Genomic DNA, 54,886 nt, shown 5'->3' on the forward strand with positions numbered 1-54,886 from the left:
CGCGGCGGCTGGAGATAGTAGGCAGGTGCGGATCGTGGCCAATCTGCCCTACAACATCGGCACGGAACTGCTGGTCCGATGGCTGACGGTCACGGACTGGCCGCCCTTTTACGCCTCGATGACATTGATGTTCCAGCGCGAGGTCGCCCAGCGTATCGTCGCAGCGCCCGACAGCGACGCCTATGGCAGGCTGGGTGTGCTCGCTGGCTGGCGCACGCAGGCCAGGATCGCCTTCGACGTGCCGCCTCAGGCCTTCACGCCACCGCCCAAGGTCACCTCTTCGGTGGTGCATCTCGAGCCCCGCGCGACACCCCTGCCCGCCGATGTGAAGAAACTCGCTCGGGTCACGGAAGCCGCCTTCGGCCAACGCCGAAAAATGCTACGGCAGAGCGTGAAAAGCCTCGGCGGCGAGGCCTTGCTCGAACGAGTGGGGATCGACCCGACACGACGCGCCGAAACGCTTAGCGTCGAGGAGTTCGTGCGGCTGACCAATGCGGTGTAGCTCTCTTCTCGCCGCTCACGCAGGGCTATCCGGGAGAAGGAAAAAGCGGTCAATCCGTCTTCTCGTCCAGCAAGCCCGACACGAAATCGAAAAGACCTGGCCGGCGGTCGCGGCGCAGCCGCTCTGCCACGACGATGCCGCGCACTTCGGCGAAAGCACGGTCTAGATCGTCGTTGACGATGACGAAGTCATATTCCTTCCAGTGCTCGATCTCGTTGCGGGCGTTCTTCAGCCGCGTCTCGATCACCGCTTCCTGATCCTCGGCGCGGCGCTTCAGCCGCGCCTTCAATTCCTTCATCGACGGAGGCAGGATGAAGATCGAGACGATGTCGGCGCGCATCTTCTCCTTGAGCTGCTGGGCGCCCTGCCAGTCGATGTCGAACAGCATGTCGCGTCCCTGCGCCAGCGCCAGTTCGGCAGGTTCACGCGGCGTCGCATAGCAATTGCCATGCACCTCGGCCCATTCGAGCAGCGCGTCGGAATCACGCAGCCGCTCGAATTCGCGCATCGTGCGGAAATGGTAGTGAACGCCCTCGATTTCCGAGCCGCGGCGAGGCCTTGTGGTGACCGAGACTGACAGTTCGAGGCTGGAATCGCTCTCCAGAAGGTTGCGAGCGATCGTCGACTTGCCGGCACCCGATGGTGACGACAGGACGAGCATCAACCCCCGGCGGCGGATGCGGGACCCCAAATCCCTGGCAACCATCGGTTCCTTGGCAACCATCGGCTACTCCAGATTCTGGACCTGTTCGCGAAACTGGTCGACGACCGCCTTCAGTTCCAGTCCGATCGCGGTGACGGCGGCGGCATTCGACTTCGAACACAGCGTATTCGATTCGCGGTTAAATTCCTGTGCCAGAAAATCGAGCTTGCGGCCAACGGCGCCGCCGCCCTCGAGTAAGGCCCGGCCAGACGCGACATGCGTTTTCAGCCGGTCGATCTCCTCGCGAATATCGGCCTTGGTGGCAAGAAACGCCGCCTCCATGTGCAATCGGCTTGCGTCCAGATTGGCGGATGCATCCATCAACAGCCTGACCTGCTCGGCGATGTGTTCGCGGATCGCCGCCGTATCGCGCGACGGATCCGCTTCCGCGCGCAGGGTCAGTGTCTCGATGACGTCGATATGACCGGACAAAAGCAGGGCCAATGCGGCACCTTCGCCCTGCCGGGCCTGTTCCAGGCCGTTCAGCGCCACGTCGAGCGCGGCCATGATGGCGGTGTCGAGCGCGGCCCGCGCCTCGTCGGTTTCGATGGTTTCGGGAACGTCGAGCACACCACGCAGCGACAGCAAACCGTCAGCCGTTGCGGGCGCGACGCCGAACTGTTCCTGCAATCGCTTGGCCAGGCCGGCGAGATCTTTCAAAAACACCTCGTTGACGACTGGTTGCGCCTGCGCGCCGGCGGCACGGCCGATGGTCAACGTCGCCTGGAAGTTGCCGCGCGCGAAACGCTTCTGCAGCGTTTGCCGAAGCACAGGCTCCAACCGCTCGAACCCCTGAGGCAGCCGCAATCGCACCTCGACGCTCTTGCCGTTGACGGATTTGACTTCCCAGGCAATGGAGGTGCCGTCATGCTCGGCGACGGCGCGCGCAAAACCGGTCATGCTCTGCAAATTCATGTCGCCTGCACATCCCTGGCGCCTCACCCCGAAACCGGTTTTCCGGAGGGACGAGTGCGGCTTAACTTAAAATGACCATTCCGCGAATACGTCGAAATTAGACGCCTGGCGTTCCTTCAAATGTCAGGCCGCCGCCTTCCAGGCAACGCTTTTCTTCGCCTTACTGGGCCGCGCCCGCATCACCGCCAGCATCGCCATTGTCGCCATCGATGCCGCTGTCAATGGCAGGCTTCTCGTCAGCTGGCTTCTCGTCAGCTGGCTTGTCGTCAGCAGGCTTGTCGGCACTGCCGCTGGCACCGGCGGCAGCAGCGGCCTTGGCTGCCTCATCGGCCTGCTTCTTCTGCAGCGCGCGATAGCGGGCGACGTTTTCATTATGCTCGTTCAGCGTCGAGGCAAAGACGTGACCGCCCGTGCCGTCGGCGACGAAATAGAGATCGTCGGTCTTCGACGGGTTGGCCACGGCCTCGAGGGCCGCGCGGCCTGGATTGGCGATGGGCGTCGGCGGCAAGCCGCTGATCACATAGGTGTTGTAAGGCGTCTGCTTCTGGATGTCGGACTGATAGATCGGGCGATCCGCCGGCTTGCCCTTGCCGCCAAACAGACCGTAGATGATGGTCGGATCGGACTGCAGGCGCATGCCCTTGGCCAACCGGTTCAGGAAGACGGCGGCCACGCGCGAGCGTTCGTCGCCCTTGCCGGTTTCCTTCTCGACGATCGAGGCCAGGGTGACAAAGTCCTCGACGCTGGCCAGGGGCAGATCCGGCGCGCGCCGCTGCCACACCTCATCGACCAGTTTCTTCTGATCGGCGAGCAGCTTGTCGACCATCTGCTGACGCGTTGCGCCACGCGTGAAGCGCAGCGTGTCGGTGGCAAGGCTGCCTTCAGGGGGTGTCTTCGCCGGCATATCGCCGCTCAAAGCCGGTTCGTCGGCGATGCGCTGCAAGGCCTGCTCGACCGTCAGCCCCTCGGGAATAGTCAGCGAATACATCACCGACTTGCCGCTCTTCAGCAGTTCCATGATGTCGCGCATGGATGCCCTGGGCTTGATCTCGTACTCACCGGCCTTGAGCGCGGAATCGTTGCCGAAGGCACGCACCCCGAGGCGGAATACGCGGGCGTCGCTGATCAATCCGCGGCGCTCGAGCTGGTCGGCAATGTCCTGGACGCCGGTGCTGGGCTTGACGAGGAAAGTGTCGCCATTGGCGGATGGGCCGGGTTCGGTAAACTCCTGCTTGCCGAAATAGAGGGCCACGCCCGCCGCCAGAACGATCAGCATCACCGCCGAGATGACGAAGTTCATGAACACGACGACCTGGCTGCGCGAAGCACGCGAGCGTTTCGGCGGCGGTGTTCCGGCTTCCGGCCGCAAGGCTTCGCTGGCCGTCTTCGGCACGATCGGCCCGGTGTTCGCCGGCCTTTGCCCGAATTCTCCGTTGCCCGACGGATTAGTGTTCATGTCGCCCTACCGTTCGATCTCTCAACGAATCCCCTGCGGCAGAGTAGGGGCGAATATGGCAAAATTGACGACACGCCAAAGCATTGCCCGGTAACCGGACCGTCAGCCATTATACCGCTGGAAGACGAGCGAGGCGTTGGTGCCACCGAAGCCGAAGGAATTGGACAGTGCCACGTCGATCTGGCGGGCGCGTGGCTTGTTCGGCACCAGGTCGATCGCCGTTTCGCGTTCTGGATTGTCGAGGTTGATGGTCGCCGGTGCGATATTGTCGCGGATGGCGAGGATCGAAAAGATCGCTTCGGCCGCGCCTGCCGCTCCCAGCAAATGGCCGATCGACGACTTGGTCGACGACATCGAAATCTTCGACGCCGCATCGCCGACCAGCCGCTCGACGGCGCCGAGTTCGATCGTATCGGCCATGGTCGAGGTGCCGTGCGCATTGATGTAGTCGACATCGGCCGGCGTAAGCTTTGCCCGGTTCAACGCCGCCGTCATGCAACGGAAAGCGCCATCGCCATCTTCAGCCGGTGCGGTGATGTGATAGGCGTCGCCGGTCAGGCCGTAGCCGGTCACCTCGGCATAGATCTTGGCGCCGCGGGCCTTGGCATGCTCGAGCTCCTCCAGCACGAGGACGCCGGCGCCCTCGCCCATGACGAAGCCGTCACGGTCGCGGTCATAGGGCCGCGAGGCCGTTTGCGGGGTATCGTTGCGCTCGGTCGACAGCGCCCGGCATGCGGCGAAGCCGGCGAGCGACAGCCGGGTCACCGGCGATTCGGCGCCGCCAGCCAGCATGATGTCGGCATCGCCGAAGATGATCAGCCGGGCGGCGTCGCCAATGGCGTGCGCGCCGGTCGAGCAAGCGGTGACGACAGCGTGGTTGGGGCCTTTCAACCCGTGCCGGATCGAAACCTGGCCCGACACGAGATTGATGATGTTTCCGGGAATGAAGAACGGGCTGATGCGACGCGGGCCGCGTTCCTTGAGGATGATCGCGTTCTCGGCGATGCCCTCAAGACCGCCGATACCGGAGCCGATCAGCACACCGGTGGCGCAACGCTCCTCCTCGGTTGATGGCTGCCAGCCGGAATCCTTCAGCGCTTCATCGGCGGCCGCGATCCCGTACAGGATGAAGTCGCCGATCTTGCGGAGTTCCTTCGGCTCAAGAATGGCTTCGGGATTGAGCGTGCCGTTGGAGCCGTCGCCGCGCGGAATGACGTGGGCGATCTTGCAGGCAAGATCGTCCACCTCGAACTCGGTGACGCGCTTGGCAGCGCTGCGGCCGGTCAGCAGTTCCTTCCAGCCGTGCTCGAAGCCCATACCGAACGGCGAAACCAGGCCAAGGCCCGTGACGACGACACGCCTCATCGCAGGTCCTCCCCGGTGACGACTGCGAAAAGCGTCAGGCCGAAGCCTTGTCGATGTACTTCACCGCATCGCCGACCGTCAGGATGGTCTCGGCCGCGTCATCGGGGATCTCGACGCCGAATTCTTCTTCAAACGCCATGACGAGTTCAACCGTGTCGAGGCTGTCAGCGCCCAGATCATCGATGAAGCTCGCCTGCTCCGTCACTTTGTCGGCATCGACGCCAAGGTGCTCGATGACGATCTTCTTGACGCGCTCTGCGGTGTCACTCATTTGGGGCATCCTCGTCTATTGTTTGTCTGTCTTCGTTAGCGGGCGGAATGCCGCTAATCAAGCTGAAAGATGGTCCTGCCGGAAACGCAACGGCCACGGACCGGTTTTTGCCCGAACCGCCGGGTTGCGGGCCGCATTACACGAAAAATAGCCGAGGTCCAAGCCGAAATGGTGGGTTTTCACAGCCCGTCGGCGTTGCTGTCGGGCCTCGCTCAGATCATCGCCATGCCGCCATTCACATGTATGGTCTGCCCGGTTACGTAGGCGGCCTCGTTCGAAGCCAGATAAGCAACGGCGGACGCCACTTCGGCACTGGTGCCCATGCGCTTGGTGGGGATCGCCGCCATGATCGCCTCTTTCTGCTTGTCATTGAGCTTGTCGGTCATCGCCGATTCGATGAAGCCCGGCGCGACGCAGTTGACGGTGATGTTGCGGGTGGCGATCTCCTGCGCCAGCGATTTGGACAAGCCGATCATGCCGGCCTTGGAGGCGCAGTAATTCGCCTGGCCGGGATTGCCGGTCACCCCGACCACCGAAGTGATGTTGATGATGCGGCCATGGCGGCGGCGCATCATCGGGTGAGTGAGTTCACGGGTCAGCCGGAAAACGGCGGTGAGATTGACCTCCATCACCGTATCCCAGTCGGCGTCCGACATGCGCACGAACAGGCCGTCCTTGGTGATGCCGGCATTGTTGACCAGGATGTCGACGCCCTCGAGATCGGCCTCCGCCTTCTGGCCGAGTGCCTTGACCTCGTCACGGTTCGACAGGTTGGCCGGGAACAGCTTGACCCGGTCGCCCAATTCGGAGGCCAGCGTCTCCAGTTTCTCAACGCGCGTGCCGTGCAGGCCGACGGTCGCGCCTTGCGCATGCAACACCCTGGCGATCGCCTCGCCGATGCCCCCCGATGCGCCGGTGACAAGCGCCTTGCGGCCGGTCAGTTCGAACATCTCTTGTCCTCTTCTCAAATCGTACGGACGGTTATCAATAGACATCACCCCGATGGCCAATCGTTACCACCAGAATGACCAGACGCTTGTCCTTTACATCGCAGATTACGCGGTAATCCGATATCTCCAAAAACTCGTCAAAGAAGATGTCGGCGGCGAAGAATTCAAGTCACAGCGCAGCCACAGCCGCCTCGACCTCGGCTGCGGAACCCACGGAGGCGGTGGCGATGTCGCGGTTGATGCGACGAGCCAGTCCTGAAAGCACCTTGCCGGCACCGATCTCGTAAAGCGTGGTGACGCCGTTGGCGCCGAACCACTCCACCGTTTCGCGCCAGCGGACGCGACCGGTCACCTGCTCGACCAGCCGCCCGGCGATCCCGTCGGGATCGGTCGACGGCTGCACCGATACGTTGGACACCACGGGAACGATTGGCGCGGTCTTTGTCACGCCGGCAAGTGCCTCGCGCATGACATTGGCGGCCGGCGTCATCAGCGCGGAATGGAAGGGCGCCGAAACCTGCAGCATCAGCGCCCGTTTGGCGCCTTTTTCGGTGCACAGTTTCGCTGCCAGTTCAACCGCCGCCTTCGCCCCTGATATGACCAGTTGGCCGCCGCCATTGTCGTTCGCCACCTGGCAGACGGCCCCCTTGCCGGCCCCAAGGGCGGCCTCAGCACAGGCGGCTTCGACATCGGCCTGCTCCAACCCGATGATCGCCGCCATGGCGCCCTCGCCGGCCGGCACCGCTGCCTGCATGGCGTTGCCGCGGATGCGCAGCAGGCGGGCGGCATCGGCAACGGAAACGAAGCCCGCGGCGGCGAGTGCCGAATATTCGCCCAGCGAATGGCCGGCGACATAAGCGACCTTGTCCTTCAGCGAGAAGCCGCGCGATTCCAGCGCCTTGATGGCGGCAAGCGACACCGCCATCAGCGCCGGCTGCGCGTTGGCCGTCAGCGTCAGCGTCTCTTCGGGACCTTCCCAGATCAGCTTCGACAGGTTTTCGCCGAGCGCGTCATCGACTTCCTGGAAAATCCTGCGTGCCTCGGGAAAGGCATCGGCAAGATCCTTGCCCATGCCGACAGCCTGGCTACCCTGTCCCGGAAAGGTGAATGCAACGGCCATGCGAGGGCTCCCCTGACTGGTTTTGCTTGCCTGATACTACAAATTTTCCCTGCCTGTGACGCAAGGCAGGCCGCCAAGTCAAGCCACTTCAGCCCATGCCAATGGGCCCATCCCCGCGCGAGTGCCTGTTCCGAAAGGCTTTTTGGCGATCACACCTGATGAAAACCGCTCACGAATCGTTCGCTGGCTCTTCTTATTTCCGCCACAGGCGCTAGCTTTGCGTGACAATTATATGACAATCGAATGACGTGGGTTGTCTTTGGGCGGGAAGTTGAAGTGGCAAAGAGTTTCAAACGTGCCGGCAACGCGGCGCCGCAGTTCCTGGAAGACGATCCGTCCACCGGCTATCTGCCGGGCCGTAGATGGCCTGTTGTCCGCTACGGGCTGATCAGCCTGGCGATCTCGGCCGTCCTGGTGTTCGCCATCGAACTGATCGTGCGCGGTGATGTCGCCGGCACCGTTTCCTTCTTCCTGCAGCCGTTCAAGCCGGGCTGGACAACTATCGTCGTCTTCGCGCTGGTCCTGATCGGTCTCGACGCGGTGCTCGGCCGCAGCCATCAGAGCCTGATGATCGTCGCGCCGCTGACCTTGTCGCTGGCCTTTGTCGGCCACCAGAAGTCGCATTATCTCGGCGATCCGCTCTACCCGACGGATTTCCTCTACGCCCGCCAGATCTTCGCCCTGCTGCCGCTCTTGGTGCGCGAGCGGCCAATGACAGCGCTGGCCATGGTCGCGGGCATCGTCGCCGGCCTGTCCCTGCTCGTCTACGGCTGGCGACTATGGCGCCGCAAGGTTCCGGCCCTCAGCCGCAAGGGCCGCCTTGCCCGGCTGACGCTGGCGGTGCCGCTGCTCGCCTTCTTCGTCTCGATCATGGATTACGCCACCTTCTCGTGGACCAGGGACCGGCTGCAGATCATCCCGATCATGTGGGACCAGAAGGAAAACTACGCCTCCAACGGCTTCGCGCTCGCCTTCGCGCTCAACGTGCCGATGGCGCATGTCTCGGCACCGCCGGGCTATTCCGACAAGGCGATCGCGGCGATCGAGCGGCCCGAGGTGACCGCCTCGGTGCCGGCCCAGAAGCCGGACATCATCATCGTCATGAGCGAATCCTTCTGGGATCCAACCAAGCTGCCCGGAGTCACCATCACTCCCGATCCGATGCCCAATGTGCGGGCGCTCCGCTCGGGCTCGATGTTCTCGCCCGAATTCGGCGGCATGACCGCCAACATCGAATTCGAAGCGCTGACCGGCTTTTCCAATGCTTTCCTGCCGGCCGGCAGCATCCCCTACCAGCAATATGTCCGCACCCCGACGCCGTCGATGGCGACCTTCCTGAAGAGCCAAGGCTACAGGGCACGCGCCATTCATCCAGGCACGAACTGGTTCTGGAACCGCGGCGCGGTCTATGCCGATTTCGGTTTCAACGACTTCAAATCGGAAGAGACGCTGCCGCCCATGGAAAAGCGCGGACCGCTGGCATCCGACGCGGCGATGACCGACGAGATCATACGCGAAGCGGACGCCAGCGAGGACCCGGTGTTCTTCTTCGCCGTCAGTCTGCAGAACCACGGCCCCTATGAACCGAACCGTTATTCGAATCCGACCCATTCGGTGCAAGCGCCGATCAGCCAGTGGGCGCGCGACTCGCTGCTCTCCTACGCCGAAGGTTCAGCCGACGCGGACCGCGGCCTTGAACGGCTGATCGAATGGGCCAAGAGGCGCGAGCGGCCCACGATTGTCGCCTTTTTCGGTGACCACCTGCCGCCGCTCGGACCGGTCTATGTCGAGACCGGCTTCCTGAAGGACAACGTCGCGCCGCGCAAGGAACCGACGCCGGAAGCCGCCCTCGAACATCACGCGACACCGCTGATCATCTGGTCGAACCGCTCCGGCCCGGTCGAGAATCTGGGCACGGTCAGCCCCGCGTTCCTGCCCTATCATATCCTCACCGCCGCCGGCATCACCCACCCTTACTACACCGGTTTCCTGGGCGAGATGCGGGAGCGCTATCGCGTCGTCGACCGCAACCTGCTGCTCACGCCGGCCGGGGCGGCCACGCCAGACTGGTCGCGTCAGAAAGAGATTGACCCGGCGATCCGCGACTTCCGGCTGATCCAGTACGACATGATGTTCGGCAAGCGCCATGCCGCGCCCGACTTCTTCCCCGAAACGGTCGACAAGATCGTCGCCCATACGAGTTGAGCCGATCGGCGGGCGCTTAATTTCCCCTGCCGCCCGCCTTCGGAGCAGCCGCTCAGTTCGTCAATTGCAGCTTCGAAAATTTGTTGGCGATCTGCAGAAACACGTTCGGCAGCTTGGCCGGATCATTGATGGCATAATAGTCGCTGGGATTCGAGGCGGAGGCGCTGTAATGGGTGCGGTTGGCGACCGTTGACGGCATGGCTCAACCCTGTGCGACCTGACATTGCGGTTAAGGGCCGGTTGCCGGGAAAATCGCCGGCCTTGCCGGGCGCTGCCACGTGGGTTCCTGCGGCCTGCGACATCAGGGATGCCGCTTGGCCTTGCTTTATCAGCGGATTGCTTTATAGACGCCGCCAATCTGCCGGTCCCAGCTGGGGGCTGAACGGAGGGCCGGAGGTTTTTTCGAGAACCTTCGTGTGAAGCCAGAAGCGTTTCCGCCTCCCGTGTCTCCGCTCTCGACCGTCTCGTCATGCTCCTTTCTTCCCCGCGCCTTTCGAGGCACATGCGGGTCAGAGAAGTTGCAGAGGCTTTTGCCGCCGGGAACCGGGAGAGAAACGAAGAAAGGCACCAAGACATAATGGCTCTTTACGAACATGTGTTTCTTGCCCGGCAGGACCTCTCGCAGCAGCAGGTCGATGCGCTTGTCGAACAGTACAAGGGCGTCATCTCAGCAAATGGCGGGTCCGTCGGCCGGGTCGAGAACTGGGGACTGAAGTCCCTCACCTACCGGGTCAACAAGAACCGGAAGGCATACTACACGCTGATGGACCTCACCTGCCCGCCGGCAGCGCTCAACGAGATGGAGCGCCAGATGGGTCTGTCCGAGGACGTGCTGCGCTTCCTGACCATCAAGGTCGAGGCGCATGAGGAAGGCCCTTCGGCCATGATGCAGAAGCGCGAAGAGCGCTCCGAGCGCGGTGGCTTTGGCGATCGCGACCGTGGCGATCGGCCGGCCCGCAGCTTCGGCGACCGCGGCGATCGTGGCCCGCGTTCGTTCGGCGATCGCGAAGGCGGCGACCGTGGTCCGCGCCGTCCGCGCGAAGGTTTTGAAGGGGGTGCAGAATAATGGTCGACATCAACCAGATCCCGACCCGGCGCCCTTTCCATCGCCGCCGCAAGACCTGCCCGTTCTCCGGCGCCAACGCCCCGAAGATCGACTACAAGGACGTGCGTCTCTTGCAGCGCTACATTTCCGAGCGCGGCAAGATCGTGCCGTCGCGCATCACCGCCGTCAGCCAGAAGAAGCAGCGCGAGCTCGCCAAGGCGATCAAGCGCGCCCGTTTCCTCGGCCTGCTGCCCTACGTGGTTCGCTAATTCTTCCGAACGGGCGGTTCGCCGCCCGTTCCTTTCACCGGCCATGACGGGCATGACCGGTTAGCGTCAAATCCCGAGTTGAGGTCAAACCTCTAACTGCCGCGACAGGCAGGACAGCGACACCGGCGGCAACGCCCTTTTGCTTCCTGACCTGTTCCAGAGAATTCGGCGTCGGCCTTGTGGACGGACGCCCAACCAAAAGGAACATAATCATGGACGTCATCCTTCTCGAACGCGTCTCCCGCCTCGGCCAGATGGGCGATACCGTCAAGGTCAAGGACGGTTTTGCCCGCAACTTCCTGCTGCCGCAGGGCAAGGCGTTGCGCGCCAACGAAGCCAACAAGAAGAAGTTCGAAGGCCAGCGCGCCCAGCTCGAAGCCCGCAACCTCGAGCGCAAGTCGGAAGCCGCAGAGGTTGCCGAAAAGCTGGACGGCAAGAGCTTCATCGCCGTTCGCTCGGCCGGTGAGACCGGTCAGCTCTACGGTTCGGTGTCGACGCGCGATATCGCCGACCTGCTGACCGCGGAAGGCTTCACGGTCAACCGCAACCAGATCCAGCTCAACCAGCCAATCAAGACCATCGGCGTCACCAATGTGGCGATCGCGCTGCATCCGGAAGTCGAAGTCACCATCACGCTCAACATCGCCCGCACGGCTGACGAAGCCGAGCGCCAGGCCAAGGGCGAGACGCTGACCACCGCCGAAGCCATTTATGGCGACGACATCAACGACAATGCGCGGCCGGAAAACTTCTTCGATCCGAATGCCGAGTTCGAAGGCGGCGAAGAAAACGCCTGATCACATACGCTCCGAGCGCCGGACCGGCGCTCCGATCGTGCTGTCGATTTCCAGTCATTTCTGGACCAATGCCCGGGCCTCTCGCCCGGGCATTTTTGTGCCAAAAGGAACTTTTCGAAACCCTATATATTGATGCAGAGTAGGACAGCCTGTCTGACCGTGAGGGGACACCGGACCATGAATATTCTGTTGAAGCGCGTTCTCGACCGCCTGGTGCGCACGGGCAGCCTCAAGGTAACCGGGCCGAAGGGCACGACGTTCATCTTCGGCGACGGCAGCGGCGAGCCGGTGCACATGCACATCAAGACCAGGCATGCCGAGCGCGCCATCACCTTCGATCCGATGCTGGCGGTGCCTGAATCCTATATGGACGGCGAGCTGGACATTCTCGAAGGCGGCGTGCTCGGACTGATGCGCATTGCCTTCCAGAACATGGGCAGCGGCGGCATCGACGCGACATGGTCGAAAGCCATCGAGGGCCTGCGCCACGCCTTCCGCCGCCTGCAGCAGATCAACACCGCCGCGCGCTCGCGCCGCAACGTGCAGCGCCACTACGATCTGTCGGGCGAGCTTTACCGGCTCTTCCTCGATGAGGACATGCAGTATTCCTGTGCCTATTTCGAGCAGCCGGACATGACGCTCGACGAGGCGCAGGCCGCCAAGAAACGTCATATCGCCGCCAAGCTCAGGCTGAAGGCCGGCCAGACGGTGCTCGACATCGGCTCCGGCTGGGGCGGGCTCGGCCTCTATCTGGCCAAGGCCTTCGATGTCGACGTGCAGGGCGTGACGCTGTCGACGGAACAGCATGGCGTCGCCACCGACCGGGCCCATGCGCAAGGGCTGGAAAACCACGTCCATTTCGAGTTGAAGGACTATCGCGAGCTCAACGAACGCTTCGACCGCATTGTCTCGGTCGGCATGTTCGAGCATGTCGGGGTCAACCATTACCGCACTTTCTTCGACAAGGCGGCAACATTGCTGAAGCCTGATGGCGTCATGCTTTTGCACACGATCGGCCGCTCCGGCGTGCCGTGGGCGACCAGCGCCTTCATCCGCAAGTATATTTTCCCGGGCGGCTACATCCCGGCGATGTCCGAGGTGCTGCCGGCGATCGAGAAGTCCGGCCTCGTGGTCACCGACGTCGAGATCCTGCGGCTCCATTATGCCGACACGCTGAAGCATTGGGGCCAGCGCTTCGCCGCCAACCGCGACAAGGCAAAGGCGATCTATGACGAACGCTTCTGCCGCATGTGGGAGTTCTATCTGGCTGCCTCGGAAGCTGCCTTCCGTTGGCAGGACTTGGTGATTTTCCAGTTCCAGATCACCAAGAAGAACGACACGCTGCCGATGACGCGCGACTATATGGCCAAATGCGAGAAGGCGCTGGAGTTGCGCGACATGGGCCGCCGCGAGGCGGCTCCTGTCGAGAAGTCCGCCAAGCCCGCCCGCCGACGCAAGGTGGCGGAATAGGGACAGCGCTGACGGGACGCATTATTGGCGCTTGCCATTGCAGGCTCCTGCCCCGAAAAAGGCCTCGTGATCGTCGCGAGGCCTTTTTTATGACCTATCTCCTCTACACAGCCGCGGCGCTTGCCGAGATCGCCGGCTGCTTTTCGGTGTGGGCGTGGTGGCGGCTGGAGAAGTCGCCGCTCTGGCTGCTGCCTGGCTTTGCCTCTCTGATTGTGTTCGCCTGGCTTCTGGCGTTGGTCGACACCAATGCAGCCGGCCGCGCCTATGCCGCTTATGGCGGTATCTACATCGCTGCCTCGCTCGCCTGGTTGTGGCTGGCCGACGGCGTGCGGCCCGATCGCTGGGACCTTGCCGGCGCGGCGCTCTGCATGGCCGGCGCCTCGATTATCCTGCTTGCACCCAGGGGGGCATAGGCCATGGAGCTGCCGGCCGCTCTTCGACAGGGTGTCGATCGCCTTTTGGAAAAGGTGGCGCTGCCGGACCTGAAGCAAGCGGCAAAAACCCTGTCCGACCGCTACCGCGCCGAATTGCGCGACGGTCGCCTGCATATGGCGCAGGACATGGCGGTCAAGGCCTATCTGGCGACGCGCATGCCGGCGACCTACGCCGCGGTCCGCGCCAGCCTCGATGCGCTCGCCGAAGCCCGGCCGGATTTCGCACCCGCGACGTTGCTCGACGTCGGCGCCGGTCCCGGCACCGTGCTTTGGGCCACCAGTGATCTCTGGCCTGAACTGGAACTGGCCACGCTGCTTGAGGCGAGTGCCGCGGTGCGCAAGGTCGGTGAGACGCTTGCCGCCGATGCGATCACGGCCCGGACCGTCTGGCGGGCCGGTGATGTCACGACCGACATTGCCGACCTGCAGTCCGCCGACCTCGTCACATGCGCCTATGTGCTGGACGAGATCGCGCCGGCGGCCCTGCCCAAAATGGTCGACCGGCTTTGGCAACTCACCAAGGACACACTGTTGATCGTCGAGCCGGGCACGCCGGCGGGCTGGCTGCGCATTCTAGCTGTACGCGCACAATTGATCGCGGCCGGCGCGCATGTGCTGGCGCCCTGTCCGCACGACGCGCCCTGCCCGCTCAACCCGCCGGACTGGTGCCACTTTTCCCGCCGCGTAGCCCGCTCGCGCCTGCACCGCCTGGCCAAAGAGGCGGAAGTACCGTGGGAAGATGAGAAATTCATCTATGTCGCCGCTTCGCGCCAGCCGGCTGCCTTCCACGCCGCGCGGATCGTCGCGCCGCCGAAATCCGGTTCCGGCAAGGTCGTGCTCAAGCTTTGCGAGGCAAATGGCAGCGCCGGCGAAAGGCTCTTCACCAAGCGCGACGGTGACGCGTTCAAGGTGGCGCGGCGGGCGGATTGGGGCGATGCACTGGCATGAGGATGAAAGAGACACGACAGCCTCGCAATCCGGTGTCGCCAGCGCTCACTTTCCTGTTTTGTTCTCCTGCGAGAAACGCTAAGTTCCCAACTCTCGATTCGAGTCAATTGCGATTCTTTCCACGGAAAAATTTTGGCTGTGAATCGCGAGTACCAAAGCCGCTTCTTCACGGGCTGTTGCAGATAAGTCAGCACTGACTTGTCCAGTTCTGATATCGACAGACGGGGATCGAAATCGGGGACATCATGGCAGAGGCAGCACGAAAATTCGGCGTGGCGGAGCAACCGCTCTATCGCGAATCGCCCAACAACATCGAGGCCGAGCAGGCGCTGCTTGGCGCTATACTTGTCAACAACGATGCCTTCTACCGGGTGTCCGACTTCCTGAAGTCTGGCCATTTCTACGAACCCCTGCACCGCAAGATCTTCGATGTCGCGGCCGAGCTGATCCGCATGGGTAAGGCGGCGACGCCGATCACGCTGAAGACCTTCCTGCCGGCCGACGAAAAGGTCGGCGATATGACGGTGGCGCAGTATGTGGTGCGGCTGGCGGTGGAAGCCGTCACCGTCGTCAACGCCACCGACTACGGTCGCGCCATTTATGATCTGGCGACGCGCCGGGCGTTGATCACCGTCGGCGAGGACATGGTCAACATCGCTTATGACGCCCCTGTCGACATGTCGCCTTCCGAACAGATCGAGGACGCGGAGCGCCGCCTGTTCGAGCTGGCCGAGACCGGGCGCTATGACGGCGGCTTCGAGAGCTTCACCGACGCGGTCAAGACCGCGGTCGACATGGCCAACGCCGCCTATATGCGTGACGGCGGTCTGTCGGGCCTCGCCACCGGCATGCGCGATCTCGACCGCCGTATGGGCGGCCTGCAGTCGTCCGATTTGATCATCATCGCCGGCCGTCCAGGCATGGGCAAGACATCACTCGCCACCAACATCGCCTTCAACATTGCCGAGATGTATGAGCCGGCGCAGCAGGCCGATGGCTCATTCAAGGCGGCCAATGGCGGCGTGGTCGGTTTTTTCTCGCTCGAAATGTCGTCCGAACAGCTGGCAACCCGCATCATTTCCGAACAGACGGAAATTTCGTCCTCCAAGATCCGCCGTGGCGAAATCAGCGAAATGGACTTCGAAAAGCTGGTCGCCTGTTCGCAGACCATGCAGAAGATCCCGCTGTTCATCGACCAGACCGGCGGTATTTCCATTGCCCAGTTGTCTGCCCGCGCGCGTCGTCTGAAGCGCCAGCGCGGCCTGGATCTGATCGTCATCGACTATATTCAGCTGATGCAGGGCTCATCCGCCAAGTCTTCGCAGAACCGCGTGCAGGAAATCACCGAGATCACCACGGGCCTGAAGGCGCTGGCCAAGGAACTGGCCGTGCCGATCATCGCGCTGTCGCAGCTGTCGCGTCAGGTCGAAAGCCGCGACGACAAGCGTCCGCAGCTCTCCGACCTGCGCGAATCCGGTTCGATCGAGCAGGACGCCGACGTCGTCATCTTCGTCTATCGCGAGGAATATTACCTCAAGAACCGCGAGCCGAAGCTCGGCACCGAGGAATACGTCAAGTGGGAAAACGAGATGAACGAGATGCGCGGCAAGGCCGAGGTGATCGTGGCCAAGCAGCGCCATGGGCCGACGGGCTCTGTCACGCTTGCCTTCCACGGCGAATTCACCCGCTTCTCCGATCTCGCGGAAGAGCACCATATCGCGGAAAGGTTTGAGTAGCCCCTTGCCAGCGACCTCGATAGCCGTAACGGGTCTCGGCGCTCTGCGGCGCCCCCCTCTGTCATGCCGGACGTCCCGCCCGCACGGGGGGAGATTGGCTGTCGCGCGCGGCGCCCGCCAGAGGGCGGGAAGGTAAAGCGTGGTCAAATCCCGCGTCCAGTTCATCTGCCAGAATTGCGGTTCGGTGCATCAGCGCTGGGCCGGCAAATGCGATGCCTGCGGCGAGTGGAACACGCTGGTCGAGGAAGGCACATCTGGCGGCATCGGCTCGGGTCCTGCCAACACGCGCAACGCCCGCAAGGGCCGCGCGGTGGTGCTGACCACACTTTCAGGCGATATCGAGGACGCGCCGCGCATCATCTCAGGTATCGGCGAACTCGACCGCGCCACCGGTGGCGGTTTCGTTCGGGGCTCTGCACTTCTGGTCGGCGGCGATCCCGGTATCGGCAAATCGACGCTGCTCACCCAGGCCGCGGCCGCACTTGCCTCCAAGGGCCATCGCATCGTCTATGTCTCGGGCGAAGAGGCAGTTGCCCAGATAAGGCTGCGTGCGCAGAGGCTCGGCGTCGCCTCGGCGCCGGTGGAACTCGCGGCCGAAACCAATGTCGAGGATATCCTTGCCACGATCGCCGACGGCAAGCGGCCCGATCTGGTCATCCTCGATTCGATCCAGACGCTGTGGACCGACCTTGCCGATTCGGCGCCGGGCACCGTCACACAAGTGCGCGCCGCCGCGCAGGCGATGATCCGCTACGCGAAATCCACGGGTGCCGCGATCGTGCTGGTCGGCCATGTCACCAAGGAAGGCCAGATCGCGGGTCCGCGCGTGGTCGAGCACATGGTCGATGGCGTGCTCTATTTCGAGGGCGAAGGCGGCCACCACTTCCGTATCCTGCGCACGGTGAAGAACCGCTTCGGACCGACCGACGAGATCGGGGTCTTCGAAATGTCGGACAAAGGTCTGCGCGAGGTCTCCAATCCATCCGAGCTTTTCCTTGGCGAACGGCACGCGAAATCACCGGGAGCAGCGGTTTTCGCCGGCATGGAAGGCACCAGGCCGGTTCTGGTCGAAATCCAGGCGCTGGTCGCGGCCTCCTCGCTCGGCACGCCGCGCCGGGCGGTGGTCGGCTGGGACGGCGCGCGGCTGTCGATGATCCTGGCAGTGCTGGAGGCGCATTGCGGTGTGCGTTTCGGGCAGCATGACGTCTACCTCAACGTCGCCGGCGGCTACCGCATCAGCGAGCCGGCGGCCGATCTCGCGGTCGCAGCCGCACTGGTTTCCTCGCTCACTGGTCTTGCCCTCCCCGCCGATTGCGTCTATTTCGGCGAAATCAGCCTTTCGGGCGCGGTGAGGCCGGTTGCGCATGCGCAGCAGCGTCTCAAGGAAGCCGAAAAACTGGGTTTTGGTAGCGCGGTTCTGCCCTTGGGCAGCGAGGAACTTGCTGGGGGGATTGGGGCCGGCGCTTTCCAGCCCACCGAGCTTGCCGACCTCGTGGCGCGCATAGCCGGCTCACGGCGCAGCCGTGCCGACGATGAAGAATGACGCGGCTCGTCGAGTCGTGAACAAGAGATCGGAGTGGGGCCAAAGACATGCCGATTACGCTGCTTGACGGAATTCTCGTCGGCTTCACCCTGGTCTCGGCGATGCTCGCCATGGTTCGCGGCTTTTCGCGCGAGGTGCTTTCGGTCGTCTCCTGGGCGGCGGCGGCGGCGGCGGCCTTCTTCTTCTACAAACCGGTCCTGCCCTACCTGAAGCCCTATATCGACAATGAGAAGATCGCCATGGCGGCGGCCGCAGGCGTGGTCTTCATCATCGCGCTGATCGTCGTCTCGGTCATCACCATGAAGCTTGCCGACTGGATCATCGATTCGCGCATCGGCGCCCTCGACCGCACGCTCGGCTTCCTTTACGGCGCCGCGCGCGGCGTCCTGGTCGTCGCTGTCGCGCTGCTGTTCTTCAACTGGCTGGCCGGCGCCAAGGCCCCGGCCTGGGTCACGGAAGCCAAGTCGCGGCCGCTGCTGGAACAGATCGGCGCCAAGCTCGAGAGCCTGCTGCCAGAGGACCCGGAAAACGCCATCCTCAAGAAGCTCAATCCGAATCAGCCGGCCGCCGAGACCCCCGTCGCGCCCGACGCACCGGCGGCGGATGCACCAGCCGGCGGCGACGACGCCAATGCGCCGGCTCCTGACGACAACGACGCCGGTCCTGCCGACAACACCGCCAAGCCGGCGCCAGCGCCGGCGAACTGAGGTCGGAACGGGGCGTCTGACGATCGATCCATGTGAACGATCGCATGCAGTGCGTTGCTTTCGACGTGCGACCGCCTTATATGGCGATTTTAGCGGAGCTTAAGATGGCAGACGCAGACGACGTGCTTTCCGCCGAGGCTGACGATCATTTCCATGACGAGTGCGGCGTGTTCGGCATCTTTGGCCGGCAGGACGCGGCGGCCATCGTCACACTCGGTCTGCATGCGCTGCAGCATCGAGGTCAGGAAGCGGCCGGCATCGTCTCCTATGACGGCACCCAGTTCCATGTCGAACGCCATGTCGGCCTGATCGGCGACACCTTCACCAAGCAGCGCGTCATCGACAGCCTGCAAGGCAACCGCGCCATCGGCCACACGCGCTACGCGACCACCGGCGGCGCCGGCATGCGCAACATCCAACCCTTCTTCGCCGAATTGGCCGATGGCGGCTTTGCCGTCGCCCATAACGGCAACCTCACCAACGCCATGACGGTGCAGCGCGCGCTGCAGAAGCAAGGCGCGATCTTCTCCTCCACCTCCGACACCGAGACGCTTTTGCATCTGGTCGCGACCAGCAAGGAGCGCGACCTCAATTCGCGCTTCATCGACGCGGTGCGCCAGGTCGAGGGCGCCTTCTCGCTGGTGGCGATGACGGCCAAGAAGATGATCGGCTGCCGCGATCCGCTCGGCATCCGCCCGCTGGTGCTGGGCGATCTCGACGGCGCCTGGATCCTGGCCTCCGAGACCTGTGCGCTCGACATCATCGGCGCGCGTTTCGTGCGCGACCTGAAGCCCGGCGAGATGGTCGTCGTCACCTCCAAGGGCATTGAGAGCCTGTTCCCGTTCGAACCGCAGAAGACCCGCTTCTGCATCTTCGAATATGTCTATTTCGCCCGACCCGACTCCTCGGTCGAGGGCCGTAACGTCTATGAGGTACGCAAGCGCATCGGCGCGGAACTGGCGCAGGAAAATCCGGTCGACGCCGATATCGTCGTACCGGTGCCGGATTCCGGCACGCCGGCGGCAATCGGCTTCAGCCAGGCGGCGGGCATTCCCTTCGAACTCGGCATCATCCGCAACCACTATGTCGGCCGCACCTTCATCCAGCCTGGCGATTCGATCCGCCATATGGGCGTCAAGCTCAAGCACAACGCCAATCGCCGCATGATCGAGGGCAAGCGCGTGGTGCTGGTCGACGACAGCATCGTGCGCGGCACCACCAGCCAGAAGATCGTGCAGATGGTGCGCGATGCCGGCGCCAAGGAAGTGCACATGCGCATCGCCTCGCCGCCGACCAGCGCATCGTGCTTCTATGGCGTCGACACGCCGGAGAAGTCGAAGCTGCTGGCTTCGCGCATGTCGGTGGAAGAGATGGCCGAGTTCATCCGGGTCGATTCGCTCGGTTTCCTCAGTATCAACGGTCTCTACCGCGCCGTCGGCGAGGCCAGCCGCGACGACGAGCAGCCGCAGTTCTGCGATGCATGCTTCACCGGCCAGTACCCGACCCGCCTGCTCGACTTCGAAGGCCACGACAATGTGCGCACGCTGTCGCTGCTGGCGACAAGCGGGTCGTAGAATTGGCGGATCCTCATCAGCCTTAGCCAGAGTTCCGGAAGCCATCGCATGACCCTCGACCTTACCGGCCGCGTCGCGGTCGTCACCGGCGCCTCGCGCGGCATCGGCTATTTCATCGCCAGGGAATTGGCTGCGGCCGGCGCGCATGTCATCGCGGTTGCCCGCACCGTCGGCGGGCTGGAAGAACTCGACGACCAGATCAAGGCGGCCGGCGGCCAGGCGACATTGGTGCCGCTCGATCTCGCCGACATGGCCGGTATCGACCGGCTGGGCGGCGCCATCCACGAGCGCTGGGGCAAGCTCGACATCCTCGTCGCCAATGCCGGCGTGCTTGGCGTCATCTCGCCGATCGGCCATGTCGAGGCCAAGACCTTCGAAAAGGTGATGACCATCAACGTCACCTCGACCTGGCGGCTGATCCGCTCGGTCGACCCGCTGCTGCGGCTTTCGGATGCCGGCCGGGCGATTATCCTGTCGTCCAACGCGGCGCATTCGGCGCGCGCCTTCTGGGCGCCTTACGCGGCATCGAAGGCGGCGGTGGAGACCATGATGCGCTCCTGGGCGCATGAGACGCAAAATCTGCCGCTGCGCGTCAATGCAGCCGACCCCGGCGCCACCCGCACCGCGATGCGCGCACAAGCCGTGCCCGGTGAGGATCCCGAGACATTGCCGCACCCCTCCGAGATCGCCAAACGCATCGTGCCGCTGGCCAGCCCGGATCTCAAAGAGACCGGCCTGATCTTCCAGGCCAAGCACAACCGCTTCGTCGCCTACCGACAACCGGAATAAAAGCCGGTTCGAAATGGATTAAAACAGCCTTCGGCTACGTTCTTCTGACGTAGGACATTCGAAACCGGAGGACCGACATGCCAAGACTCGCCATCGTTGCCGCCACCGCCCTTGCCGCCGCTCTTGGAGCTACGGTGGGCGTGGCCGTTTCCCAAGATACCAAGATGAGTTTCTTCGTCACCAGCGTCGGCTCCGGCAAGGGGGGCGATCTCGGCGGCCTGAAGGGCGCGGATGCCCATTGCGCGTCGCTGGCGGAAGCCGCCGGCGTCACCGGCAAGACCTGGCACGCATATCTCTCGACCAGCGCGGAGGATGCGCGCGATCGCATCGGCAAGGGTCCCTGGTTCAACGCCAAGGGCGCCAAGATCGCCGATGATGTCGCCTCGCTGCACAGCGACGCCAACGGCATCACCAAGCAAACCGCGCTGAACGAGAAGGGTGAGACGGTCAACGGCCGCGGCGATACGCCCAACCGACACGACATGCTGACCGGCTCCAAGCCCGACGGCACCAGGATCGCCGACCAGACCTGCGGCGACTGGACGATGAGCGGCTCCGAAGGGGCGGCGATGATGGGCCATCACGACCGCACCGGTCTCGACGATTCGGCGGCGGCGAAGTCGTGGAATTCTTCGCATGCCTCGCGTGGCGGCTGCAGCCAGGAGGCGCTGAAAGGCACAGGCGGCGACGGCCTGTTCTATTGCTTTGCGACCGACTGAACCACGGCGGAGGGCAATACCGCAGCTAGGAACCCGACGGATCATCACGCGGCTGTGATCTGAGAGGAGAAGCCGCTGGGCGGTCATGCTTTCGTCATTTCCGAGGAGTTGTTAGGATCGAGCGAATCCCGCAACGAGAGCCCGATCTGGGCAGAACAAGGAAAACTCCATGGCTACGACCGCAGCATTGGTCTGGTATCTGGTAATCGCCGGCCCGCAGGGCGGCATGGTCGTGCTGCCCAGCACCTTCGACAAGCGCGAACAGTGCACCGCCGCCATCACCGAGTATCAGAAGCAGCCGACACCCGCCGGCTGGTCCGTGCAGTGCGTGCCGAGCGCCTCGCCCTTCACCGACGAAGGCGACGCCGAAGAGCCGGCAGCTCAGTAAGCATCAGATATCGCAAGGCCCCCGACCGCTGCCGCGGGCCTTGCGATTCATCACCGCGCGCTCACCGTCAGTTCCGGCTTTTGTTTGATGGTCTGGAACACCACGCAATAGCGCTCGGTCAGCTTCAGCAGCGAATCAATGCGCTCCGGAGGCTCCGCCGTGTCGAGATTGAAATTGAGCCGAATGGCGCGAAAGCCGACCGGCGCATCCTTGGCGACACCAAGCGTGCCGCGAAAATCAAGATCGCCTTCGGCTTCAACGGTAGCGGCGCCGAGCTTGAATTCGAGCGCCGTCGCCACCGCCTTCAGCGTCACCCCGGCGCACGCCACCAGCGCCTCGAGCAGCATGTCGCCGGAGCACAGTTCGAGCCCCGAGCCGCCTGTTGCCGGATGAAGGCCGGCGATTGCCAACGCCCTGCCCGTCTCCACCTTGCAGGCCACCGACTGTTCGTCGATCGAGCCCTTTGCCCTTAGCGTGATCAGTGCTTGCGTGGCGTCGTCGCGGTAGGCCTGCTTCAGCGGCGCCTGCATGGCCTTCAGCTCGGTTGCGTCCATTTTCGTTCCTCCGACAGGCTTTCTGCCTTGATAGCATGGTCCTGCGAGACGTGTGAGGCAATCCAAACATGACGACCCAAGCTGTCAGGAACTGGTTCGGCCGAAACAACAGCAGTGGGCGCGCCATCGTCTGATCCCTTTGACTTCATCCGCCTCGGCCATAGCTATGCGGGAGTCTTTTCCGCGGAGGTCTCATGCGTTCCAAGCTGAAACTCGTCTCCCTTGTCCTCTTCATGCTTGCCGGTTTCGCGCAGCCTCTCCTGGCCGAAACGGCGGAGCGGCCGGCACCCGCGGGCGGCGTGCTTTCACTGCTGCCGTCACCTGAGATCACCGACCATTCGATCACCATTGGCGGACGCAGCCTGCGGTATCAGGCAAAGGCCGGCACGCTTCCGCTGCTCTCCGGCAAGGGCGAGATCACGGCGGAGATCTTCTATGTTGCCTATACGCTGAAGCCGCGGGAGAGCGTGGCGACGGAAGCACCGCGGCCAATCACCTTCGTGTTCAACGGCGGCCCGGGCGCCGCTTCAGCCTATCTGCATCTCGGCGCGCTCGGACCGCGCGTCGTGGCGACCGGAGCCGGCGGGGAATTCCTCCCCTCGCCGCAAAAGCTCATCGACAATCCCGACAGTTGGCTCGACATGACCGACCTCGTCTTCGTCGACCCGGTGGGAACCGGCTACAGCCGCGAGGCGCCCGGCCACGATACGCACGACTTCTGGGGCGTCAGCCAGGACGCCAGTTCGGTCGGCGCCTTCATCAGGCTCTATCTCGCCCAAAACGGCCGCATGGGATCTCCGCTGTTCCTCGCCGGTGAGAGCTATGGCGGGTTCCGGGCGGCACTGCTTGCCAGGACGCTGCAGGAAGATATCGGCATCAGCCCGAGCGGCATCGTGCTGATCTCGCCGGCGCTGGAATTCACCCTGGTGCAGCCCGACGAATTCGAGCCGCTGCATTGGGCTCTCGAACTACCCTCCCTCGCCGCGGTTCGCCTGCGCAGTGAAGGTGTCAGCGGCGACACTTTGCGGAAAAAGCTCGCCGAGGTCGAGCATTATGCACTTGGCGAGTACCTCAGTGCGCTCACCAGTGGGCTGGAGCAAGGCGGACGGCTGGCGGGTGATCGCGTGGCCGAGATCACCGGCCTGCCTCTCGACCTCGTTCACCGCAACTTCGCCCGCGTCCCGACCTCGCTCTTCGCAAGGGAGTTTGGCCGTGCCATGCGTAAGGTGCTCAGCCCCTATGACGGCATGATCGCGACGGCGGACATCGCTCCCCAGAGCGCCCGTATCGCTGGCCCCGATCCGGTGCTGGACCGTAGTGTGCCGGCGCTGACCTCAGCCTTTGTCGCTTACGCGCGCGACGAGCTGAACTTTCGCACCGATGTCAGCTACCGCTTGCTGAACGGCGATATCAGCCACAACTGGGACTATGGGACGAGCGCCTCGCGCCAGGGCTATGCCGGCGTGATGGATGACCTGCAACGGGCGCGGTCCTTGAATCCCGCGCTGGGCGTCGTCATCGTCAATGGCTACACCGATCTCGTCACTCCCTATCTGGCGTCGCGTTATCTGGTCAGCCAGATCCCGTCGCTCGCCGGCGCCAGGCCGATCCGCCTCGACGTCGTTGAAGGTGGGCACATGATGTATCTCGAACCGGATGGACGGCGCGCGCTGAAGCAGGCCGCTTCACAGCTTTACCAGGCAACCCAGTAAACGACAGGACATCGAGTCCCCGGGCAACCAAGGCGCCGATGCAGGCCCGGTGGCGGGCGCAGTGATCAAGCTGTCCCAAATGGGACATTGACGGACAAGGCCCCAAAACCGTCTGATCGGGCAAGGTTTCGTCATTCCATTTTCCGGTGGTCCCACAATGTCACATACGCTCCCGACCACACCGAGGCAGGATGGGTTTCGCGCCCCTGGCGAATTCGAACCCAAATCGGGCTGTTGGCTGATCTGGCCAGAACGGCCGGACACCTGGCGGCTGGGCGCCAAGCCCGCGCAGAGGCTGTTCGCCAATGTCGCTGCGGCGATCGCACAAAGCGAGCCGATGACGGTGGCGGCGTCCAGCCGCCAGTGGCAGAACGCAAGAGCGCGATTGCCCAGCCATGTGCGCGTCGTGGAAATGTCGACCAATGATTCCTGGCTCCGCGACAGTGGCCCCAATTTCGTCGTCAATGATCGAGGCGAAGTGCGCGGCGTCGATTGGATCTTCAACGCTTATGGCGGTTTCGACGGCGGCCTCTACTCGCCTTGGGATCTCGACGACCTCGTGGCGCAAAAGGTCCTCGAGATCGAGAGGATGGACCGTTATCGCGCACCGCTGATCGCCGAGGGCGGCGGACTGCAATGCGACGGCCAAGGCACGCTCATCACGACCGAGCAGTGCCTGCTCAATCGCAACCGTAATGCCCATCTCGGAAAGGCGAAGGTGGAACAACAGCTTGGCGACTATCTCGGCGTCGACAAAATCATCTGGCTGCCGCGCGGTTTTGCTTTCGACGAGACGGATGGCCATGTCGACGACCTCTGCTGCTTCGTTCGTCCGGGCGTTGTGGCGCTGAGCTGGACCGACGAGCGGGACGATCCGCAATATGAGATCGTACGCGAAGCCGAAGAGGTGCTGCGCTCGGCCCGCGACGCGCGTGGCCGTCGCCTGGAGGTTCATCGGCTGCACCATCCCCTGCCGATCGAGATGACGATGGAAGAAAGCGAGAGCGTGGACCGGGTCGATTCGACCTGGGCACGGCCGACCGGCAACCGGATCGCGGCGAGTTACATCAACTATTATCCGGGCAACAGCGTCGTGGTCGTGCCGGAATTCGGCTGCAATCTCGACGGGAAGGCAAAGCAACAGCTGGCCACGCTGTTTCCCGATCACAAGCTCGTCGGCATCGAGAACTCCCGCGAAATTCTGCTCGGAGGCGGCAATGTCGCCTGTATCACGTTACCCGTTTATGCGCCCCACCGGCGTTGAGCGGCAAGCGTGCCGAAGTGAAATCAGAACGGTGCGCCGCGTCGGCCCGCCAGGCAAAAGGAGATACCCATGCGCGCTCTGCTCTTCCCAATCCTGACCGCCGCGCTTGCCTGCGGCATCAGTTTCGGCGTCGCCCGGGCGGACGATGAGAAGGTGGTCAACGTCTACAACTGGTCCGACTACATCGCCCCGGACACGGCTGAGAAATTCGAGAAGGAGACGGGCATCAAGGTCCGCTACGATGTCTATGACGGCAACGAGGTCCTTGAGACGAAACTGCTCACCGGCGGCTCGGGATATGACGTGGTCTATCCCTCGGCCTTTCCGTTCCTGAAGAACCAGGTGAAGGCAGGCGCTTTCCTGCGGCTCGACAGATCGAAGCTTTCAAACCACTCGAAAATCGATCCGCAAGCCTTGTCGCTGATCGCGGGTGCGGATCCGCAGAACCTGTACGCCGTGCCTTATATGGCCGTCACAGACGGGATCGGCTACAATGTCGCTGCCGTCAAGCAACGGATGCCGGATGCGCCGACAGGTTCCTTCGCCATGGTCTTCGACGTCGACGTCGTCAAGAAATTCTCCGATTGCGGCGTCGCCATGATCGATGCTCCGGCGGAGATCATTCCTATGGCTATGAACTATCTCCACATCGATCCCAGGTCGACCAGTCCGGACGACCTCGCCAAGGTCGAAGAGCTGATGGGCAAGGTGCGGCCCTATATCCGTTACTTCCACTCGTCGAAATACATCAACGACCTGGCGAATGGCGACATCTGTGTCGTGCTGGGCTGGTCGGGCGACATATTGCAGGCCAAGACCCGTGCGGCGGAATCCGCGAAGAAGCTGGAGATTGCATATTCCATTCCAAGGGAAGGCACGCTGATAAACTTCGATACGATGGCCGTGCCGAAGGATGCGCCGCATCCGGAGAATGCCCAGGCGTGGATCGATTTCAACTTGCGGCCCGATATCGCAGCGGCCAATTCCAGTTATGTTTCCTATGCCAATGCGATCCCGGAATCCCTGCCGCTGATGGATCAGGCCGTCGCAAAGGATCCCGGCGTTTTTCCGTCCGACGATGTAAAGGCCAAGCTGTTCGTGGTCGAGAACAACGACGCAAAGCTGCTGCGACTGCAAAACCGCATGTGGACACGCGTCGTGACGGGACAGTGAAGCTGGCGAACCGTCAGTTGGGCGAGGCCTTCCAGCCTATGGCCAACAGCTCGACCTGGGAGTGCACACCGAGCTTGCGGTAGACCTGCTTGATGTGGTTGCGCACGGTGCCGGGTGAAATCGACAGGTTTCGCGAAATCGTCTTGGCGCTGCCGCCCTCGATCAGGAGCCGCGCGATCTGCCTTTCCCGGGCGCTGAGTTGCGACCCCGCGGCTTCGATTGCGGAACCCTTGTCGCGAAGACGGCACAAATGAAGCAGCCTTTGCAGAATGAGCTTTGTCGCGCTGCTCGCCGCGCCGGCCACAGCCAGATCATGCTCGCCAAAACGCGGCGCGCCGTCGCGGCGCAGAAAGGTCACATAGCCGGCGGTCAGTCCGTCGAGGTTGAACACGCCGGTTATTTCATCGAAGCTGCCGGAGGGCCCGTAGAATTCGCGGTAATACGGCGTGCGCTGGAAATCGCCTTGGCTGAGAGCCGACAACGGCAGCAGGAAATCCTGTCTGGTGCTGGCGAACCTCTGAAAGAACGGATCCTGGCGATAGACGCGCGCATCATAGTCGCGGTTCCAGCGATCGGGTCCGGCATCGTCGATGGTCAGGGATGTTATGTCGCGACGATAGAAGCCAACATAGACACGATCCGAGCCAAGCAGCACCCTTGCCGCCGCGCTGAAGCGGGCCGACAAGTCTTCGGGCGTTGCCGCCAAGGCCGCGGCGGCCACGCCACCACTCCAGCGTTCAAGCCGGTCGAGAGAAAAATTCGACTGCATCCGCGCCCAGACTAACGCAAGCCCCGCCAACTTCAAGCTGGCGGGGAACCGCGAGGTCGCCGGTGAGATCAGTCCGGCGGCCGCTTCCGCAGCTCATCGCACCATCGACTGGTTGGACTCACGCCTTGGCCTGCGACCTCACATGGGCGATGTAGCCGCGCACGTCGCCGGCCGGACCAGCATAGGCCTTGCCGAGCTTCTTCTCCATCGCAGCCATGTATTCCTTCGCCCATTTGGGCAGGGCGTAGTCGATGACGGCGAGGAATTCGAGCGTTGCCGCAAGACGGATGTCCGCGATCGACGGGTTCTTGCCGCCGATGAACGGCTTGCCATCGCGGAAGAAGGAGTGGAAGACCTCGAGCGGCTCGGCAATGGCGGCGACCGCGGCCTTCTGCGCCTCCGATTTCCTATCCGGGTGGGCGTCGCTGTGACCGACTTCGCCGGCATATTGCGGGAAGCCGAGCGCCGGATAAGTGGCGCGCGCGACATAGGGATAAAGCGTACCGATCAGATAGAACATGGCGCTGTCTATCATCGCCCGCTTGGCTGGCGCCTTCGGGTAGAATTTCTCCAGCCCATGCTTGTTGGAAAGATATTGCATGATGGCGCAGCTCTCCCACAGCACGCCGCGCGGCAGGCCCTTGTCCTCGATCATCGGCGTCAGGTGGGCCGGATTACGCGCCATGTATTCGGGCGAGCGCGTGTGCCCCCACGCATCGGTCTCCGCATGGTCGAGCCCGGCGGCGCGGGCAAAGACGCGAACGGTCATGTTGTTGACGCTCGGCTTCAGCATGCTGATGGTCAGCGCCGATTTCCTTGCCGGTTTCGCCTTGGCCTTGGCCGCGGTCTTGCCGGCGGCCTTTGGCGCCGTCTTGGTCGCAGCTTTTTCTGCCGCTTTTGCCGCTGGTTTGGCGGCCGGTTTCCCTGCGCTTTTCGCCACTGCTTTTGCCACGTGTTCCTCCCTTGCCTGTTCAGCCTTCAGTATGGATTTTTGGGCGCCCGGTCCGCCGACAATGTCGCGCGCGCGCGTTCCACCAGCGCCTGGATCGCATCAGCCAGATGCACCTCGGCGATGTTGTAGTCGCCACGCGTGACGCGAAGCTTATGCGCCTCCATCAGCACATCGGCATGGGTGAAGCCTGCAGGCGGCTCGAAACGATAAGAGGCAAGCTCGATCAGAAGGCCGAGCGGATCCTCGAAATAGATTGAATCCATGAAGCCGCGATCCTTGACGCCACTGTGTTTGACGGCGCGCTCGTCGAGCCGGGCGACCGCCTGCAGGAAAGTGACGCGGGACACCGAAAAGGCGATGTGATGCACGCAGCCCGGGTCGGTCGGGGTGCGGCGCTGCACGACCGTGCGGGTCTCGTCGGTGAAGATGGTGATCAGCCGGCCGTCGCCCGGATCGAAATAAAGATGGCTTTCGCTCGGCTTGTCGAGATTGGGCTGCTCGAAGATGAAAGGCATGCCCAGCACCCCTTCCCAGAAATCGATCGAGGTCTGGCGACCGGCACCGACCAGCGTGATGTGATGGACGCCTTGCGACTGCAGTTTCTGCATCGGCCTTCTCCCCGCAATATCCGCTCTGGCAGAGGCGGCCCGTCACGCCGCGCCCGCACATGCTACATCTGGCATGAGCTGAGCGCCAATTCGATGTCCGTCCCCCGGCGTTCTGCGCGCCTGCCTTCGTTTCCGGCTTTATGAGATGATGCTAAACCAATCGGCCGTGCCGCGCCAGAAGCCGCAGCCGGGACAGGCTGCATTTCGCGCCACTGCCGCCTGCCCCAAAAGCAAGCGCGGTCCTGGAGCAGCGCCGTGCGGGATTTCGCCCGTATAGCTGGCTGGTGCGGAGCCGACAGGGGCTGGGGCCGCCTTCACTCAAGCAGGCGCACGCCTTATGGCCGATATCGCCATTCTCGATACACGCGAAAGGGTCTTCGCCGGAATCCTGCTGACGGGCGCCGCCTATTTGCTGTTTTCGACGCAGGACGCCTCGATCAAACTGCTGGTCACCGGCATGACCGTCTGGCAGATCATGTTCTTCCGCAGCATCACCATTCTTGGCGCCTGCGCAGTGATCGGCGGGCGGCCGCTGTTCGCCGATACGGTGCGCTCGCCGATCGTGCGGCCGATGCTGGTGCGCAGCGCCTTCACGCTCGCCGCCTGGCTCTGTTACTACAATGCCGCCCGCAGCCTGCAACTCGCCGAACTGACCACCGTCTATTACGCGGCTCCGATCATCGTCACCGTGCTATCGGTGGTCCTGCTCGGCGAAAAGGTGCCCGTTCTGCGCTGGCTGGCGGTTCTGATCGGCTTTGCCGGCGTCTTTGTCGCCTGCGATCCCGCCCATCTTGGCCTGTCCGTGCCCGTGTTGCTGGTACTGACGGCGGCCTGCCTTTGGGGCATCGCCATCGTGCTTCTGCGCAAGACGGCGCTTGCCGAGCGCTCGACGATCCAGCTCCTCCTCAACAATTTCTATTTCCTGGTTTTTTCGGCGGTGCCGGCGCTGTCGTGGTGGCATACGCCGGACCCGGCACAATTGCTGCTTCTTGCCAGCGTCGGTGCGCTCGGCGGCTTGGCGCAATATCTTCTCTTCGAGGGCATGAAGCGTACGCCGGCATCGATCCTGGCGCCGCTCGAGTACACCTCGCTGTTGTGGGCGTTCGCGCTCGGCTTCGCGATCTGGGGCGACGTGCCGCGCCGCGAAGTGTTCCTGGGTGCCGCCCTTATCGTCGCCGCCGGCCTGCTGATCGTCGGCGGCGAACATTTCCGCAAGCGGCTTTGACGTGGATGGTCACTACTCCCGACGCGACGATGTCAGGACGAGGCAAGGTAGGCTGCCGGCATGACTGAGATCACGGCCACCGCGGAAACCGCCGAACGCACGCTGGGTATCCTGCTGGTATCATCCTCGGCGGCTGTATTCGGGCTGACCGGCGTTCTGACCAAGTCGATCCATGCCGATCCGCTGACAATCACCTGCTGGCGCGGCTTTGTCGGCGCGATCCTGATCAGCCTCTACGTATTGTGGCGCCGCCGCCGTGCCGGCAACCGTGAACCGCTGCGGCTTGGCTGGCGCGGCTGGCTGCTGGCCGTCGAAGGCGCACTGGCCAGCATCGCCTTCATTTCCGCTTTCAAGTTCACTTTCGTCGCCAATGTCGCGGTCATCTACGCGACGTCGCCCTTCATTGCCGCCGTACTGGCCTGGATGCTGGTGCGCGAACCTTTCCGGCTGCAGACGATGGTGGCGGCGGCGGTGTCGCTGTGCGGGGTCGCCATCATGGTGTGGTCGGGTTTTGCCACCGGCAATTTGTTCGGCGACGGGCTGGCGCTGCTGATGACGGCCGGCAGCGCGCTGTACATGATCATGGTTCGCGCGTTCCGTGACACGCCCGTTGTGTGGGCCGGCGCGGTTTCGGCCTTCCTGCTGTTCATACTCGGATGGTTCGTCACCGATCCCCTGGCGGTCTCATCAAGGGACGCCATCCTGCTTGCCACCTTCGGCGCGTCCTTCGCGCTGGCTTCCATTCTGTGGACGGAAGGCTCGCGGCTGATCCCGGCGCCTGAATCGGGCCTGCTCGGTTCGGCGGAAGTGCCGTTCGCGATCCTGTTTGCATTTCTGTTCCTGGCCGAAATCCCGCCGATGGCCAGCATGGTCGGCGGGGCCATCGTGCTCGGCGCCGTCGTTGCCCATGCCGGCCGCGATTGGCTGAAGGCACGCTCGCGACAGGCGTCTTCAAATATTTCTTAAAAAATTTCGGAAGTCACGGAACCATCACCGTGCCCGGACATTATTAGTGTGACGGGCCACCCCCCAAGTCCCCCCAAACCCCTCGGCCCGTCCTACTCCAAGCCGACCGCAAGGTCGGCTTTTTCTTTGCGACAGCTTTTGCTTTGCAACAGACGGGTCGACCGCAAGTCGGCTTTCCATGCCAAAAGACCGGCGACGGAGCTTCGCGCCTCGCCAATCAACCAAGCGGTCCGGACAAAGCGAGGCTACCGCCGAGCAGCGTCGCCAGATCGCCCGCGGGCGCATCGGCACCGGCGCGCAGGCGGATCGCGAACTCAGCCATCGGAACCGGCGGCAAGCCAAGTTCGCGGGGCGCTTCGACGATGCCGGAATGGGCAAAGCGCGGGGTTCGCAAGGTCAGCGCAACACCGGCATTTACCGCAGTGCGCAGCCCGGCCAGGCTGGCGCTGCCGGCAGCGATGCGATAGCGGCGGCCGGCGGCGTCGAGCGCGGCGAGCGCCGCTTCGCGAAACCCGCAATAGGGGTCGAGCAGCGCCAGCGGCAATTCTTCCTGCCGCGAGGCCAGTCCCTTGTTCGAACACAGCCATATCATCGGCTCGCGCAGCACGCCGACCTCGTCCGGCACGGCAGCCTGGCGCATGACGATCGCCAGATCGAGGCTGCCAGCTTGTAACGCCTGCGCCAGTTCGGCGGAGCGGCCGACACGCAATTCGATCCTGACGCGGGGATGGCTGGAGGCGAAGGCACGCAGCAGGTCCGGCAGGCCGCTATCGGCGAAATCCTGCGTCGTGCCGATGGCGACGCGCCCGGCAGCGCGCGCGCCCTTCAGCGCCAGCCAGGCCTCGCGATGCACGGCAAGAATACGCCTGGCGTGCCCGACAAGATCCTCGCCTGCCGCCGTCAGGCCGCGCCCCCTGCCCTGCGGCGCCAGAACCGGCTCACCGACGATCTCTTCCAAGCGCTGCATCTGCGCCGTCACCGCCGAGGGTGAGCGGCCGACATTGGCCGCCGCCTGCGCCAGCGAACCGCTGTCGACGAAAGCAAGGAAGGTTCTGAGCAGGTCGGGATCGAGCGTTTCCATAATTCGGTTTTATCAAATCATCAGTTGAAAACAATTCAGTTTTTTCGATCAAAAGATGATGGCATGGTCTTCAACGGCGCCCACGCCGCTAAAAACCAAGGAGAGAAAAATGCCCATCATCAATGTCAGCGTCACCGGCAAGCCCGACGCCACCCTGTCGGCCAGCATCGCCAGGGAAATAACCGAGATTACCGCCACGCATCTGCGCAAGGATCCGACGATCACCGCAGTTGCCGTGTCCTATCTCGATCCGCAGCACTGGTTCGCCGGCGGCAAGTCGCTCGCCGAGCACGGCACCAACACGTTCTGGCTCGACATCAAGGTGGTCGATGGCACCAACACAAAGCTCGAACTGGAGGCCTATCTCGAGGCGGTCTTCGATGCCTTTGGCCGCCTGCTAAGCGGCGTGCACCAGGAGAGCTATGCTTTCGTGCATGAGGTTCCGGCAGCGGCCTATGGCTACGGCGGCAAGACGCAGGAGTTCCGTTTCATCAGCGGGCGGCTGAACGCGGCGTGAGGGCGCCCCTTCCGCATTGACCTTGCCTCGACTTCCGCTAGGCTCTGCCCCCGAAGCGGCCGCACAAGAGCCGCAATGACAAAATCGTTGGGAGAGACGCGGCATGATCCTGACACTGGCGCTGCTTGCGGGTCTGGTTGTGGCCTGGTTGCTGATCGGCGTGGTGGAAAAATTCCGCCTCGGCCTGCGCTTCACCCAAGCGCTGCTCTACGCACCGTTCAAGCTCGCCTACCGGATCAGCGACAATCGCATCAAGATCGCTCGCAAGGCGCAGGTGCCGGTCATCTATGTCATCTCGCACCAGTCGCGCTTCGAGCCGGCGCTGATGCTGTCGCTGCTGCCCGACGACACGCTGCATATACTCGACGAGGTCTCGGCGCGTTCGCCTTGGCTCGAACCGTGGCGCGAACTCGGCCGCACCATTGCCTTCAACGCCGAACATGTCTTCGTCAGCCGCCGGCTGGTGCGCGTGCTGAAGGGCAAGGGCCGGCTGGCCGTCTATCTGCCGGACGCGGTCGAGCCCGACGTCAAGACGTTTCGGCTGTTCCGCGCCGTCACCCGCATCGCCATGCAGGCCGACGCCCGCATCGTGCCGATCTTCGTCGCCGGCGCCCGCAACCTGCCGGTGTCGCTGACCTCGGCGGACAAGGCACCGCGTCACTGGTTTCCACGGCTGTCGGTCAGTGTCCTGGAGCCGATGACGATCGCCGAGCTGGTGGCGCGCAATCCGGACCAGGCTTCCAACACCAATGCGCTGTTCGACCGCGTCGCGGAGGCCCGGCTTTTTGGCACCGACCTCGACCGTGGCCTGTTCCTTGCCATGCGCGACGCCGCAACCAGGATCGGCGCTTCGCATGCGATCATCGAGGACGTCATTTCCGGGGCGCTGAGCTACCGCAAGATGTTCATCGGCGCGCGGGTGCTGGGCAGGCGCTTCGAGGCGGTGACGGCGCCGGGCGAAGCTGTGGGGGTGATGCTGCCCAACGCCAACGGCGTCGTGCTGTCGCTCGTCGGCCTGCTCTCGGCGGGCCGTGTGGCGGCGATGATCAACTACACGGCCGGGCCGGCAAGCGTCACCGCGGCTGTCCGCACCGCCGTCATCCGCACCGTTGTCTCTTCGCGTGCCTTCGTCGAGAAGGCCGATCTCGCCGATATCGTCGCCGCGGTCGAAAAGGGCGGCGCCAGGCTGCTGTGGCTGGAAGATGTACGCGAAAGCGTCACCACGCTGGACAAGCTTGCAGCCGCCTTGCTGTGGCGCCTGCCGCTGCAGCGACAGGACGCGGCAAAGCCCGGCGTGATCCTGTTCACCTCGGGCTCCGAAGGCACGCCGAAGGCCGTTGTTCTGTCGCAAAAGAATCTCCTCGCCAATGCCATGCAGGCCGAGGCGCGGATCACCATTTCGCCGGCGGACATCCTGCTCAACGTGTTGCCGGTGTTCCATTCGTTCGGCCTGACGGGCGGCACCATCCTGCCACTGGTCACCGGGGTAAAGCTGTTCCTCTATCCCTCGCCTCTCCACTACAAGCTCATCCCCGAGATCGCGCGCAAGGTGAAACCGACCATCATGTTCGGCACCGACACGTTCCTCGCCAACTATGCGCGCACCGCCAAGGACGGGGATTTCTCCAGTCTGCGCTTCGTCGTCGCCGGCGCCGAGGCGGTGAAGCCGGATACCCGCCGCGTTTATCGCGAACGCTTCCAAGCCGAGATCATCGAGGGCTTCGGACTGACCGAGGCGGCGCCCGTGGTTGCCGTCAACACCGCGATCCACGGCCGCGACGGCACGGTCGGCCGGCTTCTGCCGGCCATTCGCATGAAACTGGAGCCAGTCGAAGGCATCAACGATGCCGGCCAGTTGTGGCTCGACGGGCCGAACATGATGATGGGCTACATGACCGCGGACCGCCCCGGCGAGCTCCAGCCGCTGACCGGCTGGCACGATACGGGCGATATCGTCGCCGTCGACCGCGAAGGCTTCATCAGCATTCGCGGCCGCGCCAAGCGCTTCGCCAAGATCGCTGGCGAGATGGTGTCGCTGGGTGCGGTCGAGATGCTGGTGCAGTCGCTTTGGCCGGAAGAACGCCATGCGGCGGTGGCGGTGCCGGACAATAGGCGGGGCGAGCGCATCGTGCTGGTCACCACCGCCGACGATGCCAGCGCCGAGGAGTTGCGTCAGTTCGGCAAAAAGGCCGGAGCGGCCGAACTGATGGTGCCTAACGACATCGTCAAGGTCGAGGAGATCCCGGTGCTCGGTTCCGGCAAGACCGACTATGTGTCGACGAGAAAGCTGGCGATCGACCGGCTCGGGCTTGGCGTGGCGGCCTGAGTCGGATCAAGGACTTCGGCCGACTTTCTAACCTATGTCCGAAGGCGGCACTTTCTCGCCTTCCAGCTTGGCCCGCTTGGAGTAGGCGCGCACGCTGAATGGGAGAAAGATCAGGTAGCCCGCGACCGATGCCGTCAGCGTGTACCAGGGATAGGTCATCAGCAAGAGAATGTAGAGGACGACGGCGAGGATGACCGGCAGCACCCTGTCGCCGGGGATCTTGATGCTCTTGCCTGAATAGACTGGCAAGCGGCTGACCAGCAGGAAGGCCACCAGGATGGTGAAGCCGGTGGCGACGAAGGCGGCCGGCCGGCTGGGCTCCACCCCAAGCCGCAGGAAATAGAGATAGAGCGGCAGCATCACCAGAACGGCGCCTGCCGGCGCCGGCACACCGACGAAATATTCGGTCTGCCATATCGGGCGGTCGGCCTTCTCGTCGTCGAGCACGTTGAAACGCGCCAGCCGCAGCCCGCAAGCGATCGCAAACAGCAGTGCCGCGATCCAGCCTGGCGAGCCGGCGCGGTCGAGCAGGAAGGCATAGAGCACCAGCGCCGGCGCAACGCCGAAATTGACGATGTCGGCCAGGGAATCCATCTGCGCGCCGAATTTGGAGGTCGCCTTCAGCATCCGCGCCAGGCGGCCGTCAATGCCGTCGAGAAAAGCGGCCAGCAGCACCATTACCACCGCCGGCTCGAAACGCCCCTCGAAGCCGAAGCGGATACCGGACAGGCCGGCGCAGATGGCAAGCACGGTGACCAGGTTGGGCAGCACCATGCGCATGGGGATCTCGCGGATGCGCGGACCGCCGCTGGCATGGGCCTCGAATTTTTTATACTGCGTGCCCACCTTCAGGAAATCCGCACGAGGGGCGTGCCGGCGACACCGCCGAATTCGGCGAGCACGGTTTCGCCGCCGACCGCCGTCTGGCCAACGGCGACGCGCGGCGTGGCGGTCAAGGGCAGGAACACGTCGACGCGCGAGCCGAAGCGGATCAGGCCGAAACGCTCGCCGGTGCCGATCGAAGCGCCGGCCTCGGTCCAGCAGACAATGCGGCGCGCCACCAGGCCGGCGATCTGGACTGCCGCCACCGTGCCGTTGGGGCTCTCGATGACGAGGCCGTTGCGCTCGTTTTCCGTGCTCGCCTTGTCCAGCTCGGCATTGAGGAATTTTCCCGGCCGATGTTCGATCCTGGCGATGCGGCCGCGCACCGGAGAGCGGTTCACGTGACAGGAAAAGACGTTCATGAACACGGAGATACGGGTCATCTCGACATTGCCGAGGCCAAGCTCGCGCGGTGGCACGGCCGGCCCGACCGCCGAGACGATGCCATCAGCGGGGCTTACCACCAGGCGATCGTCAACAGGCGTGACGCGCTCGGGGTCACGGAAGAAATAGACGCACCAGGCGGTCAGGATCAGGCCGATCCAGAACAGGATCGAGGAGAAATAGCCGACGAACAGCGTCGCCGCGCCAAACGCCGCGATGAAGGGATAGCCTTCGCGATGGATCGGTACGAACGCGTTCTTGACCGTGTCGACAAGGCTCATGGGCTGGGGGCGGTCCCTGTTTCAGGTCCGGCCTCAATAGCCGAAACACCCCCTGCCCGCAACGCGACAATCGCCGGCGCGGATGAACGGGCAAGTGCGGGCCTGTGACCGCGGATAGCCTGGCGCTCCGTGTGTCGTGAAATTGGATACCGGGTCGCATGCCTGTGTCATGCCCTCAAAAGCCATCCTTTGACAGCGCCAGGACAGCCAGAGTGGCCGAGAAACCTATCTGCGCCGACGCCGCCCTTGCGCAGACCGGCACCTGTGGCGTCAACGTCACACCGATGCAGCGTTCTTCCTGCGCGAAAATACAGCGGTCCGCTGTCGGGAGACTCCCATCTCGCCCGTCCTTGGTGGGAAGCGCTTCATCGCAAGGGCGGATGACGCGCGCAACGGAGGCTCCTGATCATGCGAATATCGTCCGGCGACAAACCGCATATCGTCATGGAAGGTCTCGCCTTCGGGGAATCGCCACGCTGGCATGATGGGCGCCTGTGGGTCTGCAATTGGGGCACCGGCGAGATCATCGCCGTCGATGCCGACGGCAGCCGCAAGATCATGCTCACGATTCCGGCTGTCCTGCCCTACTCAATCGACTGGCTGCCGGATGGTCGCCTGCTGGTTGTCTCAGGCCGCGAGGGCCTGCTGTTGCGGCAGGAAGCCGATGGCTCGCTCGTCACCCACGCCGACCTGCGCGGCCTGTCGAAAAGCCCGTGGAATGAGATCGTCGTCGACGGGCGCGGCAACATCTACGTCAATGGTGGCGGGCCGGCGCCGGCGACCGGCCAGCATTTCGGTCCCGGCACCATCGTGCTGGTCACACCGGATGGCGCGGTCAGGCAAGTGGCGGACACTATCGCCTTTGCGGACGGCATGGCGGTGATCCCGGACAACAAGACGCTGATCATTGCCGAATCCCATGCCAACCGGCTGACCGCGTTTGACATTGCCGCCGACGGTTCCTTGTCCAACAGACGCACCTGGGCCGATCTCGACGGATATCCCGACGGCATCTGCCTCGATGCCGAAGGGGCGGTCTGGTATGCCGACGTTCCCAACAAGCATTGCGTGCGGGTGCGCGAAGGCGGTGACGTCTTGCAGACCGTCACCGCCGATCGCGGCTGCTTTGCCTGCATGCTGGGCGCTGCGGACAGGAAAACGCTGTTCATCACCGCCGCCGAGTGGCGCGGCTTCGAACATATGACAAGCGACGCCCGCACCGGCAAGGTGCTCGGCATTGAAGCGCCGGCACCGAGTGTGGGGTGGCCTGGCTAGAGTCCCGGCACGCGCTGATAATTGGCGATATCAGCTCGCACTCCGAGCCGGGCGATCGTCTCCTGCGGGTTGAAGGCTATGCGCTCGTGCGCAGCCTTGACGATCGGTACCACATTGTCGACGGCAGCCTGGCTTTCCCATTCGACGATGGTGACGAGGTTGAATTCGCCCGGTCCGGAGAATTGCTCGAGCAGAAAGTCCTGGACGAAGCCTTGCTGCAGACGCAGCAACTCATGCGTCATCTTCACCTTTGCGAGGATTTCATCGCGGGCATTGGCGGGCACCACGAACTTGTCGACCCTGAACACGCTGCCGCCGTTAACATCCTGATCCGTAAAGCTCATATCCATTTGATTCCGTCCTCGACGATGCTGTTTTGCGGCTCTCGGGCGACGGTCTACAATCTCAACCTAAGTTGAGGTCAAGAGCTTTTTTGAGCTACGACATCTCCGATGTGCGCCGGCGTACGACGACACCCAGTTCGTCGCTTTCGCGGGCAATGCGCAGCCGCTCCTCGGCTTCGGTCGCCTCGCGCTGGCGGTCCCACATCGAGGCATAGAGGCCGTGCTTTCGCATCAGCTCGACATGAGTGCCGCGCTCGGCGATCTGGCCGTCCTTCAGCACGATGATCTCGTCGGCGGCAATCACCGTCGACAGGCGGTGGGCGATGACGATGGTGGTGCGGCCCTTGCTGACGAGGTCGAGCGCGGCCTGGATCTCCTGTTCTGTATGACTGTCCAGTGCGGAGGTCGCTTCGTCGAGCATCAGGATCGGCGGTGCCTTCAGGATGGTGCGGGCGATCGCCACGCGCTGCTTCTCGCCGCCGGAAAGTTTCAGCCCGCGCTCGCCAACCATCGACTTGTAGCCGTCAGGCAGCTTCTCGATGAACGGCCCGATCTGGGCGAGTTCGGCGGCCTTGCGCACCTCCTCCTCGCCGGCGCCGACACGGCCGTAGCGGATGTTGTAGGCGATGGTGTCGTTGAACAGCACCGTGTCCTGCGGCACCATGCCGAGCACCGCGCGCAGGCTGTCCTGTGTGACATCCCTCACGTCCTGGCCGTCGATCAGAACCTGGCCACCCTGCACGTCGTAGAAGCGGAACAGCAACCGCGAGATGGTCGACTTGCCCGCGCCCGACGGCCCGACAATGGCAACGGTCTTGCCGGCCGGCACCTCGAAGGAGACGCCCTTCAGGATCTTGCGGTTCGGATCATAGGAAAAGTGGACGTCGCGGAACTCGACCTTGCCGGCGCTGACGGCCAACGGCTTGGCGTTGGGCTTGTCGACGATCTCCTGCGGCACGTCGAGGAGGTCGAACATGTGCTCGATGTCGGTGAGGCCCTGGCGGATTTCGCGATAGATGAAGCCGATGAAGTTGAGCGGCACGGAGAGCTGTACCAGCATGGCATTGATGAAAACGAAATCGCCGACGCTCTGGGTGCCGGCCTGCACCTCCAGCGCCGACATGCACATGACGACGACCGTGCCGACGCCGAAGATGAAGCCCTGGCCGAAGTTCAGCCAGCCGAGCGAGGTCCAGGTCTTGGTTGCGGCGATCTCGTAACGCGCCATCGAGCGGTCGAAGCGCTCGGCCTCCATGCGCTCATTGGTGAAATACTTGACCGTCTCGAAGTTAAGCAGCGAGTCGATCGCCTTGGTGTTGGCGTCGGTGTCGCTGTCGTTCATGTCGCGGCGGATCGAGATGCGCCAGTCGCTGGCCTTTACCGTGAACCAGACGTAGAGGCAGACGGTGACCGCCACCACGGCCACATATTTCCAGCCATAGGTGAAACCGAATATGCCGGCGGTCAGCGCGAATTCGAGGATCGTCGGCGCGGTGTTGAGCATGATGAAGCGGACGATCGTTTCGATGCCCTTGGTGCCGCGCTCGATGATGCGCGACAGGCCGCCGGTGCGGCGCTCCAGGTGGAAGCGCAGCGACAGCTGATGCATGTGCACGAAGGTGCGGAAGGCAAGCTGGCGAACCGCATGCTGGCCGACCCGGGCAAACAGCGCATCGCGCAGCTGGTTGAAGCCGAGCTGGACGAGCCTCAGTACATTATAGGCAATGACCAGCATCACCGGGGCAAGCATGAACGATGGCAGCGGCGGGGGCGTTTTGAAGCCGCCCGCCAGCGCATCGGTTGCCCATTTGAAGAAATAGGGACCGGCAACCAGCGTCACCTTGGCGACGACCAGCAGCAGCGTCGCCCAGGTCACGCGCGCCCTGAGATCGGCGCGGTCGGCCGGCCACATATAGGGCCAGAGATTGCGCAGTGTCGTGAGTGTCGAGGTGTCGGCGGAGACGGTTTTTTCGGCCACTTTTCTTGCCTTTTGGGTGAGAGGGTCAGCGGCCGGAGCAGCAGGAATTGATGAGCGCGCCCAGCGATGCCGATACGTCGGCAAGTGCCGCGCGATCGACCGCATAGCGCGATCGCTGACGGTCGGGCTCGAACCGGACGAGGCCCGCCTCGACCAATATTTTCAGATGCTGGGAGATCGTCGACTGGGCCAGAGCGAAACGGTCGACGACCTCACGGCAGCAGCAGGAATTGCTGGCCGACAGATGCCTCAGTATCTCGATCCGCGCCGGATGCGAAAGTGCTGCGAACCGCGCCGCGACAGCGCGGCTGTCCGGCATGCAGCCAGGCAGTGCCGAGGCGGCATGGTCTGGTAAGGGAACGCATTCTGTCATCGTTCATCGGCGATAGACGATGAACGATGACAGGGCAAGCTAGGCCGATGGGTAGATTGCCGGTCTATCCCTATTCCGTCTTCATCGGCGCGGTCGTCGCCTGCTCGCCCATTGCCTTGAGGTCGGCGGCTTCGCCTTCCTTCGACCTTTCCGGAACCTTGAACACCTGCCCCGGCCAGATGCGGTTCGGATTCCTGATCTGGTCCTGGTTGGCGAGGTATATGGTAGAGTAGCGCACGCCGTGACCATAGACGCGCCGTGAGATCCGCCACAGTGTGTCGTTGCGCCGAATGATGACCGCGCTGTCGGCATGTTCGAGCTTGGGCGACACGATTTCGGGCACGTCGCTTGGCGGCGTGGCTGCCGCGACGTTAGCCGGAGCCTCGGTGGCTGGCGCGGCGGGAGCCGGCGCGGTCTCGCCCGGAGCAGCGGCGGCAACAGCGGGCGCCGCGGGCTTGGCCTCGGCGGGCTTGGTCTCGGTGGGCTTGGTCCCGGCGGGGGCAACGGCGGCAACCGCCTCGCCCGGCTCGCGCTCGAAGGGCACCGCGGCGCGGGCCACCACCTTCACGCCATCGGCATCGAGGCCGTCGACATGGATGGTATAGCTGCCGACCGGAATATCGCGCGTCGCCTCGACCAGGAAATGGCCGTCCGACGAGGTCTGCGCGTCGCCGAGCAGGATGTCGTTGGCGTAGGCGCGCACCTTGCGGCCCGGATCGGCGAGGCCGGCGACAAAGATCTTGTTGCCGTCGATCTCGACTGCCTCGACCACGATCTTTGGTTCGGCCACGGCTGCCGCGGGCGCGGCCGGTGCCGCCGGAGTGGGTTTTGCTTCAACCACGGCTGGCGTGGCCGTCGCCGGCGCGGCGGGCGCTTCAGCAGCAGGAGCGGCAGCCTGGTCGCCGGTTGCCGGCGCCGGCTTTGGCTCAGATGCCGGAACCGTCAGCAGTTCGGCCGGCTTGCCCGGCTCCTCGACCATGGCCAGCACCTGGCCAGCCGCATTCGCGGGCACCGAGACGACTGCGGTCTGCGCCGAGGCGGTCACGACCGCGCCAACCGTCGAACGCAGGGCGATCGTATAGTCGCCGGGCTTCAGCGGGTCTTCGAGCACGATGACAAAGGCGCCATCGGGACCAGCAACCGTGGAGCCGATCACCGTCGCGCCGTTGAGAATTTCGACCTTCGAGTTGGGCGCCGCGTTGCCGGCAACGACGATCGAGCCGTTGCTCTCGACCCGTACGACATCGAAAGTCGGCGCGATCGGATCCGCCGTCGCGGGCGCCGCAGCGTCGGTTGCAGGTGCTGCCGGGGCCGTCGCCTGAGGTGCCGCGCCCGGCGCGGCCGGCATCGCCGGAGCCGGCAGGCGCCCTTCCGTGCCAGGATCGGCCGGCTTCGGCGCCGCGGGCGGCGTCAACGCCGCGACTTCCGCCGGCGGTGTGCGATGAAGATACGGGTCGAGTGCGCCCGACACATAGGCGGTTCCCGCGGCCGCTACGGTCCCACCCGCCGCGAACAAGAACGCCTTCAATGGATTGATTGCCATGTATTTCCCTGCCCCTTAGCCACCTAACGCCGGTCTAGCGTGTTTTGCCATGACCGACAAGAAAAAGCCCGGCCTTCTCAACCCGAGGGCTTGACCGCGCTTTCAGACCCAATCACCAATCATCGGCATGAACACGATTCGATCCGTTTGCGTCTATTGCGGCTCATCTCCGGGCCGCGATGAAATCTATGTCAAGGCCGGCCACCTGCTTGGACGCTCAATTGCAAAGGCAGGCCTGCGGCTGGTCTATGGCGGCGGCACCAAAGGCATTATGGGCGCCGTCGCCGAAGGCGCGCTCAAGGCCGGCGGCAAGGTGACGGGCATCATTCCGCGCTTCCTGATCAACAAGGAAGCAACCGAAACCGCGCTTGACCGGCTCGACGAGTTGTCGATCACCGACAACATGCACGAGCGCAAACACAAGATGTTCGAGAAATCCGACGCCTTTGTGGCGCTGCCTGGTGGCATCGGCACAGTCGAGGAGATCGTCGAGATCATGACCTGGGCGCAGCTTGGCCATCACCGCAAACCGATCGTCTTCGGCAACGTCAACGGATTCTGGGATCCGATGACGGCGTTGCTTGATCACATGGCGACGGAAGGCTTCATTCATACCGCGCAGCGTGTGAAGCCGCTGGTCGTCAACGATCCCGAGGCCATCGTCGCCGCCATCATGGTCGCCGGCTCCTCGGTCGACGCACCGACCGAGGGCGTCCAGTCGGTGATCGACAAGATGTAAGGTTACGGGAGTAGAGCAGTAGGTTTGCAGTGTCGGAGCGTACACTTTCGCCTACTGCCTGCTCCCGGCTCCCTACTCCCTCCGAGCAGCTTGCCCCAGATCGGCGACATTCCCGGCAGCGGCATGATGTTCGAAGTCGGCGCGATGCCGATGTGCGCGGCCATCTCGCCACCTTGCCACTGGTCAAGGCTGGCATGATGGACATTGCCGCGATCGTGCCACTCAACCCCTATCCGGGGTTTGGGCCGAAGCGCTGAGGCCGACGGCCGCGACAATCGAGGTCGTCAGCAGACCGCCAGGCCGACAAGCGCCTTGCATCTCATCAAGCCACGCGGCACGCTGGCGCTGCCGCTTGCCAAGGGCCGACGAGCCTTCGACTGACGGGCGATAAATCGCAATCGATGAAGGTGCAAATTGCATTCGACCGACTATCTCGGCCAACTGTTCGGCCTCGAAGGCAAGCATGCCTTCATCACCGGCGCCAGCCGTGGCCTGGGCCTCGCCTTCGCGGAGGCACTTGCGAGCGCCGGCGCGCGCGTCACGATCGGCGGCCGCGAGGCCGACGATCTGAAAGCGGCCGCGGACAAGTTGCGCGCCGCGGGCCATTCGATCACGGAAGCGGTGATCGACGTAACCGACACCCAGTCGGTCGACCAGGCAATCGCGGCGGCGGAAACCGGCACCGCACCGATAGACATCCTGGTCAACAATGCCGGCATCCAGCGACGGGCGCCGTTGGAGACCTTCAGCGACGCCGACTGGGACGCGTTGATGGCCACCAACCTGGACGGCGTGTTCAAGGTGAGCCGGGCCGTCGTAAAGGGCATGATCGCGCGCCAAAGGGGGTCGATCATCAATGTCTCCTCGGTGCAGAGCGTGCTCGCCCGCCCCTCGATCGCGCCCTACGCGGCGAGCAAGGGCGCCATCACCATGCTGACCAAGTCGATGGCCGGCGAATGGGGCCAGCACCGCGTGCGTATCAACGCCATCGCGCCGGGCTATTTCAAGACCGAGCTCAACGCCGCGCTGGTCGCCGACGAGACATTCTCCGCCTGGCTGACCGCCCGCACGCCGATGCGGCGCTGGGGCGAAGTGAGGGAACTCGCGGGCGCTGCCGTGTTCCTGGCGTCCGACGCCGCCAGTTTCGTGAACGGACAGACGCTGCTGGTGGATGGCGGGATCACCAGCGTCCTGTAAGGAGGCACGCCGTCACGGAACAGTCACACTAAATCGAGGATGCCGTGCTAGAAATCGCGCTTGGCCGCCCCCGCGACCCCGACCGCATCAGAGACCGGCGAAGCCGCCATGAACATCGCCATCCCCTCCGAGGGCACTGACCTGTCGCCTTACCTGCCCGATGAGCACGGTCTGTTCTTCATCTACCACTTTACCACCGAGGGGGTGCGGACCAGGGATACCGCCGCAGCGCATTGGACATGGCGCAGCTACCAGCTTTCCGACATGCGCGCCCGCCACGAGATCGGCGCCGATCAGGCCTTGCCGGCACCGGTGCGCGAAGCCTTCCTGACCGCCAGTCATGGCTGCCACATCGACCTCGAGGATGATTGGCTCTATGGCGATCTGCCGGACCTGCGCCATGATTATTCGGCGGAAGCCGGCGGGCTTGGTCATTTCCGCTTCGCCCTCAACGACACGATGCTGGTCGGCGCACGCAAGCAGCCGCTGCAATCGGTCGACAACATCCGCAAGGCGATCGAGAACGGATCGCGCAAGTTCCGGTCTCCGGCCGAGCTGATCGAGGCTGTCGTCGGCCAGTCGTTCGACGGGATGGCGACGGAACTCGCGGCACTCAGCGACAGTCTCGACGGCATTGAGGACCGCATCGTCTGCGACGCATGGCACAATGAGCGGCAGGCGCTGGTCGATGCACGCCGGCATCTGGTGGTCATCCACCGGCAGATGGCGACGCTGACCAACCTGTTTCGCCATCTCGACCATTCGCACCGCAACGACCTGCCGGATTCGATCAACGACATGGCGGCGCGGCTTTCGCACCGCGCACAGACACTGCACTATGACGGCGAGCAGTTGCAGGCGCGCACGCGGCTGCTGCAGGACGAGCTGATGGCCAAGCTGACGACGCAGTCGAACCGGCTGCTTTACGTGCTCTCGGTGATGACGGCGGTGCTGTTGCCGATGACCATCATCTCAGGCCTGTTCGGCATGAATGTCGGCGGTTTGCCGCTGGTCAACACCCCGTTGGGTTTTTGGGTGATCACGGGCGCGTCGCTGCTGATCGCGGGCGTGACCTATCTTTTTGTCAGGCGGCTCGGGCAGATGTAGCCCGGCGCGCCGTCGCCAGCATGGACCAGGAATAGACCGCAAGGGCCGCCCAGATCAGGGCAAAGGCGATGGCCTGCGTGGTGCCGAACGGCTCGTCGAAGATCAGCACGGCAATCAGAAACACCATGGTCGGCGCTATGTACTGCATGATGCCGATGGTCGAGAGGCGCAGCAGCTTGGCGCCAAAGGCGAACAGCAGCAGCGGCACGGCCGTCACCGGCCCGCAGCCGATGAGCAGCGCGGTGTCGGTGCCATTGCTGGAGACGAAATGGTCCTGTCCGGTGGCGATAAGGAAGACGATGTAGCCCAGCGCCGGCACCGACAGCAAAAGCACTTCGAGCAGGAAGCCCTGGCTGGGACCGATCGGCAGCGTCTTGCGGAAGAAGCCGTAGGCGGCGAAGGAAAACGCCAATGCCAGCGACACCCAGGGCAGTTTGCCGCCGTCGATTGTCAGCACGGCGACGGCGACCGCCGCAAGCACCACCGCCGCGATCTGCAACCGGTCGAGCCGCTCGCCGAGCAGCAGTGCGCCGACCACGACGTTCACCAGTGGGTTGATGTAATAGCCCAATGCCGTCTCGACGGTGCGGTCGACCGCGATCGCCCAGACATAGATGCCCCAGTTGACCGAGATCAGCGCCGCCGTCAGCCCCGCCATGGCGATGGTGCGAGACGAGCGGATCGCCACCTTGAAGTCGGCCGTGCGGCCGGCCCAGACCAGGACCGCCGCGGCAATCGGCACCGACCAGACGATGCGGTGTGCAATCACCTCGGCAAGCGGCAGATGCGCCACCGCCTTCATGTAGAAGGGCAGCAACCCCCACAAGAGATAGGCACCCAGCGCCAGCAAGAAGCCGCGGCGGGCTTTCGATTCTGCATCGGGGGTAATTGCTTCAGCGGCCATGGCCCAACGCTATGGCCCAGTAATCTTGGCAAGACCATCGCAAAGTTGATGGATCAATGGACTTTCGCTGATGGTTCAAACTTACTCCGCCGCCACCAGCCCCGCCATCTCGCGATTCTTCATCAGCTTGTAGACGATCGAATCCATTAACGCCTGAAACGAGGCGTCGATGATGTTTTCCGAGACCCCGACCGTCCACCAGCGCGCACCGGTACCGTCATGCGATTCGATGAGCACGCGGGTGATGGCCTCGGTGCCGCCATTGAGGATACGCACCTTGAAGTCGGCAAGATCGAGATCCGCGATCTCGTTCTGGTATCTGCCGAGATCCTTGCGCAGCGCAATGTCGAGCGCGTTGACGGGGCCATGGCCCTCGGCCACCGACATCTTCTCCTCGCCCTCGACCAGCACCTTGACCACTGCTTCCGACACCGTCTTCAACTGGCCATTGGCATCGAAGCGGCGTTCAATCATGCAGCGGAACGAGGTGACGTGGAAGAATTCGGGCAGGCCATGCAGCATCTTGCGCGCCAGGAGTTCGAAGGAGGCGTCGGCGCCCTCATAGGCGTAGCCCGAGGCCTCACGCTCCTTGACCACCGATATCAGGGCGTCGAGCCGATGGTCGTCCTTCGGCACATCGATGCCGCGCCGCTTCAACTCTGCGAGGAAATTGGCCTTGCCGCCCTGGTCGGAGACCATGACGCGGCGGCGGTTGCCCACGGCTTGCGGCTCCACATGCTCATAGGTCGCCGGCTCCTTGGCCAGCGCCGAAGCGTGGATACCCGCCTTGGTGGCAAAGGCGGACGAGCCGACATAGGGCGCCTGCGCTTCCGGAGCGCGGTTCAACAATTCGTCGAAGGCGCGCGACAGGCGCGCAATGCCGGTCAGCGCTTCGGCTGAGATTCCCGTCTCGAAGCGGTCGGCGAAAGCCGGCTTCAGCGCCAGTGTCGGCACGATCGAGATCAGATTGGCGTTGCCGCAACGTTCGCCGATGCCATTCAGCGTGCCCTGGATCTGGCGCACGCCGGCCTCGACGGCGGCAAGGGAATTGGCCACCGCCTGGCCGGTGTCGTCATGGGCATGGATGCCGAGATGCTCGCCCGGAATGCCCGCGGCGATAACCTTCTCGACGATTGCCCGCACTTCCGAGGGCTGCGTGCCGCCATTCGTGTCGCATAGCACCACCCAGCGCGCACCGGCGTCGTAGGCCGTCTTTGCGCAGGCCAGCGCATAGTCCGGATTGGCCTTGAAGCCGTCGAAGAAATGCTCGCAATCGACCATTGCTTCCTTGTCCAAAGCGACCGATGCCTCGACGGACACTTTTATGGAGTCGAGGTTCTCCTCGTTGGTGCAACCGAGCGCCACGCGAACATGGTAGTCCCAGCTCTTGGCGACGAAGCAGATGGCGTCCGATTTCGATTGGACAAGCGCCGCCAGCCCCGGATCGTTGGAGGCTGAGACCCCGGCCCGCTTGGTCATTCCGAACGCAACGAATTTTGCGCGTGCCGTGCGCTTCTGCTGGAAGAATGCAGTGTCGGTCGGATTGGCGCCGGGATAACCACCTTCGACATAGTCGAAGCCGAACTCGTCGAGCAGTTTGGCAATCGCGATCTTGTCCTCGACCGAAAAGTCGATGCCCGGCGTCTGCTGGCCGTCGCGGAGCGTGGTGTCGAAGAGATAGAGGCGCGCGCGGCTCATCGTCATTTGCCCGCAAACTTGTCCGTCGCGCGGATCAGCCGGTCGAGGATGCCGGGCTCCGAATAGGCATGACCGGCGCCTTCGATCAGATGAAAGTCCGCCTTCGGCCAGGCCTTGTGCAGCGCCCAGGCGTAGCGCGCCGGGCACGGCATGTCGTAGCGGCCGTGGACGATGGTGCCGGGGATGTCCTTGAGCTTCCCGGCATCGCGCAGCAACTGTCCCTCCTCGAGCCAGCCGGCATGGACGAAATAGTGGTTTTCGATACGGGCGAAGGCGACGGCATAGTCGTCCTCGCCGAACGGACCGCTGGTTTCGGGTTCAGGAAGCAGCGTGATCGTCTCGCCTTCCCACAGGCTCCAGGCGCGGGCGGCCTCGATCTGCGCCTTCCGGTCGGACCCGACCAGCCGCTTGCGGTAGGCGGCCATCATGTCGCCGCGCTCGGCCTGCGGAATCGGCGCCAGGAAACGCTCCCATTTGTCGGGGAACATCTCCGAGACGCCGAATTGATAGTACCATTCGAGCTCGGCGCGGGTCAGCGTGTAGATGCCGCGCACCACCAGTTCGCTGACGCGATCAGGGTGTGTCTCGGCATAGGCGAGCGCCAGCGTCGAGCCCCAGGAACCGCCGAACACCAGCCAATTATCGAAGCCGGCCATTTCGCGCAGTCGCTCGATGTCGGCAACGAGATGCCATGTCGTGTTGGCCTCCAGCGAGGCGTTCGGCGTCGATTTTCCGCAGCCGCGCTGATCGAACAGGATGACGTCGTAGAGCTTGGGGTCGAACAGCCGCCGGTGTTTTGGCGAGATGGTGCCGCCCGGTCCACCATGCAGGAACACGGCCGGCTTGGCGCCCTTGGTGCCCGACCGCTCCCAATAGACCATATGGCCGTCGCCGACATCGAGCATCCCCGAGTCGAACGGTTCGATTTCCGGGTAGAGGGTGCGCAAGCTCATATTTTCAGGCCCTGTTGCGGCCAGTTGGCCGTTTCGTGATCGGGGTGTTGGAAGGAGATGATTTGCTCCTGCCGCGCGTAATAATCGGGATCCTGGTGGACAGGCTGGTCGAAGATCGTCTCGACCCAAGGCAGCCGTGCCGCATAGTTGACCTGGATTCGCGGCGCCAGATCCGAGCGGTCGTCGAAGGCGCCGATGGCGATCTCGAGCCCGCCGGGCTGCCGGTAGGTCAGCGGCGTGCCGCAACGGGCGCAGAAGCCGCGATCGATGTTGACCGAAGACTGGAAATAACTTGGTTCTTCATGGGTCCATTCGACGCCGTCCTTGGGTACCGTCACCAGCGCGCCGAAGAAGGAGCCGAACTGTTTCTGGCACATGCGGCAATGGCAGATGGACGCACGTCCCAGCGCCCCCTTGATGCGGAAGCGCACGGCGCCGCATTGGCAGCCGCCGGTTCGGACAGTTTCGGTCATGGTCTTTCCTCCGGCGGCCATTGGTCGGTGTCGTGGTCGGGATGCTGATAGGAGACGAGCTCGGCGAGATAAGGAGCCGAGCCGATATCCGCCATCGTGTCCTCGCCCGACAATCGCGGAATGGAATCCACATAGGGCAGTTTTGCTTCCGTGCCCCACTGGATGGTCGGCGCGATACCAGCCGGATCGTCGAAGGCGGCGATCGCCAGAGCCATGCCGTCGGGCGCCTCGAAGGTCAGCGGCGTGCCGCATTCGGCGCAGAAACCGCGCCATGCTGCATTGGAGGAACGGAACCGCTTGGGTTCGCCGCGCGTCCAGTCGACCTTGGCGCCGCGCACCGAGACCAGCGGCAGGTAGAAATTGCCGCTGGCCTTCTGGCACATGCGGCAGTGGCAGACCGAGGCGTCGCCGAGCGCGCCTTCGACGCGGAAGCGCACCGCACCGCACTGGCAGCCGCCTGTGTAGACTGGCCGGTTGTCGAGGCTCATCGGTTTTCACTCCGGATCATGGCAGACCGCCTCGACATTGTTGCCGTCGGGATCGAGGACGAAGGCGCCGTAATAGTTGGGGTGATAGTGCGGACGCAGGCCCGGTCCGCCATTGTCCTTGCCGCCGGCTGCAAGGGCGGCGGCGTGGAAGGCGTCGACCTCGGCGCGGCTGCGCGCGGTGAAGGCGACGTGCTGATGATCTCGGGGCTTTTCCCTGGCCGCGCTCAACCAGAACACCGGCCGGTCGCGGCCATAGCCGCCGACCTTGGCGCCACCAGTGTATTCCTGCGGCACCATATAAAGCAGCGAGCCACCCAGCGGCGCCATCGCCTTGTCGTAGAAAGCCTTGGAGGCATCGAAATCGGAAACGGTGATGCCGAGATGGTCGATCATGGAACGAGCTCCTCCGTTGCTGGTTCCGGCACGTTGGCGCCGGCCAGACCGGCCGCGATAACGATGTGCTGGCAGACATTGTCGATATCGCGGATCACGTCGTCATTCCAGAAGCGCAGGATGGTCCAGCCTAGTGCTTCGAGCCTCGCTGTTCTTCCGGCATCCGATTCCGAAACTCCAACTCGTGCGTGCTGGGAACCGTCCAGCTCGACGATCAGCTTTTTGGCCGGGCAAGCAAAGTCGACGATATAGCCACCGATCGGCATTTGGCGTCTGAAAGCCAAGCCCATAAGACGATGCGCTCTGATCTCATTCCAAAGTTTGAGTTCGGCATCGGTCATTGCCTTGCGCATCTTGCGCGCATTGCCGCGATTGAAGGCGGACACTGGATAATGCGTCACGGCAGTTCGCCCCCCTCTGTCCTGCCGGACATCTCCCCCTCAAGGGGGGAGATCGGCAGTTTCAGCGACGGGGCCGGACCTTCAACGTCGGCGATTGGCGAAAGCTGAAGTGGCATCCAATCTCCCCCCTTGAGGGGGAGATGCCCGGCAGGGCAGAGGGGGGTGCCTGGCGCCACCCTCACCGCTTCACCTCCCACGTCGTCACGCGCTCGCCGGTGACCGGATCCTTGCCATCCTTCAACTGCACGCCTTGCGCCAGGAGTTCATCGCGGATGCGGTCGGCCTCGGCCCAGTTCTTGGCAGCGATGAACTGCAGGCGCCTGGCGATGGTTTCCGCAATCGCGGCCTCGTCGACCTTGGCCGCGCCGACGTCGAAACCGAGGAACGCGAGCGAGGTTTTCAAGGAAGCCGCGGCGCCATTCTCGCCAGCGCCGCTGAAGTCGGTTGCCTCACCGGCAAGCTGGGTCAGTTGCTGGAAGGCCGCGTAGGTCGCAAGATCATCCGACAGCGCCTCCACGACTTCCGCCGGCACCTGGCTTCCCGCAGCCGGCGCCAGGTCCGACGCGCGTTTCCATTTGCGGAGCGTGTTCTCCGCCTCCTCAAGCTTGCGCACGGAAAAGTCGATCGGCTCGCGGTAGTGCGTCATCAGCATCGCCAGCCGCAGCACCTCGCCAGGCCATTTGCGGCCGCCGAAGGTCTCGGTCTCGAGCAATTCTTGGATCGAATAGAAATTGCCGAGGCTCTTCGACATCTTCTGGCCCTCGACCTGCAGGAAACCATTGTGCATCCACACATTGGCCATGACATCGGTGCCGTGGGCGCAGCGCGACTGGGCGATCTCGTTCTCATGATGCGGGAAGATCAGATCGAGGCCGCCGCCATGGATGTCGAAGACCTCGCCGAGATAGGCGGCCGACATGGCCGAGCATTCGATATGCCAGCCGGGCCGGCCCCTGCCCCATGGACTTTGCCAGCCGGGCTCTTCCGGCGATGACAGTTTCCACAGCACGAAATCGCCGGGGTTCTTCTTGTGGGCGTCGACGGCGATGCGGGCACCGGCCTGCTGCTCGTCGAGATTGCGCTTCGACAATTGACCATAGTCGGGCATCGAGGCCGTATCGAACAGAACTTCGCCTGCCGCGACATAGGCATGGCCGCGGTCGATCAGGCTTTTAATCAAAGTGATCATATCAGCCTTGCCGTCGGCGCGGGGTTCGACGAATTCGGTGGCGCGCGGTTCGACCGTCGGCTCCAGGCAACCAAGCGTGGCGACATCCCTGTGGAACTGGTCGGCCGTTTTTTCGGTCACCCGTCGGATCGCTTCGTTGAGCGAAAGGGTTCCCGAAGCGATCTCGCCGCCGAAATCGCGCAGCGCCCGCGCGTTGATCTTGTCGTCGACGTCGGTGATGTTGCGCACATAGGTGACGTGCGTCTCGCCGTAGAGGTGGCGCAATAAGCGGAACAGTACGTCGAACACGATCACCGGCCTGGCGTTGCCGATATGGGCGAAATCGTAAACGGTCGGGCCGCAGACATACATGCGCACGTCAAGCGGATCGATCGGCACGAAGCCCTCTTTCGTGCGCGTCAGCGTGTTGTAGAGGCGCAGGCCCTTTGATGCGTCAGACATTCCATGCTTCCCGTTCAGAACTTCCTGTCTGGATGGAGCCAGCCCAGCGCCGAGGCGCAAATCAGGTTCCAGCCTGCTGGCCGGGGCGTTTGTCCACTCTGGGGAAGATGAGGCGAAAACGTCCGGACCAGCGCGAGGCTAGCCAATAATGCAAATGCCACAAATGGCGAAAGACGTTTTCATCGGCGGCTTTATCGCCCTGACCAGTGTTGCCGTCAAGTCGCGGATTCTGGGAAAAAGGTAGCGAGGGCTGGCAAACGCATCGCCCGGTCACGCGGAATCAGTCAGTGAAACATTTTATTAAACATGTCGGCACAGTCATGAAACATTCGCCGGCTAGATCACCACGCGTCACGATTTGGTCGGAATCAACCAGCAAACGCAGACACGGAAATGTTACCAGGGAAGAGAAACATGCCTCGAAGCAAGCAGGAAGCCAACCGCGCCAAGCAACCGGCGCTGGCCAACCACTATCGCGCAATCGGCCCGGCCGCCATCGTTGCCGCCCTTCTTCACACCGCCAAGAAGAAGAAGGCGGCGCAGAAGATCGTGTCGCCTCGCGCTGCCTGAGATGACGCGGCTGGCGCAATCGCCGGCGATGAGGGCGAGAACAGGCGTACTGAACATAGACTTCGACCGGCTTCGCTAGAACAGCGTCATCTGACTGTCGTCCGCGCCAGCTTTCTGGCGCCTGACCTTCTCGGGTTCCGGCCCGATTTCGCCCCTCTCTTGAATCTCCGGTCCAGTGTTGGCAACCTTGTTGACGAGGTCGGAGACAGGGATCGCCTCGAAGAAATCGGGCTGCGCCGGCCGCAGCAAATCGACGACATCGCGCGGTTCGAGCGTGCGGCAATCCAGCCAACGGGCAAAGTCAGAAATATCGACCACCACCGGCATGCGGTCATGGATATGGGCGATATCGGCGTTGGCGTTGACGGTCAGGATAGCGCCGGTGTCCATCTCCGAGCCACCGGGCTCGGCATAGGTTTCGATCAGACCTGCAAAGGCGATCAACCCGCCATGCCTGGGCCGGATCCAATAGGGTTGCCCCTTCTTGCCTCCGGTCTGCCGCCATTCGTAGAAACCGGATGCCGGCACCAGCGCGCGGCGATGGCGCATGGCGGCCTTGAACGAGGCCTTCTCGATCGCACCTTCGGAGCGCGCGTTGAACAGCAGCGGAAACTCCCTGGTGTCCTTCACCCAAGCTGGGATCAGGCCCCAGCGCACCAGCATCGGCTGCCGGTCCGGCAGATTGGAGCCTGGGGCTCGCGGCACGCCAGCGGTCACCATCAGGACCGGCTGTGTCGGTGCGATGTTGTAGCGGGCCGGGAAATCCTCCAGCTCCGCAAGGCCCAGCAAGGCAGCGGTCTGGTCCGGCGTGGCGGTCAAGGCAAAACGTCCGCACATGATCGATTGTGTCTTTCGAATAGTTCGGTGTTGAAAGTGGCGATCGAACCGGCGTTGCGCAACCGCTAAAGCTTGCCCATGCTGCCGGTCCACAAAAGACCTGTCTCAAATGAGTTGATCAAGGATCGATGGACACAGCACGCAAGGTACTTCCGGCCGTTTCCGTAGCCGTCGTGCGCGGCGACACCGTACTCTTGGTCAAGCGGGCGCGTTCGCCCTCGCAAGGGCTCTACGCCTTTCCCGGCGGTAAGGTCGAAGCCGGCGAGACGCTGGAGGACGCGGCACGGCGTGAACTGATGGAAGAGACCGGCTTGCGCGCCGCCGGCTTTCGCCCGCTTCGGGAAATCCACATCGACGGCAGGTTAGACAGCCATCCGATCGATTATCTCCTCACGGTCTTCGGCGCCACCTATGCCGGTGGCGAGGCCGAGGCCAGCGACGACGCCGAGACAGCCGCCTTCTATACACTCAAGGAGATGACCCTGCTGCCGCTCGCCGGCTCGGTGTTCGCGGTCGCCGAGGAACTCCTCGGTCCCGTTCAAGCCCGCTGACGCAGCACTGAAAAACCGCCTTGCAGGCGACAAATTGTTTCGTCACAAGGCTTATGTTGTCTCGCCAGCCACGACGTCTCAGGCCATCAGGCAGACCACAAGGCCTAAGCCGTCAGGCAGAGAAGGTTTATGAACCGTCCGTCAGTGCTCCTTGCCATTTGCCTTGCCGTCAGCGCGGTCGTCCCGGCGCGGCCTGCCTTCAGTGCCGAGTCGCCGTTCGAGCCGGGGCTGATGCGATTGGCAGAAGTTCTTGGGTCGCTGCATTTCTTGCGCAATCTGTGCGGGGAGAAGGGCGACCAGTGGCGTGGCGAGATGGAAAAACTGCTCGATTCGGAAAACCCGGACCCAGAGCGCCGCGCCCGCTTCATCGCCAGCTTCAATCGCGGCTACCGTTCCTTCGGCACTTACACCCAGTGCACCGCTTCGGCCACTGAAGCCATCAGCCGTTACATGAAAGAAGGCGAGACGCTTTCGCGCGATATCGCCTCGCGGTATGGCAACTGAGCATTCATCAACAGATATCAGGCCCGCCGCCAGGGATCTCGATATATCCGGCTTGTCGCCGCCCACATCTTGGTGCAATTCTGATGTTGCACTTCTGCAACAGCGTTAATCAAACGTTATCACGCGAAGGCGCAATTAACTCAAACTGAAGGTTTTCGCCCCGCAGGCCAGCCTAATCGGCTAAGTTTGATCCGGGTTGAAACGCAGCTTCGCCAAACACAGTTGGCCCCTGTAAATGACGATCAAAAAAATGTCGTATTTACAGATACTTACTTGAAGCTGCCTATGAATGGAACAGATCAAGCCTGATCCACACTGATGGGTTGCC

General features: G+C 63.5%; 57 protein-coding genes (1 of these 57 running past the window's edge). 29 read left to right on the plus strand and 28 right to left on the minus strand.

From position 1 onward, the window contains the following. On the plus strand, nt 1–502 hold the 3' portion of the coding sequence (rsmA, locus tag FJ943_RS26695; RefSeq protein WP_140726363.1) for a 16S rRNA (adenine(1518)-N(6)/adenine(1519)-N(6))-dimethyltransferase RsmA. It extends 335 nt beyond the left edge of the window; 502 of the gene's 837 nt are visible here — the last part of the coding sequence; the start codon falls outside the window, past its left edge; its stop codon occupies nt 500–502. 49 nt (nt 503–551) lie between these two features. On the opposite strand, the gene gmk is transcribed toward rsmA, so the two are convergent. From gmk to fabD, 7 genes are all read right to left on the minus strand, one after another. Then, entirely contained in the window at nt 552–1,208 is a 657-nt protein-coding gene (gene gmk, locus FJ943_RS26700) for a guanylate kinase (protein ID WP_023773399.1), read from the minus strand. Nucleotides 1,209–1,229: 21 nt separating this feature from the next. Then, on the minus strand, nt 1,230–2,120 hold the full coding sequence (locus tag FJ943_RS26705; protein ID WP_140664639.1) for a YicC/YloC family endoribonuclease: 891 nt from the start codon (nt 2,118–2,120) through the stop codon (nt 1,230–1,232). Nucleotides 2,121–2,280: 160 nt separating this feature from the next. After that, the gene (gene mltG, locus FJ943_RS26710) at nt 2,281–3,576 is read right to left on the minus strand and encodes an endolytic transglycosylase MltG (RefSeq protein ID WP_140726366.1); all 1,296 of its coding nucleotides are present in this window, start codon (nt 3,574–3,576) and stop codon (nt 2,281–2,283) included. Between the two features lie 102 nt (nt 3,577–3,678). Then, on the minus strand, nt 3,679–4,941 hold the full coding sequence (gene fabF / locus FJ943_RS26715) for a beta-ketoacyl-ACP synthase II (protein WP_023773396.1): 1,263 nt from the start codon (nt 4,939–4,941) through the stop codon (nt 3,679–3,681). Between the two features lie 34 nt (nt 4,942–4,975). Continuing rightward, nucleotides 4,976–5,212 (minus strand): acyl carrier protein, encoded by a 237-nt coding sequence (locus FJ943_RS26720; protein ID WP_006203723.1) that lies wholly within the window; start codon nt 5,210–5,212, stop codon nt 4,976–4,978. 212 nt (nt 5,213–5,424) lie between these two features. Then, nucleotides 5,425–6,162 carry a 3-oxoacyl-[acyl-carrier-protein] reductase gene (gene fabG, locus FJ943_RS26725; protein ID WP_140617222.1) on the minus strand — a complete coding sequence of 246 codons (738 nt, stop codon included), beginning with the start codon at nt 6,160–6,162 and terminating at the stop codon, nt 5,425–5,427. A 169-nt stretch (nt 6,163–6,331) separates the two neighbouring features. Next, a complete protein-coding gene (gene fabD / locus FJ943_RS26730; RefSeq protein WP_140717941.1) occupies nt 6,332–7,282 on the minus strand; it encodes an ACP S-malonyltransferase in 951 nt (316 codons plus the stop codon). A 243-nt stretch (nt 7,283–7,525) separates the two neighbouring features. Here fabD and FJ943_RS26735 point away from each other — a divergent pair, with 243 nt between their 5' ends. After that, nucleotides 7,526–9,487: an LTA synthase family protein gene (locus tag FJ943_RS26735; protein ID WP_140726369.1), complete on the plus strand. Its 1,962-nt coding sequence runs from the start codon at nt 7,526–7,528 to the stop codon at nt 9,485–9,487. Nucleotides 9,488–9,539: 52 nt separating this feature from the next. Here the strand turns inward: FJ943_RS26735 and FJ943_RS29775 are convergent, their stop codons facing one another. Beyond that, a complete protein-coding gene (locus FJ943_RS29775) occupies nt 9,540–9,686 on the minus strand; it encodes a hypothetical protein (RefSeq protein WP_181171408.1) in 147 nt (48 codons plus the stop codon). Nucleotides 9,687–10,064: 378 nt separating this feature from the next. Here FJ943_RS29775 and rpsF point away from each other — a divergent pair, with 378 nt between their 5' ends. From rpsF to FJ943_RS26800, 13 genes are all read left to right on the plus strand, one after another. Further along, a complete protein-coding gene (gene rpsF, locus FJ943_RS26740; protein WP_015318508.1) occupies nt 10,065–10,553 on the plus strand; it encodes a 30S ribosomal protein S6 in 489 nt (162 codons plus the stop codon). Then, on the plus strand, nt 10,553–10,801 hold the full coding sequence (gene rpsR / locus FJ943_RS26745) for a 30S ribosomal protein S18 (protein ID WP_006203718.1): 249 nt from the start codon (nt 10,553–10,555) through the stop codon (nt 10,799–10,801). The genes rpsF and rpsR overlap by 1 nt, the downstream gene beginning before the upstream one ends. Nucleotides 10,802–11,013: 212 nt before the next feature. After that, nucleotides 11,014–11,598, plus strand: coding sequence for a 50S ribosomal protein L9 (rplI, locus tag FJ943_RS26750; protein ID WP_015318509.1), 585 nt, complete (start codon nt 11,014–11,016; stop codon nt 11,596–11,598). A 177-nt stretch (nt 11,599–11,775) separates the two neighbouring features. Further along, nucleotides 11,776–13,068, plus strand: coding sequence for a cyclopropane-fatty-acyl-phospholipid synthase family protein (locus FJ943_RS26755; protein ID WP_015318510.1), 1,293 nt, complete (start codon nt 11,776–11,778; stop codon nt 13,066–13,068). 89 nt (nt 13,069–13,157) lie between these two features. Continuing rightward, nucleotides 13,158–13,481 carry a YnfA family protein gene (locus FJ943_RS26760; protein ID WP_015318511.1) on the plus strand — a complete coding sequence of 108 codons (324 nt, stop codon included), beginning with the start codon at nt 13,158–13,160 and terminating at the stop codon, nt 13,479–13,481. A 3-nt stretch (nt 13,482–13,484) separates the two neighbouring features. Next, on the plus strand, nt 13,485–14,450 hold the full coding sequence (locus FJ943_RS26765; RefSeq protein WP_140717949.1) for a small ribosomal subunit Rsm22 family protein: 966 nt from the start codon (nt 13,485–13,487) through the stop codon (nt 14,448–14,450). Nucleotides 14,451–14,695: 245 nt separating this feature from the next. Beyond that, on the plus strand, nt 14,696–16,186 hold the full coding sequence (locus FJ943_RS26770) for a replicative DNA helicase (RefSeq protein WP_015318513.1): 1,491 nt from the start codon (nt 14,696–14,698) through the stop codon (nt 16,184–16,186). 139 nt (nt 16,187–16,325) lie between these two features. Further along, nucleotides 16,326–17,729 (plus strand): DNA repair protein RadA, encoded by a 1,404-nt coding sequence (gene radA, locus FJ943_RS26775; RefSeq protein WP_140617228.1) that lies wholly within the window; start codon nt 16,326–16,328, stop codon nt 17,727–17,729. Between the two features lie 47 nt (nt 17,730–17,776). After that, nucleotides 17,777–18,436, plus strand: coding sequence for a CvpA family protein (locus FJ943_RS26780; RefSeq protein ID WP_015318515.1), 660 nt, complete (start codon nt 17,777–17,779; stop codon nt 18,434–18,436). A gap of 104 nt (nt 18,437–18,540) precedes the next feature. Next, nucleotides 18,541–20,010: an amidophosphoribosyltransferase gene (gene purF / locus FJ943_RS26785; protein ID WP_015318516.1), complete on the plus strand. Its 1,470-nt coding sequence runs from the start codon at nt 18,541–18,543 to the stop codon at nt 20,008–20,010. Between the two features lie 48 nt (nt 20,011–20,058). Beyond that, entirely contained in the window at nt 20,059–20,799 is a 741-nt protein-coding gene (locus FJ943_RS26790; protein ID WP_140726372.1) for an SDR family NAD(P)-dependent oxidoreductase, read from the plus strand. Between the two features lie 77 nt (nt 20,800–20,876). Next, nucleotides 20,877–21,518, plus strand: a complete 642-nt coding sequence (locus FJ943_RS26795; protein WP_140726375.1) for a hypothetical protein — start codon at nt 20,877–20,879, stop codon at nt 21,516–21,518. 169 nt (nt 21,519–21,687) lie between these two features. Next, nucleotides 21,688–21,906, plus strand: a complete 219-nt coding sequence (locus FJ943_RS26800) for a hypothetical protein (protein ID WP_015318519.1) — start codon at nt 21,688–21,690, stop codon at nt 21,904–21,906. A gap of 50 nt (nt 21,907–21,956) precedes the next feature. Here FJ943_RS26800 and FJ943_RS26805 read toward each other — a convergent pair whose 3' ends face one another. After that, nucleotides 21,957–22,460, minus strand: a complete 504-nt coding sequence (locus FJ943_RS26805; protein ID WP_140617232.1) for an OsmC family protein — start codon at nt 22,458–22,460, stop codon at nt 21,957–21,959. A gap of 194 nt (nt 22,461–22,654) precedes the next feature. On the opposite strand from FJ943_RS26805, the gene FJ943_RS26810 reads away from it, so the two are divergent. The 3 genes from FJ943_RS26810 (at nt 22,655) to FJ943_RS26820 (ending at nt 26,609) form a co-directional block, all read left to right on the plus strand. Next, nucleotides 22,655–24,172, plus strand: coding sequence for an alpha/beta hydrolase (locus tag FJ943_RS26810; RefSeq protein ID WP_140726378.1), 1,518 nt, complete (start codon nt 22,655–22,657; stop codon nt 24,170–24,172). Between the two features lie 157 nt (nt 24,173–24,329). Then, nucleotides 24,330–25,436, plus strand: coding sequence for an agmatine deiminase (gene aguA, locus FJ943_RS26815; protein ID WP_140726381.1), 1,107 nt, complete (start codon nt 24,330–24,332; stop codon nt 25,434–25,436). A 69-nt stretch (nt 25,437–25,505) separates the two neighbouring features. Continuing rightward, nucleotides 25,506–26,609 (plus strand): polyamine ABC transporter substrate-binding protein, encoded by a 1,104-nt coding sequence (locus tag FJ943_RS26820; protein WP_140726384.1) that lies wholly within the window; start codon nt 25,506–25,508, stop codon nt 26,607–26,609. A 13-nt stretch (nt 26,610–26,622) separates the two neighbouring features. On the opposite strand, the gene FJ943_RS26825 is transcribed toward FJ943_RS26820, so the two are convergent. From FJ943_RS26825 to FJ943_RS26835, 3 genes are all read right to left on the minus strand, one after another. Beyond that, the gene (locus FJ943_RS26825; RefSeq protein ID WP_246671944.1) at nt 26,623–27,330 is read right to left on the minus strand and encodes a LuxR C-terminal-related transcriptional regulator; all 708 of its coding nucleotides are present in this window, start codon (nt 27,328–27,330) and stop codon (nt 26,623–26,625) included. 166 nt (nt 27,331–27,496) lie between these two features. Beyond that, nucleotides 27,497–28,330 carry a glutathione S-transferase family protein gene (locus FJ943_RS26830; RefSeq protein ID WP_140726389.1) on the minus strand — a complete coding sequence of 278 codons (834 nt, stop codon included), beginning with the start codon at nt 28,328–28,330 and terminating at the stop codon, nt 27,497–27,499. Between the two features lie 26 nt (nt 28,331–28,356). Continuing rightward, nucleotides 28,357–28,938 carry a VOC family protein gene (locus FJ943_RS26835; RefSeq protein WP_140726392.1) on the minus strand — a complete coding sequence of 194 codons (582 nt, stop codon included), beginning with the start codon at nt 28,936–28,938 and terminating at the stop codon, nt 28,357–28,359. Nucleotides 28,939–29,275: 337 nt separating this feature from the next. On the opposite strand from FJ943_RS26835, the gene FJ943_RS26840 reads away from it, so the two are divergent. Together FJ943_RS26840 and FJ943_RS26845 are read left to right on the plus strand one after the other, a co-directional pair. Further along, nucleotides 29,276–30,163 (plus strand): DMT family transporter, encoded by an 888-nt coding sequence (locus FJ943_RS26840; protein ID WP_140617238.1) that lies wholly within the window; start codon nt 29,276–29,278, stop codon nt 30,161–30,163. Nucleotides 30,164–30,223: 60 nt separating this feature from the next. Further along, entirely contained in the window at nt 30,224–31,129 is a 906-nt protein-coding gene (locus FJ943_RS26845) for a DMT family transporter (protein ID WP_140726395.1), read from the plus strand. Between the two features lie 217 nt (nt 31,130–31,346). Here the strand turns inward: FJ943_RS26845 and FJ943_RS26850 are convergent, their stop codons facing one another. After that, nucleotides 31,347–32,210 (minus strand): LysR substrate-binding domain-containing protein, encoded by an 864-nt coding sequence (locus FJ943_RS26850; protein ID WP_140726398.1) that lies wholly within the window; start codon nt 32,208–32,210, stop codon nt 31,347–31,349. A gap of 109 nt (nt 32,211–32,319) precedes the next feature. On the opposite strand from FJ943_RS26850, the gene FJ943_RS26855 reads away from it, so the two are divergent. Both FJ943_RS26855 and FJ943_RS26860 read left to right on the plus strand, forming a co-directional pair. After that, the gene (locus FJ943_RS26855; RefSeq protein WP_140663036.1) at nt 32,320–32,727 is read left to right on the plus strand and encodes a 4-oxalocrotonate tautomerase family protein; all 408 of its coding nucleotides are present in this window, start codon (nt 32,320–32,322) and stop codon (nt 32,725–32,727) included. Between the two features lie 103 nt (nt 32,728–32,830). Beyond that, nucleotides 32,831–35,053 (plus strand): AMP-binding protein, encoded by a 2,223-nt coding sequence (locus FJ943_RS26860; protein WP_140726401.1) that lies wholly within the window; start codon nt 32,831–32,833, stop codon nt 35,051–35,053. A 27-nt stretch (nt 35,054–35,080) separates the two neighbouring features. Here FJ943_RS26860 and FJ943_RS26865 read toward each other — a convergent pair whose 3' ends face one another. Both FJ943_RS26865 and FJ943_RS26870 read right to left on the minus strand, forming a co-directional pair. Beyond that, nucleotides 35,081–35,827, minus strand: coding sequence for a phosphatidylcholine/phosphatidylserine synthase (locus FJ943_RS26865; protein WP_224584719.1), 747 nt, complete (start codon nt 35,825–35,827; stop codon nt 35,081–35,083). Between the two features lie 74 nt (nt 35,828–35,901). After that, nucleotides 35,902–36,600, minus strand: a complete 699-nt coding sequence (locus FJ943_RS26870; protein ID WP_140618445.1) for a phosphatidylserine decarboxylase — start codon at nt 36,598–36,600, stop codon at nt 35,902–35,904. A gap of 408 nt (nt 36,601–37,008) precedes the next feature. On the opposite strand from FJ943_RS26870, the gene FJ943_RS26875 reads away from it, so the two are divergent. After that, nucleotides 37,009–37,875 (plus strand): SMP-30/gluconolactonase/LRE family protein, encoded by an 867-nt coding sequence (locus FJ943_RS26875; protein WP_140726404.1) that lies wholly within the window; start codon nt 37,009–37,011, stop codon nt 37,873–37,875. Here the strand turns inward: FJ943_RS26875 and FJ943_RS26880 are convergent. The 4 genes from FJ943_RS26880 to FJ943_RS26895 form a co-directional block, all read right to left on the minus strand. Further along, nucleotides 37,872–38,219, minus strand: a complete 348-nt coding sequence (locus FJ943_RS26880) for an antibiotic biosynthesis monooxygenase (RefSeq protein ID WP_140618448.1) — start codon at nt 38,217–38,219, stop codon at nt 37,872–37,874. The genes FJ943_RS26875 and FJ943_RS26880 overlap by 4 nt on opposite strands. A gap of 94 nt (nt 38,220–38,313) precedes the next feature. Continuing rightward, complete coding sequence (locus FJ943_RS26885; protein WP_140718280.1) at nt 38,314–40,197, minus strand: ABC transporter ATP-binding protein/permease; 1,884 nt, start codon at nt 40,195–40,197, stop codon at nt 38,314–38,316. A 25-nt stretch (nt 40,198–40,222) separates the two neighbouring features. Next, entirely contained in the window at nt 40,223–40,570 is a 348-nt protein-coding gene (locus FJ943_RS26890; RefSeq protein ID WP_015318537.1) for a metalloregulator ArsR/SmtB family transcription factor, read from the minus strand. Between the two features lie 70 nt (nt 40,571–40,640). Beyond that, a complete protein-coding gene (locus FJ943_RS26895; RefSeq protein ID WP_140726407.1) occupies nt 40,641–42,113 on the minus strand; it encodes a LysM peptidoglycan-binding domain-containing protein in 1,473 nt (490 codons plus the stop codon). A gap of 127 nt (nt 42,114–42,240) precedes the next feature. Between FJ943_RS26895 and FJ943_RS26900 the strand changes: the two genes are divergently transcribed. From FJ943_RS26900 to FJ943_RS26910, 3 genes are all read left to right on the plus strand, one after another. Then, nucleotides 42,241–42,852 carry a TIGR00730 family Rossman fold protein gene (locus FJ943_RS26900; RefSeq protein ID WP_140726410.1) on the plus strand — a complete coding sequence of 204 codons (612 nt, stop codon included), beginning with the start codon at nt 42,241–42,243 and terminating at the stop codon, nt 42,850–42,852. 414 nt (nt 42,853–43,266) lie between these two features. After that, a complete protein-coding gene (locus FJ943_RS26905) occupies nt 43,267–44,049 on the plus strand; it encodes a glucose 1-dehydrogenase (protein ID WP_140726413.1) in 783 nt (260 codons plus the stop codon). Nucleotides 44,050–44,157: 108 nt separating this feature from the next. After that, nucleotides 44,158–45,156, plus strand: coding sequence for a transporter (locus FJ943_RS26910; protein WP_140718330.1), 999 nt, complete (start codon nt 44,158–44,160; stop codon nt 45,154–45,156). Here FJ943_RS26910 and rarD read toward each other — a convergent pair. The 8 genes from rarD to cysS all read right to left on the minus strand — a co-directional run bounded on the left by rarD (nt 45,134) and on the right by cysS (nt 52,096). Next, nucleotides 45,134–46,060 (minus strand): EamA family transporter RarD, encoded by a 927-nt coding sequence (gene rarD / locus FJ943_RS26915; RefSeq protein WP_140726416.1) that lies wholly within the window; start codon nt 46,058–46,060, stop codon nt 45,134–45,136. The genes FJ943_RS26910 and rarD overlap by 23 nt on opposite strands. An 81-nt stretch (nt 46,061–46,141) precedes the next feature. Next, the gene (gene cimA / locus FJ943_RS26920) at nt 46,142–47,764 is read right to left on the minus strand and encodes a citramalate synthase (protein ID WP_181174646.1); all 1,623 of its coding nucleotides are present in this window, start codon (nt 47,762–47,764) and stop codon (nt 46,142–46,144) included. After that, nucleotides 47,761–48,711, minus strand: a complete 951-nt coding sequence (gene pip, locus FJ943_RS26925) for a prolyl aminopeptidase (protein WP_015318545.1) — start codon at nt 48,709–48,711, stop codon at nt 47,761–47,763. The genes cimA and pip overlap by 4 nt, the downstream gene beginning before the upstream one ends. Further along, entirely contained in the window at nt 48,708–49,184 is a 477-nt protein-coding gene (locus FJ943_RS26930) for a GFA family protein (RefSeq protein WP_140663054.1), read from the minus strand. The genes pip and FJ943_RS26930 overlap by 4 nt, the downstream gene beginning before the upstream one ends. Continuing rightward, nucleotides 49,181–49,672, minus strand: coding sequence for a GFA family protein (locus tag FJ943_RS26935; RefSeq protein WP_140663056.1), 492 nt, complete (start codon nt 49,670–49,672; stop codon nt 49,181–49,183). The genes FJ943_RS26930 and FJ943_RS26935 overlap by 4 nt, the downstream gene beginning before the upstream one ends. A gap of 6 nt (nt 49,673–49,678) precedes the next feature. Continuing rightward, nucleotides 49,679–50,065, minus strand: coding sequence for a VOC family protein (locus tag FJ943_RS26940; protein ID WP_015318548.1), 387 nt, complete (start codon nt 50,063–50,065; stop codon nt 49,679–49,681). Further along, on the minus strand, nt 50,062–50,418 hold the full coding sequence (locus FJ943_RS26945; RefSeq protein ID WP_140726486.1) for an endonuclease domain-containing protein: 357 nt from the start codon (nt 50,416–50,418) through the stop codon (nt 50,062–50,064). Before FJ943_RS26945 ends, FJ943_RS26940 begins: the two co-directional genes overlap by 4 nt. Nucleotides 50,419–50,644: 226 nt before the next feature. Beyond that, on the minus strand, nt 50,645–52,096 hold the full coding sequence (gene cysS / locus FJ943_RS26955) for a cysteine--tRNA ligase (RefSeq protein ID WP_140726421.1): 1,452 nt from the start codon (nt 52,094–52,096) through the stop codon (nt 50,645–50,647). 414 nt (nt 52,097–52,510) lie between these two features. Between cysS and FJ943_RS26960 the strand changes: the two genes are divergently transcribed. Further along, entirely contained in the window at nt 52,511–52,666 is a 156-nt protein-coding gene (locus FJ943_RS26960) for a hypothetical protein (RefSeq protein ID WP_140726424.1), read from the plus strand. A 75-nt stretch (nt 52,667–52,741) separates the two neighbouring features. Here FJ943_RS26960 and FJ943_RS26965 read toward each other — a convergent pair whose 3' ends face one another. After that, nucleotides 52,742–53,503: an SOS response-associated peptidase gene (locus FJ943_RS26965; RefSeq protein ID WP_140726427.1), complete on the minus strand. Its 762-nt coding sequence runs from the start codon at nt 53,501–53,503 to the stop codon at nt 52,742–52,744. 128 nt (nt 53,504–53,631) lie between these two features. Here FJ943_RS26965 and FJ943_RS26970 point away from each other — a divergent pair, with 128 nt between their 5' ends. Together FJ943_RS26970 and FJ943_RS26975 are read left to right on the plus strand one after the other, a co-directional pair. Continuing rightward, the gene (locus FJ943_RS26970) at nt 53,632–54,054 is read left to right on the plus strand and encodes an NUDIX domain-containing protein (protein ID WP_140726430.1); all 423 of its coding nucleotides are present in this window, start codon (nt 53,632–53,634) and stop codon (nt 54,052–54,054) included. 129 nt (nt 54,055–54,183) lie between these two features. Beyond that, complete coding sequence (locus FJ943_RS26975) at nt 54,184–54,558, plus strand: TIGR02301 family protein (RefSeq protein ID WP_015318555.1); 375 nt, start codon at nt 54,184–54,186, stop codon at nt 54,556–54,558. Nucleotides 54,559–54,886 lie beyond the last annotated feature (328 nt).

This window comes from Mesorhizobium sp. B2-3-10, from assembly GCF_006442275.1.
Lineage (GTDB): Bacteria > Pseudomonadota > Alphaproteobacteria > Rhizobiales > Rhizobiaceae > Mesorhizobium > Mesorhizobium australicum.

Bases quoted from the DNA above. Each gene is read 5' to 3' on its own strand.
- gmk (WP_023773399.1), bottom strand. From the start codon at position 1,208: ATGGTTGCCAGGGATTTGGGGTCCCGCATCCGCCGCCGGGGGTTGATG.
- FJ943_RS26705 (WP_140664639.1), bottom strand. From the start codon at position 2,120: ATGAATTTGCAGAGCATGACCGGTTTTGCGCGCGCCGTCGCCGAGCAT.
- mltG (WP_140726366.1), bottom strand. From the start codon at position 3,576: ATGAACACTAATCCGTCGGGCAACGGAGAATTCGGGCAAAGGCCGGCG.
- fabF (WP_023773396.1), bottom strand. From the start codon at position 4,941: ATGAGGCGTGTCGTCGTCACGGGCCTTGGCCTGGTTTCGCCGTTCGGT.
- FJ943_RS26720 (WP_006203723.1), bottom strand. From the start codon at position 5,212: ATGAGTGACACCGCAGAGCGCGTCAAGAAGATCGTCATCGAGCACCTT.
- fabG (WP_140617222.1), bottom strand. From the start codon at position 6,162: ATGTTCGAACTGACCGGCCGCAAGGCGCTTGTCACCGGCGCATCGGGG.
- fabD (WP_140717941.1), bottom strand. From the start codon at position 7,282: ATGGCCGTTGCATTCACCTTTCCGGGACAGGGTAGCCAGGCTGTCGGC.
- FJ943_RS26735 (WP_140726369.1), top strand. From the start codon at position 7,526: ATGACGTGGGTTGTCTTTGGGCGGGAAGTTGAAGTGGCAAAGAGTTTC.
- FJ943_RS29775 (WP_181171408.1), bottom strand. From the start codon at position 9,686: ATGCCGTCAACGGTCGCCAACCGCACCCATTACAGCGCCTCCGCCTCG.
- rpsF (WP_015318508.1), top strand. From the start codon at position 10,065: ATGGCTCTTTACGAACATGTGTTTCTTGCCCGGCAGGACCTCTCGCAG.
- rpsR (WP_006203718.1), top strand. From the start codon at position 10,553: ATGGTCGACATCAACCAGATCCCGACCCGGCGCCCTTTCCATCGCCGC.
- rplI (WP_015318509.1), top strand. From the start codon at position 11,014: ATGGACGTCATCCTTCTCGAACGCGTCTCCCGCCTCGGCCAGATGGGC.
- FJ943_RS26755 (WP_015318510.1), top strand. From the start codon at position 11,776: ATGAATATTCTGTTGAAGCGCGTTCTCGACCGCCTGGTGCGCACGGGC.
- FJ943_RS26760 (WP_015318511.1), top strand. From the start codon at position 13,158: ATGACCTATCTCCTCTACACAGCCGCGGCGCTTGCCGAGATCGCCGGC.
- FJ943_RS26765 (WP_140717949.1), top strand. From the start codon at position 13,485: ATGGAGCTGCCGGCCGCTCTTCGACAGGGTGTCGATCGCCTTTTGGAA.
- FJ943_RS26770 (WP_015318513.1), top strand. From the start codon at position 14,696: ATGGCAGAGGCAGCACGAAAATTCGGCGTGGCGGAGCAACCGCTCTAT.
- FJ943_RS26780 (WP_015318515.1), top strand. From the start codon at position 17,777: ATGCCGATTACGCTGCTTGACGGAATTCTCGTCGGCTTCACCCTGGTC.
- purF (WP_015318516.1), top strand. From the start codon at position 18,541: ATGGCAGACGCAGACGACGTGCTTTCCGCCGAGGCTGACGATCATTTC.
- FJ943_RS26790 (WP_140726372.1), top strand. From the start codon at position 20,059: ATGACCCTCGACCTTACCGGCCGCGTCGCGGTCGTCACCGGCGCCTCG.
- FJ943_RS26795 (WP_140726375.1), top strand. From the start codon at position 20,877: ATGCCAAGACTCGCCATCGTTGCCGCCACCGCCCTTGCCGCCGCTCTT.
- FJ943_RS26800 (WP_015318519.1), top strand. From the start codon at position 21,688: ATGGCTACGACCGCAGCATTGGTCTGGTATCTGGTAATCGCCGGCCCG.
- FJ943_RS26805 (WP_140617232.1), bottom strand. From the start codon at position 22,460: ATGGACGCAACCGAGCTGAAGGCCATGCAGGCGCCGCTGAAGCAGGCC.
- FJ943_RS26810 (WP_140726378.1), top strand. From the start codon at position 22,655: ATGCGTTCCAAGCTGAAACTCGTCTCCCTTGTCCTCTTCATGCTTGCC.
- aguA (WP_140726381.1), top strand. From the start codon at position 24,330: ATGTCACATACGCTCCCGACCACACCGAGGCAGGATGGGTTTCGCGCC.
- FJ943_RS26820 (WP_140726384.1), top strand. From the start codon at position 25,506: ATGCGCGCTCTGCTCTTCCCAATCCTGACCGCCGCGCTTGCCTGCGGC.
- FJ943_RS26835 (WP_140726392.1), bottom strand. From the start codon at position 28,938: ATGCAGAAACTGCAGTCGCAAGGCGTCCATCACATCACGCTGGTCGGT.
- FJ943_RS26840 (WP_140617238.1), top strand. From the start codon at position 29,276: ATGGCCGATATCGCCATTCTCGATACACGCGAAAGGGTCTTCGCCGGA.
- FJ943_RS26845 (WP_140726395.1), top strand. From the start codon at position 30,224: ATGACTGAGATCACGGCCACCGCGGAAACCGCCGAACGCACGCTGGGT.
- FJ943_RS26850 (WP_140726398.1), bottom strand. From the start codon at position 32,210: ATGGAAACGCTCGATCCCGACCTGCTCAGAACCTTCCTTGCTTTCGTC.
- FJ943_RS26855 (WP_140663036.1), top strand. From the start codon at position 32,320: ATGCCCATCATCAATGTCAGCGTCACCGGCAAGCCCGACGCCACCCTG.
- FJ943_RS26860 (WP_140726401.1), top strand. From the start codon at position 32,831: ATGATCCTGACACTGGCGCTGCTTGCGGGTCTGGTTGTGGCCTGGTTG.
- FJ943_RS26865 (WP_224584719.1), bottom strand. From the start codon at position 35,827: ATGGTGCTGCCCAACCTGGTCACCGTGCTTGCCATCTGCGCCGGCCTG.
- FJ943_RS26870 (WP_140618445.1), bottom strand. From the start codon at position 36,600: ATGAGCCTTGTCGACACGGTCAAGAACGCGTTCGTACCGATCCATCGC.
- FJ943_RS26875 (WP_140726404.1), top strand. From the start codon at position 37,009: ATGCGAATATCGTCCGGCGACAAACCGCATATCGTCATGGAAGGTCTC.
- FJ943_RS26880 (WP_140618448.1), bottom strand. From the start codon at position 38,219: ATGAGCTTTACGGATCAGGATGTTAACGGCGGCAGCGTGTTCAGGGTC.
- FJ943_RS26890 (WP_015318537.1), bottom strand. From the start codon at position 40,570: ATGACAGAATGCGTTCCCTTACCAGACCATGCCGCCTCGGCACTGCCT.
- FJ943_RS26895 (WP_140726407.1), bottom strand. From the start codon at position 42,113: ATGGCAATCAATCCATTGAAGGCGTTCTTGTTCGCGGCGGGTGGGACC.
- FJ943_RS26900 (WP_140726410.1), top strand. From the start codon at position 42,241: ATGAACACGATTCGATCCGTTTGCGTCTATTGCGGCTCATCTCCGGGC.
- FJ943_RS26910 (WP_140718330.1), top strand. From the start codon at position 44,158: ATGAACATCGCCATCCCCTCCGAGGGCACTGACCTGTCGCCTTACCTG.
- rarD (WP_140726416.1), bottom strand. From the start codon at position 46,060: ATGGCCGCTGAAGCAATTACCCCCGATGCAGAATCGAAAGCCCGCCGC.
- cimA (WP_181174646.1), bottom strand. From the start codon at position 47,764: ATGACGATGAGCCGCGCGCGCCTCTATCTCTTCGACACCACGCTCCGC.
- pip (WP_015318545.1), bottom strand. From the start codon at position 48,711: ATGAGCTTGCGCACCCTCTACCCGGAAATCGAACCGTTCGACTCGGGG.
- FJ943_RS26930 (WP_140663054.1), bottom strand. From the start codon at position 49,184: ATGACCGAAACTGTCCGAACCGGCGGCTGCCAATGCGGCGCCGTGCGC.
- FJ943_RS26935 (WP_140663056.1), bottom strand. From the start codon at position 49,672: ATGAGCCTCGACAACCGGCCAGTCTACACAGGCGGCTGCCAGTGCGGT.
- FJ943_RS26940 (WP_015318548.1), bottom strand. From the start codon at position 50,065: ATGATCGACCATCTCGGCATCACCGTTTCCGATTTCGATGCCTCCAAG.
- FJ943_RS26945 (WP_140726486.1), bottom strand. From the start codon at position 50,418: ATGCGCAAGGCAATGACCGATGCCGAACTCAAACTTTGGAATGAGATC.
- cysS (WP_140726421.1), bottom strand. From the start codon at position 52,096: ATGTCTGACGCATCAAAGGGCCTGCGCCTCTACAACACGCTGACGCGC.
- FJ943_RS26960 (WP_140726424.1), top strand. From the start codon at position 52,511: ATGCCTCGAAGCAAGCAGGAAGCCAACCGCGCCAAGCAACCGGCGCTG.
- FJ943_RS26965 (WP_140726427.1), bottom strand. From the start codon at position 53,503: ATGTGCGGACGTTTTGCCTTGACCGCCACGCCGGACCAGACCGCTGCC.
- FJ943_RS26970 (WP_140726430.1), top strand. From the start codon at position 53,632: ATGGACACAGCACGCAAGGTACTTCCGGCCGTTTCCGTAGCCGTCGTG.
- FJ943_RS26975 (WP_015318555.1), top strand. From the start codon at position 54,184: ATGAACCGTCCGTCAGTGCTCCTTGCCATTTGCCTTGCCGTCAGCGCG.